Genomic DNA, 57671 nt, shown 5'->3' with positions numbered 1-57671 from the left:
TCTGTCTTGTCCGCGTTGCCCGGCTGGTGCGCGCCGCCCTGCCCCACTGCGACGAGCGACAGGAAGACGATGTCTCCCATTACACCTGATGAAGCCGAGATCGAGGTCGTGGGTGGGGTCGACACTCACCAGGACACCCACACCGCGGCGGTGATCGACCTGGTCGGGCGGGTGCTGGGCACCGAGCAGTTCCCCGCGACGGCGTCCGGCTACGCCGCCCTGCTGGCCTGGATGCACGGACACGGCCGGCTGAGCCGGGTCGGAGTCGAGGGCACCGGCGCCTACGGCGCGGGACTGGTCCGCCTGCTGCGTGACGAGCAGATGCAGGTGATCGAGGTCGATCGGCCAGACCGCAAGACCCGCCGGTTCCAGGGCAAGTCCGATCCGATCGACGCGATCCAGGCCGCCCGGGCCGCGCTGGCAGGCGAACGCACCGGCACTCCCAAGCAGCGCGACGGCCGGGTCGAGGCCCTGCGCAACCTGCGGGTGGCCCGACGCAGCGCCGTCGACCAGCGCGCCGAGACTCAACGGCAGATGAAGGCCCTGATCGTCACCGCCCCCGACGAACTACGCGCCCAGTTGCGCGGCCTGAACATCACGAAACTGATCGCCACCTGCGCGGATCTGCAACCCGACCAAGCCGACGCGGCCATCCCAGCCGTCGCCGTCGCCGTCGCGCTTCGCTCGCTGGCCCGCCGCCACCAGCACCTATCCACCGAGATCGCCAACCTCGACGAACTACTCGAACCACTGGTCGCCGCCATCAACCCGGCCCTGCTGGCCGCGAACGGCGTCGGACCCGACGTCGCCGGGCAACTGTTGGTCAGCGCCGGCGAGAACCACGACCGGCTCGCCTCCGAAGCCGCGTTCGCCATGCTCTGCGGAGCCGCTCCGATCCCAGCCAGCTCCGGCAAGACCACCCGGCACCGGCTCAACCGCGGCGGCGACAGACAGGCCAACGCCGCGCTCTACCGCGTCGTACTCGTCCGGCTGCGATGGGACCCACGCACCCGTGACTACATGCAGCGACGAACCAAGGAAGGCATGTCCAAGAAAGAGATCATCCGCTGCCTCAAGCGCTACGTCGCCCGCGAGCTCTACCAACTCATCACAGCAAACGATCTTCAACTCGCGGCTTGACATCTATAGGAGCATCTTTGCCGGGGCCCTGGGGTCGTCACGCCCGCCTCTTGGTTCCTCACGAGCGCCGAGCCCAGCGACGGCGACGCCATGGAGGCCTACCGGACTGGCAGGGTCGCGTAATCTAAATGTCTTGTATTCGTGTTTATGGCTCGTCCAGCAATCACGGTGAGTCACGCCGAGCATGGTGCTGGCGGCGAGATCTGCATCCACGATCATCGTCTGATGACGCGGGTTGTTCCGGTGCGGCGGGGCCTGATTCGTGTCACGCGTCGGCGGGCCAGGCGCGGTGTACGGCGTCGAGGGCGGTTTCCCGGTCGGCGCCGAGCAGCCGTGCCTGCCGCAGGTAGGCGGCCGCGTGCCGGTCGAGCGCTTGGCGGTGTCCGTCAGCGGGTGGCGCGGGCGCCTGGTCCGCGACGCGGGTGCCGCCGCCGCGTCGGGACCGGATCAGCCCGGCGGCCTCCAACTCGCGGTAGGTGCGGGCCACGGTGCCGACGGCCAGGCCGAGGTCGCTGGCGAGCTGCCGCAGCGGTGGCAGGCGGTCGCCGGGTTTGAGCGCTCCGGTGTGCATCAAGTCGGACAGTTGCCGGCGCAGCTGCTCGTATGGGGGCGTGGGGTCCTGCGTGTCGACCCGCAGGGTCGGGGTGCTCACGCCGACACCGGGGCGGGCCGGTCGGCGCGGGGGCCGGGGCGAAGGACGGCGACGGAGCTCCAGGCCAGCAGGACGGTCCAGGCCGGGACGAGTAGGAGCAACCCCCAGGCCGCGGCCGTCCACCACAGGGGCCGGCACGGGCTGGACAGCAGTCCGATTGTGGTGAGCAGGCTAATCCCGATGAGCGGGATGGTGACCAGCACGCCGCAGGCGCCGGTGACGGCGGTGGCGGAGCGGCGCCGCTCGGCGTCGTCGCGCACCAAGTCACCGGCGGGGGCCTGGGGGCGGGGACGCCCGACGAGCCGGTGCATCGCCAGCGCGGCGATCAGCACGCCGAGGCCGACGGCCAGGGCGAGTGGGAGGCTGTAGAAGGAACCGGCCCATGGGCCGTGGGTGCCGGCGAAGTCGCCGCAGTTGTAGGCCAGGGCGCGGCCGGCGCGGCCGAGGTCGTCGGCGGAGCCGGCGGCGGTGGTAGCGGCCAGTAGGACGGCCAGCGCGGTGCCGGCGGCGGCCACCGCCCGGAACGGTCGGTGTGGCAGGTAGTGGCGGACCTGCCGGGTCTCCAGAGCGGCCTGGCGGGTGCTGCCGGCGGGGCGTGCGACGACCCGGCTTTCTCCCGCCACCACTCCGGCCAGCACGCAGAGCCCGAACAGGGGTGCGGCCAGCAGGACGCCGCGTCCCAGCGGGTCGTAGCCGGCGGCGACGGCGGCGACCGCCGCCCCGAGGGCCAGGCCGGCCCACCGCCAGCGCCGGGTGGTGCGTCGGATGTGCTCGGTTGCGGGCTCGCCCGCCGCGGACGGGCCGGCCAGCGCGACGCCGAGCAGCGGCACCAGCAGGAGCCCCACAATCCATGCACCAACCACGATGACATCCTCCTTGTATCAAGCGTTTGATACAAGGAGGATGCCGGGGACACCTTGATTGTGTCAAGCGGTTGATACAAGCGAGGTCAGCCAGCCCCTTTTTGGTCCGGAAACTACGGGCGGGCCTCCATCAACAACCGCCGGGGCGCAGTACGGGCGGCGGTTGGCGCCAGAGCGAGGTGGGGCGGAGGCGCCACCAGTGATGCTGTGGAATCAGATGCCGTTCGCGTCGGGAAGCTGGGCGAGCACATCCGGCGGCGCGGGGATGACCGGCAGCGGCCGGGGTTCGGTGTGCTTGTCCGGGCTGCAGCGGCTGAACGGCCCGTACTCGGCGGCGAGCGCGGTGAGGTGGGGGTCGAGGTGGTCGCGCCACCAGATGCTCATGCCGGTCTGTGGGTCGCTGACTCGGAGGGTTTCCCAGGCTCGCCAGAGGGCGTACAGGCGGGAGATCGCCTCGGGGTGTGCCCACCAGCGGGGCACCAGTTCACCCCTGAGGTTGGTCCGGTGGCGAGGCGTCGTTCGACGACGTGGGCGAGGTAGTCGGTGACGAACGCCTCGACGTTGCGGTAGGCCGGCTCCGGTGCGGCGGCGTCGTCCGGCGGCATGGCGGCTGGCGGTGTCACGTCCGGGTCGCCGGCGAGTTGGTCGAGCAGGGCGCTGAGGTCGGCGACTGGATCGGTGACCGGTTCGGGGTTGGGCAGGGTCATGGGGTCGACTCCGGCGGGGCGTCGGGGGTGAGGGTCCAGTCGGTGCGGCCGTGGGGGTCCCAGTGGGCGATCGAGGCGCGGATGGCTTCGGCGTGCGGGCCGTTCTGCCAGGGGGCGGTGCGGGCGAGTGCGGGTGGGGCGCCGGAGGCGTAGACGACCATCCGGCCGCGGGGTAGGGCGTGCAGGTCGGAGACGTCGAGGATGCGTTGGCGGCGGGTGGCGTGGGAGACGGACCGTTGGCCCCACCCGGAGCCGCTGCTGCTGGTCGACCTGGTCGTGACGTCGTGCTCACCGATGAGCTTGGACAGTTCTTCGAGCCAGTCGGGGTCGGCGACGCCGCCGCCGTAGGTGCGGACGTTCGCCGCGGACGGCGCGGCCGTTCGGCATGGCAACGGCTCGTCGGCATCGGCGCCCTAATTCTGCTGGGGCCGCCAACTCACGCATGCCTGCCTCCCACCAGGGGTCGGCCGTGGGGGACCAGGCCACCGACCGGGCGTACCGATCGGGTGGACGTCAGCACCGGGTCGTCACCATCACGCCGGGGGCATTATGGCCCGGTCGTCAATCCGTCCACACTGGTCGGACGGTCCGGAGTTCGGAGGCGTTCGTGGTCGGATCTCCGCCCGCCCAGACCTGGTCCGCGCCGAACAACGTCGATATTGTTACCGGCCAATTGGATGGCCGATGACCGTTCGTCATCAGCTGACCTTCCGAAGCTTCCAGATCAGGAGGACGCGCTCGTGGCCTTACCCGCCGATTCGACAGTCACCGGCGACGCCGTCGAGCCGCAGCGGCCCATTCCGCGGTTCCTCACCGAGTTCACACCCACTCGGTGGCGCCGTCGGCTGAGCCCTTTCTCGCGCGTACCCAAGCACTCCAAGATGGGTGAGACCTGGCACGTGGCGGCGAAGACCGCCCCGGACGAGCTGGTCATCGTCGATCGCCCGCCGGACATCGACCCCGGCGGAGCCGAGGCCCGCACCTACACGCAGTGGGCGGAACTCGTCGACCGCGCCGCGGCCTGGCTGCACAAGGCGGGCGTGCGCCCGTGGGACCGGGTGGCGATCCTCAAGCAGAACCACCTGGACATCGTCGTTCTCGGCTGCGCCATCGCCCGGATCGGCGCCATTCCCTGCATGTTCTCCGGCTCCTACGGGCCGGAGGAAATGATTCCGATGCTGAAGCGGCTGGAACGGCCGTTCCTGCTGACCGACCAGAAGCACCTCGACAAGTGCGGCATCACTCCCGAGGTGGTGGCCGAGCTCACCGTACGGACGATCAGCGTCGACGCGGTCGCGGACCGGCCGGATGTGCTGCGCCTGGACGACTTCAAGGACGCGCCGCCGGTCCAGCCGAACATGCGCGAGTTCAAGGAGCCGGTGGTCATCACGCACACCTCCGGCACCACCGGCATCCCCAAGCTGGTGATGCACTCCGCCGAGTCGGTCTACGCGATGGCGATCGTGGAGACCGAGCGGTGGCCCAGGTTCGGGCTCCGGCGCAGTGACACGGTGGCGTTCTGCGACCCCTACACGCACGAGCGGCTCACCACCATGCAACTCGCGATGGCCGCGGTCGGCCCGAGGGTGCTCTACCTGTCCGACCCGCTCTCGCCGAAGGTTCGGGAGTTGCTGGCCGAGCACAAACCGACACTCGTGGAGGCGCTGCCGAACATCTACCTCGCCTGGGAGCCGCTGACCCGCGACCCCGCCGGCCTGTTCAGCAACGTGCGGGAGTACGTCAACTCGTTCGACGCGATCCACACGCGGACGATCCGCACCTTCATGGCCGCCACCAAGCGCCGGTTCCCGATCTGGGTCCAGTCGTGGAGCCAGAGCGAGAACGGGGCGCTGTGCATCCGGCCGTTCTTCCGCTTCGTCGTGCGCCGCAGGGGGCACCGGCCGCCGCCGACGCAGCTGATCGGCTGGCCCATCCCGTTCCATGCCAAGATGCGGGCGGTGGACCCGGACACTGGCACAGAGGTCCCACGCGGGCAGGTCGGCCTGATCGAGATCGACCAGCCGGGCCGGTGCCTCGCCTACGTGGGCGAGCAGGACCGGCACGACCTGAAGTGCAACGGCAGCTGGTGGAACACCGGCGACCTCGGAATCATCAACAAGTGGGGCGCCGTGCGGATCGTGGACCGGGAGATCGACCAGATCCCCGGCGGTAGCGCGATCGAGTTCGAGGACCTGATTCTCGACCGGATCGACTACACCACCGAGGTCATCATCCTTCCGGTCGCCGGTGACCTGCCGGTACCCGTGGTCAGCACCGCGGACGATGTTCCGTTGGACAAGGCCGACTGGGAGCGGGCGGTCGCCGACCTGAGCCCGATGGCTCCGCCGATCCGGATAAAGTGGGACGAATTTCCGCGAACTGGCACATGGAAGATCCGCCGGGTCGCGCTCCGGGAGAAGCTGCTCTCCGGTTCCCAGGCGATCGGCATCGGGCGTTGGACCTGACCGTCCTCTGATCACGCCGACGCGGCGCCGGTCCTGAGTGTGCCGGCGCCGCGTCGTTCCGGACCACGCGGTCGAGCGAAGGGTAACTGCGATGTTGGATCTCCTCGGCCGGTTCGCGCACCGGGCCCGCTGGTGGGTGATCGCCGCCGCCGCAGTGTTCCTGGTCGCCGCGGGCGGTTACGGAACCGGCGCCTTCGGCGACCTTGCCGTCGGCGGATTCACCTACGCGTCCAGTGAGAGCTCCCGCGCCGACGAGGTCGAACGCAAGGCGCTCGGACGCAACGACGCCGACGTCGTGGTGCTGTTCGCCAGCGACCGCTGGACGGTGGAGGACCCCGCGTACGCCGACGCCGCCCGGCGCGTGCTGGACAGGCTGCCGGCAGACCGGATCGAGGGCGTGACTGACTACTGGCGAGCAGGTGTTCCCGCCCTGGTCAGCACCGACCGGCGCGAGACGTTCGCGGCGGTGCAGATCGCCGGTGCCACCGAGAACGACCGCCTCACCAACTACCTGGCCATCAAGGAGAGCCTGACCAGCACGGACCTCGACGTCACCGTCGGGGGACCGCTGGCGCTGATCGACGACGTCAACAGCCAGAGCAAGGCCGACCTGACCCGCGCCGAGGCGCTGGCGTTGCCGATCCTGTTCCTGCTGCTGGTGTTCATCTTCCGGAACCTGCTGGCGGCGCTGCTGCCGGTCGTGGTCGGGGTGCTGGCGATCGTGGGTTCGTTGGCCGGGCTGCGGCTGCTGGCACAGTTCACCGATATCTCGATCTTCGCGGTCAACGTGGTCACGCTGCTCGGTCTCGGGCTGGCCGTGGACTACAGCCTGTTCATGGTCAGCCGGTTCCGCGAGGAGATCGGCGCTGGCCACCCCGTCCCGGCGGCGTTGCGGCGGACCATGGTCACCGCGGGCCGGACCATCGTCGTGTCCGCGGTGACCGTCGCGCTCGCGCTGGCCAGTCTGGCCGTCTTCCCACAGGTGTTCCTCCGCTCCATCGCCGTCGGTGGGGTCGTCGCGGTGCTGCTGGCGGGGTTCTTCGCGATGACCGTGATGGCGGCGATGCTGGCCCTGTTCGGGCTGCGGTTGCGGGAGCGTCGCCGCAGGCCGGTCGACACCGATCCGAACTCCGGAGCGTGGGCGCGGATCGCGCGGACGGTGATGCGCCGACCCGTACTCATCGGGGGCGTGGTCATCGCCGTGCTGGTGATTCTCGGCCTGCCGTTCCTGCGCATCTCCTACGGTTGGCTGGACACGCGGGTGCTGCCCGCCTCGGCGGAGAGCCGGCAGGTCCAGGAGGCCGTCGAGCGGTCCTTCCCGGACAGTGTCACCCGGCCGATCGAAGCCATCGTCACGCTGGACGGCCCGGTGACCGCTTCTCCCGCCCGGGAGGAGATCGCCGCGTACGTGCAGCGGGTGGCCGCGCTGCCCGGCGTACGGCAGGCGGAGGTCAGCGGTCTGGCCGGCGACACCGCGCGGGTCACCGTTCGGTTCGACGCCGAACCGATCTCGGAGCAGGGACGGGAACTGGTGGACGCGGTGCGCGGCGTCGATCCGCCGCCCGCCGGCACGGTGCTGGTCGGTGGTGACGCCGCCGGGTTCGCCGACCTGATGGACATGCTCGGGCAGCGACTGCCGTGGATGGCGCTGCTCGTCGTGGTCACCACGTTCGTACTCTTGTTCCTCTCGTTCGGCTCACTGGTGCTGCCGGTCAAGGCCATCCTGATGAACGTGCTGAGCTTGACCGCGGCATTCGGCGCCCTGGTGTGGGTCTTCCAGGACGGTAATCTCGCCGGGCTGCTGCGGTTCACCTCCACCGGCAACATCGACGTGGTGCAACCCATCTTGATCTTCGCCGTTGCCTTCGGACTGTCGATGGACTACGAGGTGTTCCTGCTCTCGCGCATCCGCGAGCACTACGACCTCAGCGGTGACAACACCGAGGCGGTGGCGGTCGGGTTGCAGCGGTCCGGCCGGATCATCACCAGCGCGGCCCTGCTGCTGGTGGTGGTGATCGGGTCGTTCGCGACCGCGAGCGTGCTGGTCGTGAAGATCATCGGCATCGGGCTCGCCCTCGCCGTCATCGTCGACGCCACCATCGTCCGGGCGCTGCTGATGCCGGCCACGATGCGGCTGCTCGGCCGGCTCAACTGGTGGGTGCCCGGGCCGCTGCGACCGCTCTACAGCCGGTGGGGGATCCGCGGCGAGAACGCCGGCCTGGACGCGGAGCGTACGACCGTGTAGAGCCACCGCACCGGTGGGAGGTCACTGCCCGTGGTGAGGCGCGACCTGGCCTGGGGGACAGCCCCCAGGCCACGGGGTCGCAGGTCAGTAGATCAACGCCCGGCCGAGGCCCATGTCGGTGAGTCGGGTGGAGTGCACGATACTCGTGACCTCGACGGCCTTCTGGAGGCGCTCCTCGGGCGTGGTGTCGACCAGCCGCCGCCCGTCCCACACCTCGTAGTCGCCGATGGCGTCCAGGTGCGGGGCGATTCCCTCCTGGAACCAGTTCTCCCAGCGGGTGAGCTGGTCGGACACCGGCAACTGCTCCCACAGACGCATGCCGTCGCGGATGAGCGCGACGAGGCGTTCCTTGTCGTCGGGGTGCCGCTGCACGTGCTCCCGGATGATCGCAGTGCCGACGGCCAGGTGGCGCACCTCGTCGATGGCGGCGCCCTTCTCCATGTCCGCCATGCGCGGATCGAGCGGCCGCCACTTGCGTTCGCTGAGTTCGAACGACGGGGCGAGGAACCCTTCGACCAGGATCGTCAGCAGCACCACGCCGCCGAGGAAGTCCTGTCGATCGCGCACGATCGGCAGGCCGTACTCCTCCAACGGATCGAGGATGACCGCCCTGTCGTGCGCGGTTTCCCGGGCGATGACGGCGGCGACGTCCCGCTCGTCGATGCCGAGGTTTCGCAGGTGGTTCCGGAAGATCATCGCGTGCCGGGTCTCGTCCATCAGCTGGGTGGCGTAGAACTCGGCGGTCGTGGAGTCCGGCGCGCACGCCACGATGTAGCCGATCGCGCGGGCCGCCCGCTCCTCGGCCAGCGCCCGGAACGCGACCTCCTGGATCAGCGCGTCGCGCAGCGGGCCCGGCTCGTGCAGGAAGTCCGGGGTCACCAGCTCCGGCGAGTAGCCGAGGATGTTTCCGCGCAGCGTGCGCTGCGGGACGTTGGCGAACCAGTACCGCAGGTCGCAGTCGCGTGCGGTCAGCCGGATGCCCTCCGCGCCGTCGAACAGGGTGGACGCCTGGTCCCAGTCGGCGGCGTCGTCCGCCGTCGTCCCCGACCGCTCGCCGGAGCGGGGGGCGGCGGGCTGGGGACTGTAGGTGACGGCCGGCTGCGGGCGCGGGGCGGGCACGGTGACCGGTGCCGCGTCGGCGGCTCGAGCAGGGGCCGGGGTGGGGGCCGGTTCGATCGTGGGACCGGGGACGGGTGCGCCGGCCGGCGCGACCACGGACGGCGGCGGCGCCGTCGGCGCGACTGGTGGCTGCGGCGCCGTCGGTGGCTGCGGCGCGACCGGTGACTGTGGGGCAACCGGTGCCTGAGGTGCCGCCGCTGGCGGCTGCCCGGCCGGTGCCGGGGCGCTGTCGTTCATCACGAACGGGCCGGTGCCGTCGAGGAAGTCGACGAGCGGCGCCGCGACGCTGGCCCGCGACGGCGGGTGGAACGCGACGCACTGGCAGGCCGCGACCAGGTAGGCCACCTCGGGGGAGCGGATGAAGGACATCCCCCCGAGCATCTCGACCGCGTGGCGGGCGGCGTCGGTGATGGCGTCCTGTGCGCCGTAGCGGGCCATCAGACAACGGGCCAGCGCGTCGTTGTCCGTGTCGCCGGCCTGCATCGCGCGGGCCGCGCCCTCCAGCAACTGCGTCGCCGTCTCCACGCGGGTGCCCAGGGCGGCGCGGTCGGTGACCGCGCCGCGCCGATCGGCCAACGCGCGTTCGACGAGCGCGCTGGCCATGCCCAGGTACGACGCGGTGATGAGCAGCTCGAACCAGATGAACCCGACCGTCTGCAGGTCGTCGAGCATCCCGTCCGGGCCGTTCTCGGTCGGGATGACCAGCTCCTCCTCGATGAACACGTCGGTCAGCCGGACCTCGTCGCTCTCCGCGCCGGCAAGCACGCTGCTGCCCCAGAACGGGTGCCGGGTGATGCCCCGCAGCGTGGCCGGCATGAGCAGGAAGGCCGTCTGCTGGCCGCCGCCCGGTGCGGGCACCGCCACGCTGGCCGTCAGCAGGTCCATCGAGTGGCTCAGGCTGCACGGCTTCTTCGACCCGTTGATCCGGTAGCCGCCGTCCACCGGCGTCGCCGTCATCGAGGGGGAGAGGATCCCCTGGGCCGGGCGGCCCTCGGCGAAGCCCGAGGAGACCAGCAGGTTGCGGCTGGTGATCGCCTCCAGTAGGGCCCACTCCATGCCCGAGTTCTTGATGCTCTCGGCGAAGGTGAACAGCGTCGCCACGGAGAAGTGGTGCATCGTGGTCGCGACCGCCAGCGACGGCGCGTGGGCGCCGATCGCGCGGGTGACCCGTACCGCGTCCAACGGGGACGCGCCGAGCCCGCCGTACTCCTTCGGGATGACCAGGCTCGGGCCGCCGCTGGCCCGGAACACCGGCAGCGTGGTGGCCCCGGCGGCTTCCCGCTGCTCGAACGGGATCTTCGACAACCCGTCGAGCAGCCCCGGCAGGTACGACTCGCAGAGGGCACGGGCCTGATCGAGGGAGCGCACAGATGTCCTCCGGGGGACGACGGTCAACGAGGAATGAGTGAGTGGGCCGCCGCACGGCGCAGCTTGCCCGACGGCGTCTTCGGAAGGGTGCCCGGCGGCAGCACCACGATCTGGGCCGGACGGGCGTCGACGTCGGCGATGACCCGGTTGGTGATGGCGTCGGACAGCGCCTTCTCGGCGGTCGCATCGCCGGCCAGGCGTGACTCGACCAGCACCGCGAACGACTCCCGCGCCACCGAGTCGCCGGCCATGAGCCGCACCGCCGCGACGTTGCCGTCCCGGACGTCGTCGACGCCGGCGGCCGCGCGTTCGATGTCGGTGGGGTAGATGTTGCGACCGCCCATGATGATGACGTCCTTGCGGCGGCCGCAGACCACGATCCGGCCGTCGACCAGGTAGCCCTCGTCGCCGATGTCCAACCAGCCGTCGTCGTCGAGGGCGGGGGCCGGGCCGTCCTCGGTGAGGTAGCCGCGGGTCACCGAGTCACCGCGCAGCTGCAACCGGCCGACCTCGCGGTCGCCCAGCTCGGCGCCGGAGTCGTCGACGACCCGCACGGCGACGCTCGGGTGGGCGGCGCCGAGCACAGGCAGCCGGCGTACGCCGCTCGGGTGGTCGTCGCCCGCCGGTACCGCCCGCCGGTTCTTCTCCAGCTCCAGGGCGTCGATGGTGTCGAGGATCATCGGCTCCGACAGCGCCGACAGCGAGATGACCAGGGCGCTCTCCGCCGCGCCGTAGCAGCAGTTCACCGCCTCGGGCCGCAGGCCGAACCGTGCGCCGGCCCCGACGAACGCCTCCACCGTCGACGGGTCGATCGGCTCCGCGCCGTTGCACAGGGCCTTCAACCGGGACAGGTCGAGCGAACCGGCGTCGGCGCGGGCGAGCTGCCGGGTCAGGATCGCGTACGCGAAGTTCGGCGCGGCAGTGATCGTGCCGCCGTAGCGGCTCATCAGTTCCGCCCACACCATCGGGCGGGCGAGGAACTCCGCGGGCGTGACCATCACCAGGTCGATGCCGGTGAACATGGGCAGCAGCAGGCAGCCGACCATGCCCATGTCGTGGAAGAGCGGCAGCCAGCTGACCAGCACGTCCTTGTCGCCGCACTCGAGGTGGGCCGCGGTGTCGACGAGGTTGGCGTGGATGTTGCGGTGGGTTATCCGCACCGCCTTCGGCTCGGCGGTCGAGCCGCTGGTCAACTGCAGCAGCGCGGGGTCGTCCTCGGCGGCGGGCACGACGGTGAACTCCCGGTCGCTGTCCAGGTCGCCGATCATCAGGTGGGGGATGCCCCGCTCCCGCAGCACGCCGGCCATCGCCTCGAACGGGGCGCCCACCAGCACCAGACGCGCGTCGATCATGCGCAGCACACGCAGCGTGTCGTCGCGCCAGACCGACAGGTCGGTCCGCGGGGTCGGCTGGTGCAGCATGGTCACGCTGCCGCCGGCCAGCCACGTGCCCTGGACGACCCGCGCGACCTCTCCCGGGTCGCCGGCCAGGACCGCGACGGCCTGGCCGGGGGCCAGCCCGCCCGCGACCAGTGCCGCCGCCGTACGCCGGGCCGCCTCGTGCAACTGCCCCCAGCTGCGCCGCACCGGGTTCGTGGGGGCGCCGGTGACCATGCCGCCCGGGGACCGCCCGGCGGTGTCGACCACGGCGTCGACGAAACGGCTCACCTCAGTCTCGCCAGAATCATGCGGGCCAGCCTAGACAGACCGATCGGCAAAGACCATAGATCCTTTGTGGAGTCCGTACGGGCGATTGTGCCCGCGACCATGACCGATGAAGGATGACCGCTGCCCGGTAGTCGACCGCGGCGCTGACGATGATGATCCGGAAGGCGGCCGCCTGAATGGGTGACTCCAGGACGCAGTGGTGGTTGGATGTCGTACGCACCCAGGCGGCCGAGGTGCTCAGTCGACCGCGGGTTGACGTCACTCCGGACGGCGCCTTCGCGGACCTGGGTTTCGACTCCCTGACTGCGCTCGAACTGGCCGACCGGCTGTCCGAGGCGAGTGGGCTTCAACTGTCCGGCACCCTCGCCTTCGACTATCCCAACCCGCAGGCCCTGGCCGAATACCTGGCTGCACAGGTCGACGGTCCGGACGTGGGCCCGGGACCGGGGCACCGCAGCACGGCCGGCACGCGGGCGGGTGAGTCGGGGGCCACCCAGTCGGGTGAACCAGAGCCCATCGCCATCGTGGCGATGGCCTGCCGCTTCCCCGGCGGAGCGGCCACCCCCGAGGACTTCTGGAGCTTCCTGGCCGACGGCCGTGACGGCGTCGGCCCGTTCCCGACCGATCGGGGCTGGGACCCGCAGGTGTTCCATCCCGACCCCGACCACCCCGGCTCCACCTACGCCCGGCACGGGGGATTCCTCTACGACGCCGGCGACTTCGACGCCGGGTTCTTCGGTCTGTCGCCCCGTGAGGCGTTGGCCACCGACCCGCAGCAGCGGCTGATGCTGGAGATCTCCTGGGAGGCTTTGGAACGTGCCAGCGTGGATCCCCGCAAGCTGCGCGGAAGCCGCACCGGCGTGTACACCGGCGTCATCGCCAGCGACTACGCCCCGCGCCTCGGCGGCGTCCCGCCGGAGGTCGCCGGCTTCCTGATGCCCGGCAACGCGTCAAGCATCGTCTCCGGCCGCGTGTCGTACACGCTGGGCCTGGAAGGGCCCTCGCTGTCGGTCGACACCGCCTGCTCGTCGTCGCTGGTCGCGCTGCATCTGGCGGCCCGCTCGCTGCGTAGCGGCGAGTGCGACCTCGCCCTGGCCGGCGGGGTCACCGTGATCGGGACGCCGCTGGTGTTCACCGAGTTCAGCCGCCAGCGCGGCCTCTCCCCGGACGGGCGGTGCCGGTCGTTCGCCGCGTCCGCCGACGGCACCGGGTGGGCCGAGGGCGCCGGTGTGCTGGTCCTCGAACGGCTCGCCGACGCACGCCGCCACGGCCGGCGCGTACTGGCGGTCCTGCGGGGCAGCGCGGTCAACTCCGACGGGGCGTCCAACGGCCTCACCGCGCCCAACGGCCCCTCCCAGCAGCGCCTCATCGCCGACGCGCTCGCCGACGCGGGACTTGACGCCCACGACGTGGACGTGGTGGAGGCACACGGCACCGGCACCCGGCTGGGCGACCCGATCGAGGCTCAGGCGTTGAGCGCCGCGTACGGCCCCGGCCGGCAGCGCCCGCTCTGGCTCGGATCGGTCAAGTCGAACATCGGACACACCCAGGCGGCAGCCGGCGTGGCCGGTGTCATCAAGATGGTGTCGGCGCTGCGGCACGGGCGGCTGCCCCGCACCCTGCACGTCGACGAACCCACTCCTTACGTTGACTGGTCCGCCGGCCCGCTGCGGCTGCTCACCGACGAGCAGCCCTGGCCGGCCGGCGCCCGGCCGCGCCGCGCGGCGGTGTCGTCGTTCGGGATCAGCGGCACCAACGCGCACGTCATCGTCGAGGAGGCGCCGCAGGACGAGCCCGCCGCCGTCACCGACGACGCGGCCGTGCCGGCGCCGCTGGTGCTCTCCGCGCGGACCGTCCCGGCGCTGCGCGCGCATGCCCGCCGCCTCGATGCCTTCCTCGACGCTTACCCCGACCTGCCGGCCCGCGCGGCGGCGGTCGCGGCAGCCCGGCGTACGGCGTTCGAACAGCGCGCCGTCGTCCTCGACCGCGCCGCCCTCGCGGTGCTCGCCGCCGGCCAGGACACCCCGGCCGTGGTCACCGGCACGGCGGGCGAGGGCAGGCTGGCACTGGTCTTCCCCGGACAGGGATCGCAGCGACCGGGGATGGGGCGGGAACTCGCCGCCGCCGAACCGCGCTTCGCCGCGGCCCTGGACGAGGTCTGCGCCGCACTGGACCGGCACCTGGACCGTCCGATCCGCGCGGTCATCGACGGCGACCCCGACCTGCTGGACCAGACCGAACACACCCAGCCGGCGCTGTTCGCCGTGGAGGTGGCGCTGTACCGGCTGCTGCGACACTGGGGCGTCCGGCCGGACTTCGTCCTCGGCCACTCGATCGGGGAGATTACCGCCGCCCACGTGGCCGGAGCGCTGTCGCTGGACGACGCCGCCCGCCTGGTCGTCGCCCGCGGACGGCTGATGCAGGCGCTGCCCGCCGGCGGCGCGATGGCCGCGATCCAGGCCACCGGGCAGGAGGTCGAGCCGCTGATCGCCGACCCCGCGGCGCAGGTCGGGCTCGCCGCCGTCAACGGCCCGACGTCGGTCGTCATCGCCGGCCCGCGCGACGCGGTGCAGACCGTCGTCGACGCGTTCGCCGCCCGGGGCCGCAGGACCTCCCGGCTACGCGTCAGCCACGCGTTCCACTCCCCGTTGATGGAGCCGATGCTCGCGGACCTGGCGAAGCTGGAGGCGGACCTCACCCACCGGACGCCGGAGATCCCCCTGGTCTCCAACGAGACCGGCCTGCCGGTGGACATGATCACACCGGGGCACTGGAGCCGGCACGCGCGGCAACCGGTGCGGTTCGCGCAGAGCGTGCGCCGGCTGCGCGAGCAGGGGGTGAGCCGGTTCCTGGAGGTCGGGCCCGGCGGCGTGCTGTCGGCCATGGTCCTCGACTGCGTCGGCGACCTGGACGCTGCCGACACGGGTGACCCGACGATCGCCGTGCCGCTGCTGCGCGACGGGCGCGACGAGCGGGACTCCGCCTGGGACGCCGTGGCCCGCCTGTTCGTCGGCGGCGTGGACGTCGACTGGCCCGCGCTGGTCGGTGGGGACGTCCCGCCGGCGGAGCTGCCCACCTATCCGTTCCAGCAGCGGCGGTACTGGTTGACCCCGGCGGCCCGGCCGCTGCCCGGGGAGCCGGTCGAGACGCCGGGCGCCGCAGTGTCGACCGGCGAACTGTCGGTCGCCGCCCAACCGTGGCTCGCCCAGCACCGGGTGGGCGGGGCGGTCGTCGTACCGGGGGCGCTGCTGGCGGAGCTGGCGGCGCGCGCGGGTGCGGACGCCGGCTGCCCCGAGGTGGTGGAGCTCCTGTTGCAGGCGCCGCTGGTGCTACCCGAGGCCGGCGCCGTGCAGACCCGGGTGGTCGTCGCCGGGACCGACGGCGACCCGACCCGCCCGCTGACGATCCACGCGTGCCCACCCGGCGGAGCGTGGACGCCGTACGCGACGGGAACGGTCGCCCCGGTGCGGACCAGCGACGCCACCCGGTTGAAGTTGTGGCCGCCGCCGGGCGCGGCGCCGCTGGACACGGAGGGCTTCTACGACCGTCTGCGCGCCAGTGGCTACGACTACGGCCCGGTGTTCCGGGGCGTCGGTCGGGCGTGGAAGCGGGGCGACGAGATCTTCGCCGACGTGACGCTGCCGGCCGACGCCGCCGGCGGCACCGAGGATTTCCTGCTGCACCCGGCGCTGCTCGACGCTTCGCTGCACGCCCTCGGCCTGCTCGGCGACGCCAGCGCGGACGACGGGATCGCGCTGCCGTTCTCCTGGGCCGGCCTGCAGGTGCACGGCCGAGGTGCCACGGCGCTGCGGGTCCGGCTGACCCGCGACGGCGACGGTGTCGACGTCGTCCTCGCCGACCAGTCCGGTGCGCCGGTCGCCTCGGTGCGGCACGTCGCGCTGCGGCCGATCGCCCCCGACCGGCTCGCCCTCGGGCCGTCCGGGTCGGATGGCGGGTACGAGCTGCGCTGGGTGTCGGCCGCCGCGGCCCGCTCCGAGGGGCCGGTGGTGTGGCTCGGCGAGTCGACGGCCAGCGACCAGGTTCCCGACCTCCTCTTCACCGAACTGCCGCCGGGCGGTGACGACCCGCACCCCACCGTCTCCGCCGCGCTCGACCTGGCACACCGCTGGTTGGCCGACCCGCGGTACGGTGCCGCCCGGTTGGCGGTGGTGACCCGGGGGGCCGTCGGGGACCAGTGCCGGGATCTGGCTCACGCGGCGGCGTGGGGGCTGCTGCGCTCGGCGCAGTCCGAGCACCCCGACCGGCTCGTGTTGATCGACCTGGACGACGACCAGGCGTCGCGGCAGGCGCTCGCCGCGGCCGGCGCCGCCGCAGAACCGCAGGTCGCCGTCCGCGCCGGCGAGCTGCTGGTGCCTCGGCTGCGCCCGTCGGCCGCCGCCGGCCACGGCCCGGAGACCGGGGCCCCCGCCGGTTCCCCGGCCGTCACCGGTGCCGGAGCGCGGTCGTGGGCTCCGCAGGGCACCGTCCTCGTCACCGGGGCGACCGGCGCCATCGGCCGCCTCGTGGCACGGCACCTCGTCGAGCGGCGTGGGGCGCGGCACCTGGTGCTCGTGTCCCGGCGTGGGGCCGACGCCCCCGGCGCCGCCGAGCTGGTCGGCGAGCTGTCCGCGCTCGGCGCGGAGTCGGTGCGCGTCGTGGCCTGCGACGTCGCTGACCCGGCGGCCCTGACCGATCTGCTGAGGTCCGTCCCCGCCGAGCATCCGCTCACCGCCGTGCTGCACCTGGCCGGTGTGCTGGACGACGGGGTCGTCGAGTCGCAGACCCCGCAGCGGGTGGCCGCGGTGCTGCGGGCGAAGGCGGACGGTGCCCGGCAGTTGCACGAGCAGACCCGGGGCTGCGACCTGGCCGCGTTCATCCTCTTCTCCTCCGCCGCCGGCCTGCTCGGCTCGCCCGGTCAGGCGGGGTACGCCGCCGCCAACGCCTACCTCGACGCCCTCGCCGAGCAGCGGCGCGCGCAGGGGCTGCCCGGGCAGTCGCTGGCGTGGGGCCTGTGGGAGCTGCCGGACGGGATGGCCGGGCAGGTCAGCGCCACCGGCCTGCGCCGCATGCGCGGGATCGGGCTGACACCGTTGTCGCCGGCACGCGGACTGGCCCTGCTGGATCGGGCGCTCGACTCGGACGCCGCGGCGCCGGTCCTCGTCGACGTGGACAGCGCCCTGCTCGACGGGCACGACCGGGGGTCGGTGCCGCCGGTGCTGCACGACCTGATGGCCACCGACCGCCTGGCCGACGCGCACGACGCCGGCCTGGCGTCGCCGGCCACCGCGTCGGTCGACCCGGTACCCGGCGGCCCGCGGGCCGCCGGCACGGGCCTCGCCGGGACGCTGCCCAGGCTCGCTCCCGCCGAACAGGACCGGGTGCTGCGTGAGCTGGTGCTCGCCGAGGCAGCCCTGGTGCTCGGCCACACCTCCGCCGCCGACCTGGACGGCACCCGGAGCCTGCCCGAACTCGGATTCGACTCGCTGACGGCGGTCGAGCTGCGCAACCGGCTCGCCGCCGCGACCGGGCTGACGCTGCCGGCGACCCTGGTGCTGGACTACCCGAACGTGCGGGAACTCGTCGGCTACCTGCGCGGTGAGCTGCTACCCGAGCAGGCGTCCACCCCGATCGGGGTGCTGGAGGAGTTGACCCGGCTGGAGTCCAGCCTGGCCAACCTGACGATGGACGCCGTGGCGCGCAAACGGCTCGCCGACGCCCTGAACCAACTGCTGTCGCTGGTCGACACCGAGTCGGACAAGGTCGACGCGACGAAGGACGACTTCTTCGACCTGCTCGACTAGGCCGCGTGCCGGCCGCAGCGACGCGGCCCGTCTCCCAGCCGCTTCGGCGGCTGGGAGACGGCCCGCGGGTCGTTCAGCCGACCGGGGCGGCCTCCACCACGGTGACCTCGGTGTCGGAGCCGAACAGCCCGAGCAGGATGTTGCGGATCGAGTCGCGCATCGCCGCGCACGCCACCGGGTCGATCAGGCTCGCCAGGGAGGCGATGCCCAGATCGAACCGGCTCTCGAACTCGACCCGCACCGCCTCGTCGGCCTCGACGACCAGCCAGGAGCCGGTGAACGTCGCGAAGTCGCCCTTGGTCTGTGCGAAGTCGATGCGCCGGTTGACCGGGTCGATCTCGTCGCGTTCGGTCCAGACGAGGATGCCTCGGCGGAAGTTCACCTCCCACATCGACTCCACCTCGGTCGGGCTGACCCGGGTCACCCCGACCGTCCGTACGGTGTCGGTGAACTCCGGATACGCCGCGAAGTCGGCCAGCCGGTCGAACGACTCCTTGGCCTCTGCCCTGGGCAGCAGTGCGTGCACGATGACGGAACACTCCATCGCGGGTGACCTCCTCAGCTCGGGTTGAGGATCACTGCCGCAACCCCCGGATCAGTTGACGCAGGCTGACCCGCCACGCGTCCTCGGCCTGCGCCGGGGTCATCGCGTCCGGTCCGCCGGGAATCGTGCCGAACGACGTCGGCAGCAGTTCGGGGATGATGACGAGCCCGCAGACGGCCACCACGCCGTCCAGCCGGGCCAGGTCCTCGGGGGGAAGGACGTCCGCGAATGCCGGCCGGACCAGCCGATCCACGATGGACGGGTCCGCGATCCGGCCATCGGGCACGTCCATGCCGCACTCGCGGGCGGTCTCCGTCACCAGGTCGAGGTAGCGCTCCACGGGGATGCCGGCCGGTCCGGCGGTCAGCCAGTAGTCGCCCTTGCGCAGATCGGCGTCGAGCACCGCGCGGATCGCCTGCGCGACCATGTCCTGCGGGACGAGGTCGAAGAACGTGCCGGGATGCGCCGGGACGAAGGGCAGGTCGCCCGTCACCAGGTACTCGGCGAGCTGGTGCACTCCCTGGTGCTGGCGGATGACGCCGGTACGGGAGTCGCCGATGACGATCGCCGGCCGGACGATCACCGCGTCGATGCCGCTGTCGCGGACCAGCTGCTCGCCGAGGTACTTCGACGTGACGTACTCGTCGGTCCGGGCGGCCGCCTTCTCGGTGCCCAGCCTGCCGCCGCCGCCTTCGCGGCCGTACCGGGACACGTAGGCGGTGCTGACGTGGACCAGGGGCGCGTCTGCCTCGGCGGCGAACTCGACGACCCGGCCGAGGCCCTCGATGTTGAGCCGGTTCACCTCCGCCTGGTCGGCGGAGAAGTTGACGATGGCGGCCGTGTGGACCACCGCGTCGACCTCGGCGCACAACTCGCGGTAGGCGCGGCGGTCGAGCCCGAGCAAGGGGGCGTGCAGGTCCAGCCTGACCACCCGGTTCGAGCCGCCCGGCAGGCGTCGGTAGGCGGCGGCGAGCACGTCGTACCCGGAGAGCTCGGCCAGGAGGGCGGTGCCCACGACGCCGCTGGCCCCGGTGACCAGGACGGTACGCCGCGTCATGCGGGCACGTCGCTTCCGGTGGTGGGGAAACGCGCGGCCAGGCCGGCGCAGGCCCGTTCGAACGAGGCGACCAGCCGCGTCTCCTCGTCGGGGGTCATCGTCGCGGGTGGGGTCAGCCGCAGCACCGGGTGCGCGTTCATCGAGTGGTTGACGACCACGTCGTTGTCGAGCAGGTCCATCAGGAACTCCGCGGCGTGCATGGCGGAGCGGAACTCCACCCCGATGAGCAGCCCGGCGCCGCGTACGTCGGCCACCAGATGCCCGATCGGGCGCACCGCCCCGGTGATCGCCGCGAGCAGCCGCGCACCCAGATCGGCGGCCCGCTCCACCAGCTTCTCATCCCTGATCACCTCGACCGTCGCGCGGACGGCGGCCATGGCGAGGGGGTTCGCGGAGAAGGTGGACGTGTGCAGGTAGGGGTCCTTGTCGAAGGGGGCGAACGCCTCCGCGGTCGCCAGGGTCGCCGCGACCGGCACCAGCCCGCCGCTGAGCGCCTTGCCGACCAGCAGGACATCGGGTCGTACGCCTTCGCGGTCCGCTGCCCACCAGGTCCCGAGCCGTCCCAGACCGGTCATCACCTCGTCCAGGACGAGCATCGCCCCCCGATCGTGGCACAGCGCCTCGACCGCCTTGAGATAGCCGGGCTCAGGGATGATCACCCCGCCCTCGCTCTGCACCGGTTCGACGACCACGCAGACATCCCGGTCGACGACGGCGGCCAGTTCGTCCAGGTCGCCGAACCTGACGTGGGTGACCTCGGGCAGTAGCGGGCGGAACGGATCCTGGTAGAGCGACCGCGCGGTGAGCGACAGCGCGCCGACCGTCTTGCCGTGGTATCCGCTGTGCATGGAGACCAGTCGGTGCCGCCCGTTCGCCCGGGCGATCTTGATCGCGGTCTCGACCGCCTCGGCACCGGAGTTGGAGAAGTGCACCTTGACCAGGCCCTCCGGTGCCACCGAGACCAACGCCTCGGCGGCCCGGGCGGCGGGCTCGTTCAGCAGCACCCGGGTGGACAACGCCTGCCGTTCGAGCTGGTCGCGCACCGCCGCGAGCACGACCGGATTGCCGGCACCGACGAAGAACACGCCGTAGCCGGCGCAGTTCAGCAGTTGACGACCGTCCCCGGTGTGCACCACGGTCCCCGTGGCGCCGACCTCCAGTGGGGTGTGGAGCATGGCGGCGACCCGCCCCAGCCCTTCGCCGAGATGACGGCGGTAGATCTCGAAGACACTGGAGGACACGGCGGAAGTTTGCCCGAACGACACCCGCCGGACAATGGTCTACTCAGGACAGCCGACGGTGACCGAACAGCCGACCCTTCGAGCATTGCTGCGGGCGTTGGCCTTGCTCTATGGTGCGGCCGTGGACACGTACCGCGAGATCGTTTACTCCGTTTCGGACCGGATCGCCACGGTCTCGCTCAACCGTCCCGAGGAGCGCAACGGCTACACCCTGCGGATGGCCGACGAACTCGCCCACGCGTTCGACCGTGCCGACCGCGACGACGACGTCCGGGTCGTGGTCCTCACCGGTACGGGTGAGCACTTCTGCGCCGGGCTGGACCCGTCCGTGACAGAGTTCGACACCCCCGACGACCCCGAGGCCGAGTGGGCGGAGCCGGCGGGGCGGTGCTCAATGCGGATCTTCGCGATGAACAAGCCCGTCATAGCCGCGATCCGGGGCGCGGCCGTCGGCGCGGGCGCCACCATCATCCTGCCGGCCGACTACCGTCTCGCCGCCACCGACGCACGATTCGGGTACGTCTTCAGCCGGCGGGGCATCTACGCCGAAGGCGCGTCCACCTGGTTCCTCCCGCGGCTGGTCGGGATGGGGCGTGCGCTCGACTGGATGATCAGCGGGCGGGCGTTCGACGCCGCCGAGGCGCTCTCGGCCGGCTTGGTGCACAGCGTCCACGAGCCGGAACACCTGCTCGACAAGGCGTACCAGCTCGCGCGGACCATCATCGCCACCACCGCGCCGGTGTCCGTGGCGGTCATCCGGCAGATGCTGTACCGCACCAGCGCGCTGGACTCGCCGTACCCGGCGCACCGGCTGGACTCCCGCCTCTCCGCGGAGGCGTTGACCAGCGCGGACGCGAGGGAGGGCTTCGACTCCTTCCGGCAGCGACGCGCTCCGGCCTTCCCCGGACGGGTCAGCAGCGACCTGCCCGACCACCTCCCGTGGAGAAGCGAATGACATCTGTGGTTGCGGCATGACGCAGGCGGCCGGGCGCGGTCCGGAAATCGCCGAACAGATCACCGTCGCCGCACCGGCGGGGGCGGTCTACGCGGCTGTCGCCGACGTACGGCGGATGGCCCGATGGAGCCCGGAGTGCGTCGCGGTCTGGGTCACCCGGCGCGACGGCGGGCACCCGCGACGGTTCGTCGGCTGGAACCGTCGAGGTCCGTTGCTGTGGTTCACCACCTGCCGGGTCGTCACCGCCACGCCGGGCAGCGAGTTCGCCTTCGACGTCACCACCTTTGGCCAGCCGGTGGCCCGCTGGGGCTACCGGTTCGCCGAGACCGACGGCGGCACCGAGGTGACCGAGTACTGGCAGGACCGGCGCAACGGAGCGGCCCACGTGCTCGGCCGGATCTTCACCGGCAAGGCCTCGGGCGACCGCCCGACCGTGAACCGGAGCGGCATGCGTGAGACCCTGCGCCGGTTGAAGCGGGAGCTGGAGGCGGCCTGACCCTGGGTGGCAACTGGCGGCGGTCGACACGCCGTCGTGCCGAGCCGAGTAGGGCCTGCGGCGCCGGTCGAACTGCGCCAGCTCGCCGGCTCAGGAACGAGACCCTCGGCAACAACAGGCAGCTTGCGGGTACTGCGGGACTGGCTCGCCACCAACCGCACCCGACCCACCCCTACGACCGCAGTCCGCGTGCCGTCGGCCCGACGGATCACCGCCTGGATCATGCGACCCGGCCACAAACTCACCGACGACAACCGCGCTGATCTCGCCGACGCCCGCAGTCGCTGCCCGGACCTCGACACCGTCGCCGACCTCGCCCGCGGCTTCGCCGCCCTGGTCCGCCACCACGGCACCGGACAACACCTCGACGCCTGGATCGACCGTGCCCGCCACGCCGGATACCCCGAGATCCGCGGCTTCGCCGCCGGCCTCGTCGGCGACCGCGACGCCGTCGTCGCCGGCCTCGCCCAGCCGTGGAGCTCAGGTCCGGTCGAGGGCCAGGTCAACCGCATCAAGACGATCAAGCGACAGATGTATGGCCGCGCGAACCTCGACCTCCCCCGCAAACGAGTCCTCGCCACACCATGAACGCCGCCAAGATCAATCACGAAATGTGTGCCAGAGCCAGTTCCAGTCCGCCGTTGACACCAGTGGTCGTTACCGGTTGCCCGACGGGTGGCCTGGGACCGTGCCCGTTTGTCCCGGTCCATCCGCTCGATCAGTTCGGCGCGCAGATGTCCGTGCGTCACGATGCGCGTGGTGGGGCTACCGCCGCCATGGTCACCCTCTGCTCCGACCAGGTCCGGTGGGCGATCCGGCCGCAATCGCTGTGGCACCACGAACCCTCACTCGGCCTCCTGGCCCAGGAATGTCCGAGAATCAGGGTAGAGCCACATCAGCCCCAACAGAGCTATCAGCGGACGGACGAACCGATCGTGCCGGCGTGCTCACCGAGGAGATCAGCGTAGATGTCGACGTCCACGGTGTCGTAGTTGCAGCGTGTGAGGAGCCGGTTAAGTCGCTGGGCGATATCGTCCGAGGGGAGGTCGAGGCGTTCGCAGAGGTCACGGTGCGCGCAGACGAGCGGCTCGGCGATTTCTTCCGGTTCGGTGCGGGTGATGTGGTAGGCGTCGCGGAGATGTCCGGACAGGTCGTCCCAGACGAGGATGGCATCCTCGACCAGGTCGAGCGCAGCAGGGGTCACGGGGTGGGCGCAGAGGATCTCGACTTCGGCGGCCAGGCGGTGCCCTGCGGTTTCCACGTCGGAGATCTGCCACTTGCTGCCGGTGGTGGCCTGCGACGCGTCCTGGACGGCAGCGTTCAAGTCGGCGAGACCGCACGTGTCGGCGGCGTCGAGCATGCCGGCCTCACTCAGTAGCAGGGTGGCGAAGAGACGGTCCCGGACCGCGTGCCCCGCCACCAACTCGGCGAGTTGGCGGGGCGACAGCCGCTGCACGGCTTGAAGGTAGTGGGCGTGTTCGGGCACGACGGGGGCGGCACCGAATGGGGTGGCGGCGCCGGAGAAGATGGTGCCCGCGTGGAATGTGGTCAAGGCTGTCGCGACCGCGTGTGCGCACAGGTCGTCTCCGATGATCCCGCAATCGCAGTCTCCGGTGAAGATCCCGTCGACGATGCCCACCCACGGCTGGAAGGTGGCGTCGTGCTCGCGTACCAGGGCCTGGACACCACCGCCGGCGGGCTCCAGCTCACCGACGCTGCCGTCGGTCAGCAGCCGCGCCGCTGTCTCGCCCACGGCCGTGGGGATCGAATCACGAAACGCCTCAACGTCGATGCGGACCGCCACAGGAACACCCTATCGGCCGGACTGGAAGCGGGCGGCGTCGAGCTTGGCCAGGAACGTCGGCCGGCGGCGGTGTTCTGCGCGCAACGCCTCCAGGTACGCCTCGAATCGTATGACCTCGCCGGTGGCCACGTACGCCATGCGCAGGTTGCGCAGCAGCGTGATCGCCTTGTCGTAGCGGCGTTTGTCGTAGGAGTCCAGCAGTTGGGCGTCGATGAGCGCCTGGTAAGGCTCGCGTACCTCGGCCGGGTGGGTGCGTCGCCGCAACTCCACCAGTTCGACGCGCTGCCGGGCAGGAACTTCGTCCCAGCGTGCGAGCCCGGTGTGCCAGGCCTCGTTGTCACGACCGGCGAGGATCAGCACGTCGATCAGGTGGGGTAGGTATTCCGCCTGCCCTGCGGCACGCTCGCGTACCGCCGTCAACGCCGGCTCGGTGTGCGCGGCATCCTGGTCGGTCTCGGCCACCGTGGCCAGCAGCGACCGGAAGTTGTCGATCGTCGGTTGGGCATCGAACGCCGTCCGGCGCTCGGCCGCCGCCGCTTCCGGTTCACCGGTCTCGATCAACAGCCGTACGAGTAGGTCGCGTAGCGCCACAGCCTGATGACCCGACGGGTGAGCGGCGAGTCCGCGTCGGGCCCAGTCGATCGCCTCGGCGGGGCGCTGCGCCTGCGTCAGTACCTTGACGATCCGTACGTACTGGTCGGCGCTGACCAGACGCTCCGCCAGGACCTGTACGTGGTAATCCACGTCGCCGGAGACCTCAGCGATCTGCTCCCGCAGGTACCGCACCGCCCATTGCCGATGCCAGTCATCGGGCTCGATCCCGGCGGCGGCGCGCTCGTCGACCAACCTCGCGACCTCGGCAAGGCCCTTCGGCCCCAGCGCCGGAGCCCACTCGCGGAGCACCACGTCCGGCCAGCCCGGGCCGTCACACACCAGCTTCACCAGCCACGCCGCCAACCCTGCCGGCCGAGGCGGCGCGGCCCGACACGCCCGGGCGTAGACCTCCATCAGGTACGCCAGGTCGTTGCCGAGCACGCCAGAGGAGCTGTCCATGTACATCAAGGCGGTCGTCATCCGATCGACTGCCTTGCGCAGCACCGGCACCGCGACCGCCGCGTCACCCGCGTCGATCAGCCGGGCGCAGCGGTCCGCGACCTCACGCGCCGCCTGGGAGTAGGCCTGCCGGCCCGCGTACGGGTCACGACGGCGATCCCGCCGCAACCGGTCCACCAGCACAGCTAGCCCGTTCTCGTCCCCCGCCCTCACCGGGTACATCACACCAGAACGCCCGCGACGACCTAGGGCAGGTTGCCGGTGAGTTCTTCGCGCCACTGTGCGAAGCGTTTGCGCATCTCGCCGATATGAGCGGGGTCGGCACCGTAGGCGGCAAAACGTCGGTCCGGGTACCGCTCCAGCATGCCGAACAGGTCTGCCAGGATGCGCCGGTCGAACCCCGCGTCGGATTGTTCGGCCAGCTCGCACAGCCGCGTCCGGGTGTAGCGACCGGTCATGAGGGCCGCATCGATGTCCAGGAAGTCTCTGGGCTCGGCGCGCGTATACAGGGCGGACATCTTGCCCGCGACGACGTCGTCGGCGTGCAGCACCGGCCCGACGTCCATCAACACCGGCGGCAACGCACGCCAGTTGGCCGCCAGCTCGACCTTGTATGGATGGGCAGGTTGAGCGGGATCGGTGACCGCGAGCCGGGCGAAGGTGTCGAACTGCTGCGTCACCTCGACGGAATACCCACCGGCGCGGTAGCCGTCGACTACCGCGTCCACTGCTGTGGCGAACTCGCCACGGCGCTCCCACGCCGTGAACAGGTCGATGTCCTCGCTCGGGCGGTCGAGGATGCCGTGGGCCTGTACGGCGTAGCCGCCGGCCAATGCGAACCCGTAGCGGGCAGCGACCCGCAGTCCGATCTCCGCCAAGCGGAGGTGAACCTGATCCACCCTTACCCGGCCAGCGTCCGCGGCGGCGTGGTCAGCTCGGGAAAGCGTGCCTGCCACAACGCCCGCAGCCGGGCCGGGAGCCACAAGCTGGGCCACAAACGGCGCAGCGTCGGACCGTGCAACCACCGACGCAAGTCGTCAACCGAATTAGCCTGGTTGAGCACCGTCTGGTACATCAGCTGCAGATCACCGGCGTCGTCCAGGTCATAAATGCTGTCGCCGGACCAGTCCAGCCACCGATCGAGCGTCACCACACCGCGAACCGGACCGCGCAGGTCGGACAGGGAGGCGGCGACCACGAAATGCCGCTGGTCCACATACCCCGACCCAGGCGGTGCACCACTGCCGCTGGCCATGTCTCCACCTCCTGACCCAGATCGTACGTGTGAGCGGCGTCGCCGGCTGGCACGACATCGACCTCACGGCCATCTGACCTCCCGGGCTCGGCCTGCGGCCTGACGGTCATCGTCAAGGACGAACTGCCCGCCTGCCGATCACCACCCGGGCGGCCGGGCGCCAGCCAGGTGACCGCCTTACCCGGTGGCCGGACTGCCGGCCGTCCGCGCCGGTTCGACTTCTCGCGCTGGCCCGTCGGCAGCCCCCGGCCGGCCCGGCCCGCTGGTGCCCGAGCCGACGGGCGCACGGGCCGGGTGGCGCTGGGCACTGCCCACCTTGCGGAAGGACACTCTCGCGGCAAGGTGGGCGGCCCCGGTCGCGCTGCTCGCCCAGCGTCAGCCGGCCCAGCTTCGACGGCCCGGCTATCGACGCCGACGTCCGGGGCGTCGCCCGACGGTGATCGCGGGGGCACCGCAGGTCAGTCGTGGCGGTGACGCACGATGTAGTCGATGTAGCGGATTGTGTCCTCGCGGTCGTCCTCGCTGATCGAGTCCCACAGGTCCGCCAGCCAGTAGAGCGAGCCCGACAGCATCCAGGCCCACCCGCGCACCCAGGTCGCCTCGTCGAACCCGAGCGCCTCCCGGTAGGCGGCCCGGGCGCGGGTATCGAACAGGCTCCAGCCCGGCCGCACCTCGACCGCCGGATCGCCGCGGCCGAGACCGCCGAAGTCGATCACCCCGGTGAGCCTGCCCCGGCCGACCAGCAGGTTGCCTTCCAGGAGATCACCGTGCAGCCATACCGGCGGTCCGGGCCACTCGTCCGCCGCCATCGCCTCGTCCCACGCCGCGGTCACCGCCCGCCCGTCGATCCGGTCGCCCAGCGCCGCGATCGACCGGCGGGTCAGCTCGTCCCGCTGCACCAGAGGTACGCCGCGCTGAATCCCCTCCTTGACCGGCCCGCCCATCGGGCCGATCGCGATCATCGCGCGCACGAAGCCGGCGAGGTCGACGGCGAGGTCGACGAGGTCCTGCCCGGCTTCCGGATTGCGCCCGTCCAGCCATGGGACGACCGTCCACGGCCAGGGATAGCCCCCGCCCGGCCGGCCGGCCGCGACTGGCACCGGCACCGGCACCGGAAGGTGCGGTGCCAGCCGCGGCAGCCAGGTCGCGTCGGTCGCCACCTGGTCGACCGCCCACTGCGCCCGCGGGAGCCGTGCCGTCAGGGAATCACCCAGCCGGAACAGCGCGTTGTCGGTGCCGTTCAACGGCTGCGGAACGATCGGCAGGTCCGACCATTTGGGGAACTGCTCGTCGATCAGGGCGCGTACCTGCTCGACAGCGACGACGATTTCACCAGGGCGCATCGCGCGACCGTAGAACCCGCTCGATCATCCTGTCGATCGAATTCGGACCACGCCGAACCGTGCGCCGGATCGACCGCTTGTTCCGCGGCCTCGGCCTCGGCGGCGAGTCCGCCGGGTCTGCCATCGGTGCGCATCCGGCCGGTGAAACCCTCGGCTGCCTCGCCGTCGTACCGACGCGGTGGAGCGGTGCTGAACAAAGGACGGTCGGGATGCCGGTGGGCGCGAACCATGGCCCCGTGAGTTACCGCCGAGAGTGGTTATTCCGTGGCCAAACGGCAGCGCACTAAAATCTCGAGGAGGCCGCGCGCTCTCACCTCGAGGGCATGTGACGGCTCCGGCCTCGACGTCGAGGGTATGAAGCAGGAGTTCGAGCACCTTCCCGAAGGACACGGCGACTTCGAGCTGAACGCCCTGTGGATGTTCCAGTTCATCGACTCCGAATGGGACAAGATCGCGGAGTTCGAGACGACATACGAGCAACCCCGCACACCACCCTCAAGATCGTCCGCAAACCCGCCGACCAGCGGCTTCGCTGTCCACCCGCGCCGCTGGGTCGTGGAACGCACCCTGGCCTCGCTCACCGCCTGCCGCCGGCTGGCTCGGGACTACGATCGCCACCCCGAGGTCTCCGAAGCCATCGTCCGCTGGGCCGCCATCGCCAGCATGACCCGCCGCATCATCCGCGGCCAACCCGCCCGCCGACAACTCCGCCGCACCTTCACCTAGACCTGACCAACCCGATCCCAAACACGCTCTCAGAGGCGTCCGTCCGAGCCCGTTCGGCGCGCGCCGCAGCGGGTAGGGGAACCGGGCAGCGCGGTGTGCGTGCTGAACGACCGGAACGACAGGTGCGTCGACGCCCGGGTCAGCACTCGTCGACCACGGGTGGTGGCGGTCGGGGCACCCGCCCCGACCGCCCGTCTGCTGCTGGTTCAGGAGGCGGTGGGGAAGTGGAAGTCCGACCGGGTTGTCTCGGCTCGGCTCGGCCACCGACTGGTGACGACCTTGCCGCGGGTGTAGAACGACACCCCCTCCGGACCGTGGATGTGCGTGTCGCCGAAGAGCGAGGCCTTCCAACCGCCGAAGGAGTGGTAGGCCATGGGGACCGGCAGCGGGACGTTCACGCCGATCATGCCGACCGCGACGTCCCGGACGAAGCGGCGGGCCGCGGCTCCGCCCGAGGTGAATAACGCGGTGCCGTTGCCGTACGGGTTGGCGTTGATGATCCCGACGGCCTCGTCCAGGGTGTCGGCACGTAGCACGACCAGAACCGGTCCGAAAATCTCCTGCTGGTACGCGGCCATCTCGGGAGTGACCCGGTCCAGCAGGCACGGGCCGACGAAGTAGCCGCCGTCGTGACCGTCCACCCGCAGGCCCCGGCCGTCAACGACCACCGTGGCGCCGGCTTCCTGTGCCTCGTTCACCGAGGTGATGACGCGCTCGCGCGCCTCGCCGGTGATGACCGGACCCATCTGGGAGGACGCCCGGTCGCCGGGACCCACGACGATTGTCGATGCCTCTCTGGTCAACAGTTCGATCAGCTCGTCGCCGGCCGTACCGACCGCGACCACGGCGGAGATCGCCATGCAGCGCTGCCCCGCCGAGCCGTACGCCGCCGACGTGATCTGCCGCGCCGCCTCGGCGAGGTCGGCGTCGGGAAGCACCACGGCGTGGTTCTTCGCTCCGCCCAGCGCCTGGACCCGCTTGCCGGAGGCCGCGGCGCGCTGGTGCACGTGGCGGGCGACCGGGGTGGAGCCGACGAACGACACCGCCGCGACGTCCGGGTGGTCGAGCAGCGCGTCGACCGCCGCCTTGCCGCCGTGCACCACGTTGAAGACCCCGTCCGGCAGGCCGGCATCGGCGTACAACTGGGCGACGAGATTCGAGGCGGACGGATCGCGTTCGCTGGGCTTGAGGACGAAGGTGTTGCCACAGGCGATGGCGACCGGGTGCATCCACATCGGCACCATGACGGGGAAGTTGAACGGGGTGATGCCGGCGCACACCCCCAGGGGGGCGCGCAGCGAGTACGAGTCCACGCCGGTGGACACCTGGTCGGAGTAGGCGCCCTTGAGCAGTTGCGGAATGCCGCAGGCGAACTCGATGACCTCCCGGCCCCGGATCACCTCGCCGCGCGCGTCCTCGATCGTTTTGCCGTGCTCGGCGGTGACCAGCCGGGCCAGTTCGTCCTCGTGCCGCTCCACCAGGTCACGGAGCCGGAAGAGGACCTTGGTGCGTCGGGACAGGGAGGTATCGCCCCAGGATTCGTAGGCCTTGGCCGCCGCGGCGACGGCCTGGTCGATCTCGGGCTGCCCGCCGATGGCCACCTGTGCCTGGGGCTCCCCGGTCGCGCTCTGGTACACGGTCGCGTACCCGCTGCCGGCGACGGACGCTCCACCAATCCAGTGCTCGATGCTGCGCACCGCACCCTCCTTCGTCAATTGACGCTCCGAACGTCGCCGGATCCGTTCTGCGATTCCGTGCATGTGCCGTGGGTCGGGCTCGACCGTGGCACGTCGTACGTGATCATGATGCCGCCCATGGGTGGTCCACCACTCCCGGTGGGAACTAGAGCCACCGGGTGCCGATCCCCCGCAAGTCGGGGGTGCTGAAGGAGTACAGGAGTTCCATGCTGTCCGCGCTGCTGGTCTCAATCGCGTGGCCGACATTGGCGGGGATGTACATCGCGGTGCCCGGGCCCGCCTCGAACTGTTCGTCGGCCACGGTGAACAGCGCCGTCCCGGACAGGACGTAGTAGAACTCGGCCGAGTCGGCGTGCAGGTGGAGTGGGTGCTTCATCCCGGGCTCCATCCGGTAGACGCCGGTGAGGAACTCGCACTCCGGATCGTCAGTGAGTTGCCGGTCGACGAGACGGTGCACCAGGCCCTCGTCGTCCGGGTTGTGATTGAGGGCGGAGATCAGTTCGTAGCCGAGTTCGTCGCGATGCACCACGAACGCCGGGCGTGGGGCTTTCGCCCCGGGGGCGGCAGCGGCTATCCGACGGCCACCGGTGGGTAACGTCGTCACCGCTCGGCGTCCACGCTCGTCGCCCCGAGGGGGATCTGCGGGCTGGTGAGGGGGCCGTGGTGCTTGGAGAGGCAGAGTGCGTCCCAGCCGGTGACCACCCCGTGGATAACGCCCGGCTCCCAGCACAGGTACTCGCCGGAGCGGTAGACGTGTTCCGGATCCGTGGCGCACCAGCCCCCGAGGAAGAAGATCTCCTCCGTGCTGTGGTGGAACTCCAGGGCGGTCTTGGCGAAGCGGCGCGGCAGGACGAACAGGATGGTGTCCTTGCCGGTCTCCTCGACTTTACGCAGCCGGATGCACTGCGTGGGCACCTCGAGGTCGCCGTGGCTGCTCGTGTCGGTCACCCCCGCGAACGCCTCGCGCACCGGCAGCCAGTTCGCCGGATTGAAGATGTCGACGGTCTCGCCGAGCGGCTTCGACGGCGCGGGTCGCTCGTCCGTGCGGATCTCGAAGGGCGAGTCGGTCCAGAAGATCAACGTCGCGCCCTCCTCCGACGAGATCGGGCCGATCCCGGTGCCGGACGGGAGGAAGAGGTAGTGCCCGCGCCGGCACTGGCGGCCGGCGATGGTGAGGTCACCGTCGCGGACCAGCAGCTCAAGATCGGCGCCGTTCCAGTGCGCCGGCATGCTCCAGCCGGGCGGGACCTCGACGACGAGCGTCTGCGCGCCGGTTTCCGGGTCCTCGTTGATGTGCCGGGTGAGGAGTCCGAAGGGCAGCTGCTCGGCCCGCCACACCCGCTGCGATACCTGATCGATGGTGACCCGTCGCTTGCCGGAATGAGCCACGGTGGACCTCCTTCGGGTTGGCCACGGATTGTATGTAATCCGGGTGGTGACGTCTAGACCTTCATCTCGACTTGTGGGATCTGCGCAGGTGATGATGGTGCAAGTGTTCACGGCTGAGAGTGGCCCGGAGATGCGTGTATGCAACTACTCGCCTGGGGGATGGTGGGTCACGTGGCGGGTGTCGACTCGGCGGCCCTCCGCCGGGCCGGCGCCGCGGCGAAGGCGCCGGCCCGGCGGAGGGTCATCGACTCCTTGTGCCTGGTCGGGCCAGTTGTATACGATCCTGCGTCTAGTCGTCCTGCCAGCCGCGTTTCCTCATCTGCTCGGAATCGGGGAGAGATGCCGCGAAGATTCGGTCTCGTCGGTGGAACGGTGGTCACCGAGGAGGGCGTCCAGACGGCTGACGTGCTCATCGATGCGGGGCGCATCGAGAGCGTCGGCTGGATACCGCCGTCGGCGGACATCGAGAAGGTTGATGTCCGAGGGAAGCTCGTCATCCCTGGTGGCGTCGATGTGCATACACATTTAGATACGCCGTTCATGGGTGCCGTCACCTCCGACGACCACGCCTCGGCGAGTCGTGCCGCCGCCGTGGGTGGCACGACGACCTACGTCGACTACGCCTTCCAGCAGCCCGGCGAGCGCCTGCCGGAGGTTCTGGAGCGGTGGGCGGGTCGGGCCGGTGGCCGCTCCGCGATCGACTTCAGCTTCCATCTGGCCGTGACGTCGCCCTACCCGGATCTCATGGCGGACATGGCGCTGGTGCTCGCCGACGGCGTGACCAGCTTCAAGGTGTTCATGGCGTACAAGGGCCTGGCCATGCTCGACGACGGTCAGCTCTTCTCGATTCTCGCCGAGTCGAGCCGGCTGGGCGCGACGCTCTGCGTGCATGCCGAGAACGGCCACGTCATCGACGTCCTCGCCGAGCGGCTCGTCCGGGCGGGGAGGACCGGTCCGCTGGCGCACATGCTGTCCCGGCCGCCGGACACCGAGGTGGAGGCGGTGCGACGCGGGATCATGCTCGCGAACATGGCCGACGCCCCGCTCTACTTCGTGCACCTGTCGACCGCGGGTGCCGTCGCCGCCGTCGCGGAGGCCCAGCTGGCGGGGCGCCCGATCTCGGGCGAGACCTGCACGCACTACCTCCTCCTCGACGAGGATCTCTACCACGCGCCCGGCTTCGAGGCGGCCAAGTACGTCGTCAGCCCACCCCTGCGCGGTCGCGAGCACCGGGAGGAGCTGTGGCGGGGTCTGCGGGAGGGCACGCTGGGGGTGGTCAGTTCGGACCACTGCCCGTTCTGCATGGACGGACAGAAGACCCTGGGGGCCGACGACTTCAGGCGGATCCCCAACGGCGCGCCGGGCATCGAACACCGGGTTCCGATGCTCTACGGGCACGGCGTGCGTCCGGGGCGCCTGAGCCTCGAGCGCTTCGTCGACGTGGTGTCGACCGGGCCGGCCCGCCGGTTCGGGCTCTACCCGCGCAAGGGCGTCATCCGGCGCGGCTCCGACGCCGATCTTGTCGTCCTCGACCCTGACGCGGCGTCGGTTGTGCTCGCGCAGACGATGACGCAGAACTGCGACTACACACCCTTCGAGCGGTGGCACGTGCCCGGGCGCGTCGACGCGGTCTACCTCCGGGGCGAACTTGTCGCCCGTCGTGGGCGGTTCGTCGGGCGTCAGGACGCCGGACGGTTCCTGGCTCGTCGCCCTGCGTGAGGTCTCCAGGATCTACCCGTACAGAGCCTTGACAGAGTTCAACTTGTATACAAACATCGGCTCATGTGACCTGCTTCATAAGGTTTCTCTGCGCTAGCTGAAGCAACCTTGCACACAATGTGGAGGTTTTGGCATGGGAATGCGTTCCGTGCGGGTGCAGTCCGTGGCAGTCCTCGCCGTGGCGGGCCTGGCTATCGCGGCCTGCGGGAACGATGCGAAGAAGTCTGATGCCGGCACCGGCCAGGCCCTGACCATCGCTGCGCCCGGGGTCGTGTCGAGTCTCGACTCCGAGCGCTACCAGGGTTTCATCTCGATCGACCTGCTACCGAACACCGCTGGCACGCTCGTGCGCTTCAAGAAGCCCGAGGCCGGCGCGACGAAGCTTCAGACTCCGGATCAGATCGAGCCCGAACTTGCGGAGTCGTGGACCCTCAGCGAGGACCGCAAGCAGATGTCCTTCACCCTTCGTGAGGCCAAAAGCCAATTCGGCAACGCCATCACCTCGCAGGACGTGAAGTGGTCGGTCGACCGGATGGTCAACAGCCAGGGCGTGCCGATCGCCAAGACCCTGATGGGGATCGGCGGCTGGGACGTGGCCAACCCGATCACCGTCACCGACGATAAGACGTTCACGATCAACGTCGCCAAGCCGAACGCGGTGAGCGTCTCCATCCTCAGCACGTTCTTCATGACCATCTACGACTCGGTCGAGGCCAAGAAGCACGCCGCGGCGGACGACCCGTACGCCTACAAGTGGCTGGGGGAGAACACCGCCACCTTCGGGCCGTACCAGGTGAGGTCCTTCGACCCGGGCAAGGAGGTGCGCCTTACCGCCAACAAGAACTACTTCCGGGGTACGTCCAAGGTGACCGACGTGGTGGTGCGCGCCGTCGCCGACACGTCGAACCGGCTCCAGCTTGCCCAGAGCGGGCAGGTCGACGTCGCCACCGCGATGACCTTCGACCAGCTCTCCTCGCTCGAGAAGAACGGCGACGTGCGCCTCGAGCGGGTGCTCTACCCGAACATCGACGTGCTGGTGCCGAACCTCAAGGCGAAGCCCTTCGACGACAAGCGGGTTCGGGAGGCCGTCTCCTACGCCGTCGACCGCAAGGCGATCGTCGACTCCGCGTACCAGGGCTTCTCGGCGGCGTCGACCGACTTCATCCACGACGACTTCGGCGCCCCGACGGCGGGCCAGCCCTTCACCCACGACCTCGACCGGGCCAAGCAGCTGCTAACCGAGGCCGGACTGCCCAACGGTTTCCCGATGGAACTCGCGTACAACGCGGCGAACGTCGGCGCCCACAGCGAACAGGTGGCCGTCCTGCTGCGGTCGCAGCTGGCCAAGGTCGGCATCGACGTGAAGCTGAACAACGTGGCCTCCGGCGCGGACTTCGACACCGCCAAGCGCGAGGGCAAGCTTCAGACCTGGTTGGCCACCAGCACCCCGCTGGTGCCCGACCCCGCCTACTACCTGCAGGTCTTCTACTCCACCGGTGGACTCACCAACCTGCAGAACTACAGTTCCCCGACCGTCGACGGCCTCTCCCGGAAGATCCTCGAAACCCAGCCGGGGGCCGAGCGGGAGGCGCTGGTCAAGCAGGTCAACGACTTCATGGTGGGGGACATGCCGGCCGTCCCGCTGGTCGACTCCCAGAAGTACTACGTCTTCAAGAAGAGCGTGACCGGGTTCGTCAGCTACTCCCAGGGCCACGTGAACTACTACGACATCAACGTCTCCTAGCCCCGTCGGCGTCCCCGGCCGTGCGGCCGGGGACGCCGACGGGCGGTGGTCCCGGACGGGCCGCCGCCGAGCCGGTGACCGTCACCGGCACCGCTGAGAAAGCTGGAACAGCCGATAAGGCCGGTGTATCCCCAGAAAGCAGGATGTTCACTGATGTACCGACTAGGAGTTGACGTTGGTGGCACGTTCACGGACGTTTTGCTGATCGAAGAGGCGACCGGCAGGACGCGCCGGACGAAGGTGCCGTCGACGCCCCAGGACCAGTCCGTCGGTGTCATCGAGGGCGTGACCCGCGTGCTCGCGGACGCCAAGGCCCGCGCGGCGGACGTCCGCCAGTTCCTGCACGGGACGACGGTGGCCACCAACGCCGTACTCGAACGTCGGGGGGCCCGGGTGGGCCTGATCGTGACCGTCGGCTACCGACAGGTCCTGCACATCGCCCGGTCGTTTGTGCCTGGCGGGTTGGGTGGCTGGATCGTCTGGGACCGGCCGGCCGAGCTGGTGGCGCTGGAGGACGTGCGCGAGGTCGCCGGGCGGCTCGACTTCCGGGGCGACGAGATCGAACCGCTCGACGAGCCGGCCGTACGGGCCGCCGTCCGCCAGCTTGTCGACCGTGGCGTGGACGCCCTCGCCATCGGCTTCCTCAACTCCTACGCCAATCCGGCCCAGGAACTGCGGGCCGCCGAGATCGCTGTCGAGGAGGCGCCCGGCGTGCCGGTGTCCACCTCCGCCGGTGTCCTGCCCGAGTTGGGGGAGTACGAGCGGACGCTGACCACGGTCGCCAACGCCTACGTCCGGCCCGGCGTGGGGGCCTACCTGCGCAACCTGAGCATGAAACTGGTCGCCGATGGCCTCGTCGGCGAGCGTCGGGTGCTGCGCTCCGACGGCGGCCTGATGACCTTTGAACGCGCCGAGGACATCCCGGTCAGCCTGCTGATGAGCGGGCCCGCCGGCGGGGTCGCCGCGGCGGTGGCCCTCGGGCCGGCCGCCGGCTACCGCGACCTGCTCACCCTCGACATGGGCGGTACCTCCACCGACGTCGCCCTGATCGAGGACGGCACCCCCGTCATCCGGCGCGAGACGACCGTGGCCGACCTCGCGGTGCGCGCCCCGTCGATCGACGTGCAGACCGTCGGGGCCGGTGGCGGTTCGATCGCGCACGTGCCCGAGCTGACCGGGGCGCTGCGGGTCGGCCCGGCCAGCGCCGGTGCCCTCCCCGGCCCGGCGACGTACGGTCGCGGGGGCGTGCTGCCTACCGTCACCGACGCGAACGTCGTGCTCGGCTACCTGCCGCACGCGCTGCTCGGCGGGGCGATGCCGCTCGACGTCGAGAAGGCCCGTACCGCGGTCGGAACCGTCGCGACCAGGCTCGGCGTGTCGGTGGAGGCCGCTGCCGCCGCGATCATCGACATCGTCAACGAGAACATGCTCGGCGCGCTGCGGCTGGTCTCGGTGCAGCGCGGCTACGACCCGAGGCGGTTCGCGCTCGTCGGCTTCGGTGGGGCGGGCCCCCTGCACGCCAACGCCCTGGCGAAGCTCCTCGGCTCCTGGCCGGTGGTGATCCCGCAGTCGCCGGGGGTGCTCTGCGCCTACGGGGACGCCTCGACGGGCGTGCGGGCCGAGGCGAACAAATCACTGGTACGCCCGCTCGACGACGTTGACGAGGAGCAGTTGCGGCGCGAGTTCGCCGACCTGTCCGCGCAGGTCGACACGGAGTTCGACCGGGCCGCCGTGCCCGAGGACGCCCGTACGGTGCGGTTCGAGGCCGACGTGCGCTACCACGGCCAGGGTTTCGAGGTCTCGGTCGATGTCGGTTCGTCCCGGCAGGAAGCCCTGATCCCCAAGCTGCGAAGTGGATTCGACGAGGCGCACCAACGCCTGTTCGGCTTCGCCCTCGACGAGCAGCACGAAATCGTCAACATCCGGGCGGTGGGAGTCTCCGGGGCCGAGCGGATCAAGCCGGTGGAGATCGAGCGCGGCGACCGGGACGCCTCCCGCGCCGTGATCGGCCGTCAGCAGGTGTACGTCGACGGTGGCTGGCAGGAGGCGTCGCTCTACGACCGCACCGCCCTGCGCGCCAACAACGAGCTGCTCGGACCGGCGATCGTCGTCGAGATGGATTCCACCAGCCTGGTCCTCCCGGGCTGCGTCGCACGCGTCGACAGACTGGGCAACCTGCTCATCCTGCCGACCGAGGATGGAGTGGTCCGATGAGTGCGGTCATCGTCGAGACGCCGCGGCCGGCGCGTCCGGTGGAGGTCGAGACCGCGGTGCTCGACATCGTCGAGAACGCGCTTCGCAACGCCCGCTTCGAGATGGACGCCGTCGTCCTGCGTACCGCGATGTCACCGGGCATCCGGGAGCAGCACGACGCCTTTCCGCTGATCGCCGACCGGCGCGGGCGCATGGTCGCCGGGCAGTTCGGTTCCTTCATCGACGGCTTCCTCTCCGGCTACGACGGCACGGTCGAGGAGGGCGACGTCTTCTTCACCTCCGACCCGTACGCCTGCGACGGTGCCATCAGCCACGCCAACGACTGGCTGGTGCTGCTGCCGATCTACCACCAGCGGGCACTGGTCGGCTGGGCGGCGATGTTCGGCCACATGAGCGACGTCGGCGGCAAGGTCCCCGGCAGCCTGCCGACCGACGCCGTGTCGATCCACGAGGAAGGGGTCATCGTCCCGCCGGTGAAGCTGTTCCGGGGCGGGACGCTCGATGCGCAGCTTCTCGACACCGTCCTCAACCAGGTGCGACTGCCCAGCTGGAACCGGGCGGACCTGAACGCCGTCCTGGCGTCCTGCCGGACCGCCGAGACCCGGGTCCGGGAACTCTGCGACCGGTTCGGCGTTGACACCTACCTGTCGACGCTGGACCTGCTGCTGGAGCGCAACCGGCAGGCGATGGCGAAGCTCTTCCGCCAGGTCATCCCCGAGCAGCCGGTCACCTTCGAGGACTTCGTCGACGACGACGGGCGCGGTGAGGGGCCGTTCCGCATCCGGTGCACGCTGTGGCGCGATGGCGACCGGGTCATCCTGGATTTCACCGGGACCAGCGACCAGGCCGACGGGTCGATCAACTTTCTGCTGAACGAGAACGTCCTGCGGATGTTCTTCGGCGTCTACACGATCATGGCGGTCGACCCGCTGATCCTGTTCAACGACGGGTTCTATCCGTTGGTCGACGTCCGTATCCCCGAGGGCAGCCTGCTCAAGCCCCGTCGACCGGCGGCCATCTCGTGCCGTACGCACGCCCTGGGCCGGCTCTTCGACGTCCTCGCCGGGCTGCTCGGGCAGTGCGAGCCGGACTTCCTCTGCGCGGCCGGGTTCTCCTCGAGCCCGCACCTGATGTTCTCCGGTCTGGACCGCTCGGGCAAGTGGTTCCAGCTGTATCAGATCGGCTTCGGTGGGGTCCCCGCCCGCCCGATCGGCGACGGCTTCGACGGGCACTCCATGTGGCCCTCGTTCACCAACGTGCCGAACGAGTACCTGGAGGCCTACTACCCACTGCGCATCGAGTCCTACGAGTCGATCCCCGACTCGGGCGGCGCGGGCCTGCACCGGGGCGGTAACGGCATCCGGGTGGGCTACCGGTTCCTCGAACCGGGCCAGGTGTCGATCCACGACGACCGCTGGTTCACCAAGCCCTGGGGTGTGCTCGGCGGCGAGCCGGGGCAACGCGGCACGAAGATCCTGGAGCGGGCCGACGGATCGCGGCAGGTGGTGCCGGCCAAGTGCGACCACGTCGCCGTGACGCCCGGGGACCTCCTGCACTTCGTCACCTGGGGTGGCGGTGGCTGGGGCGACCCGCTGCAACGCGATCCGGAGCAGGTGCGCTACGACGTCGAGCAGGGTCTCGTCACCGTCGAGGGCGCCCGCCGGTACGGGGTGGTCCTGGCCGGCGACGACGTCGACCACGGCCGCACCCGGGCGCTGCGCGCCGAGCTGGCCGCCGCCCGGCAGGACCTGCCCCGTTTCAACCGGGGCGGCACGCTGGAGGAACTGAAGGCGCGCTGCCTCACCGAGACCGGGCTGGCCCCGCCACGGGAACCGTCCCGCAGCCGGCTGCGGGGGGAGCCGACGGCGGCCCCCGGACGCACCGCGGACACGGCGCGGACCCGGCGCCCGGTCGAGGCGGACCGGGCAGGTGGCATCCGGTCCGCGGGACCGGCGCCGCGCCCCGAGACGCCGGCGCTCTCCCCGCTGGAGGCGCTCGTGCACCACATCGCCCGGCAGGTGACCCGGCGATGAGTCCCACCCCTTCCCGGACCAGCAACGTCCTGGACAACGGCGGGCACCCGCCCGTCGACGAACCCTCGGAGGAGAACTGTCATGGCTGACCTTCAGATGTCCGCGCTCGGAATGATCGAGACCCGTGGCCTGGTCGCGGCGGTCGAGGCCGCCGACGCGATGGTGAAGGCCGCCACCGTCGTGCTGGTGGGCACCGAGTACATCGGCGGTGGACTGGTCACGGTGGTGGTCCGCGGCGATGTCGGCGCGGTCAAGGCCGCCACGGACGCCGGCGCGGCCAGCGCCTCGCGCCTGGGTGAGGTCGTCTCCGTGCACGTCATCCCTCGCCCGCACACCGAGGTCGAGGCGATCCTGCCCACCGGGGCGACCCGGGGCGGAAACAAGGCCTGACCAAGGCGTCGCGTGCTCATCGAAGGAGCTGATACATGAGTCGGGTGTGGACTGCTGTCGATATCGAGGACATCGCCCGGTCGCACGAGCCGCGCGAAATCCTTCTGGGCCCGCGTGACCTGATCTCCCCGCACGCGGAGGACATCGCCCGGGGCCTGGGCATCGACGTCCGCAGGACGGGACAGGACGTGCCGCTGGAGCCGGCGCCAGCACCGGTCGCGACCGGTGCTGGCGCGACGCAGACCGGATGCGACGACGCCGACGGCTGCTCGTGCGGCTGCGCGGGCGCGGAGGAGGCGGAACGGACCATCCGTACCATCGCCGCCGCGCTCTCGTCGGCGAACCCGGACGCGGACGCGTCGACGGTGGCCAGCGAGACGCTGCGGGCGCTCGGCGCCTACGGCGGCCCGGGCGTCGGCTCTCCCGAGCAGGCGCAGCCGCTGCCCGGGCAGCTGCTGCCCAAGAAGGCGAAGGGGGCCCGCCCCCAGTTCTTCGCCGAACCGGGCATGGAGGCCCTGGTCTCCACGGTGGTCACCCTCTCGTCCGAGGTGTGGGTGCTGCGTGAACGCCTGATGACCCTGGAACGTCTGCTCGCCGACAAGCGGGTGGTGCAGCGCGGTGCGGTGGACGACTTCACCGTCTCCGGCGAGGACGCGGAGATCCGCGACGCCGAGGCGGCGGCCTTCGTCGCCCGGGTGCTCCGGGTCTTCTACGAGTGGCGCGAGGAGATCGTGCGGGAGGAGACCCCGGAGTCGTACCGGGAAGTCATCCGGCAGGCCTTCGCGCAGGTGGGGGAGGGGAAGTGAAGCAACAGCAGCAGCACGGCCTGTTGCCGAGGGAGAACCACGACGAACTCGCCCGGGAGAACTTCGTCCGGGCGCTCAAGTCGCACATCTCCACCGAGGTGACCCCGGGGGTCCGGGAGTTGTACACGCACCGCGTCGTCTCCCGGTACGAGCGGGAAGAGGGCGTCCCGCCCCGTGACCGGCAGACGGTACGCAGGGCGATGGAGCCGGAACCGTACTACCAGCTCTGGAGTTCCGTGCGCCGGGCGAGCCAGGACCTGCTCTGGAACGTCGTGGCGGACAGCATCGCCCGGCAACTCGACGACCTGAAGGCGCGGGCGGACCGGGCCGAGCGGGGCCTCGGCTCGCTCGAACTGGACCCCGACTTCGCGCTGCCCTGGTACTTCTGGGGCATCGACATCCACGCCATGCCCGGCGGCTACCGGGGCGAGTACGCGGCGGACGATCTCACCGCCGGGGCGCTCTACGACCGGGGCGTCTACGTGTACGCCATGGGCCAGATGGGCGCGCTCAACGACGACTACGGCCAGTCCGTGGTCAACAACTACCTCAGGAAGGAGCACCGGGACTTCCGCCCCCGGCGCATCCTGGAGATCGGCTGCGGGGTCGGCAACTCGACGCTGCCGTACGTGGACGCCTACCCGGACGCCGAGGTGCACGGCGTCGACGTCGGCGCGGCCCTGCTCCGCTACGGGCACGCCCGCGCGGAGTCGCTGGGCCGCAAGGTGCACTTCGCGCAGCAGAACGCGGAGGCGACGACGTTCCCCGCGGGGCACTTCGACCTGATCGTCTCGCACATCCTGCTGCACGAGGTGCCGCCGGACGCGGTCCGCGCCATCCTGCGGGAGTGCCACCGGCTGCTCGCTCCCGGCGGCATGATGATCCACGCGGACTTCCCGGGGTACGCGGGCCTGGACCCGCTGGTGCAGTTCCTCATCGACTGGGACACCTGGAACAACAACGAGCCGTTCTGGGGCCCGATGCGGGACATGGATCTCGTCCAGGCCGCTCGGGACGCCGGGTTCACCGGTGACTGCTCGGAGCTGTCCTGCAAGCGGGAGTGCGTCGAGGAGGTCACCACGCCCACCGGCCGGATCCTGCAGAGCGGTGAGCGGCGGCGCAGTGGCAGCCTCTCGCTGCTCGTGGGCAGGCGCTGACGTGGCGCGCGGTGCCGTCGAGCTGCGGACCTACGCGTTCGTCGACCGGCTCCAGCCGCAGATGGCCGCCCTGATGGGCAGCATCATGTCGGGCGACCCGGTCGTCGAGGGGATGTCCCAGCTCTACCTGGAGATCTCGCCGGGCAGCGACGTGTACGCGCTGGTCGACGCGGCCGTCAAGGGAGCCGGCGTCCGGCCGGGCTCCCAGGTCGTCGAGCGGCAGTACGGCATGACGGAACTGCACTCGATGTCGCAGGACGCCGTGCGCCAGGCGGGCCGGACGATCCTCGACCTGCTCGGGATGACCGAGGCGGACGCGCAACCCGCGGAACTCGTCTCGGCGAAGATCGTCTCCAACATCGACGCCTACCAGGCGCAGTTGGTGAACCGGTCCAAGAAGGGCTCCCTGCTGGTGGCCGGCGAGTCGATGCTCGTCGTCGAGTGCCAGCCGGCCGCCTACATCTCCGCTGTGGGCAACGAGGTGGAGAAGTCGGCGGACGTCAAGATCGTGGACGTCCGCGGTGTGGGTCAGTTCGGGCGGCTGTGGGTCTCCGGGCTCCACTCCGAGGTCGACTCGGCCCGGGACGCGGTCCGGCAGGCCTTCGAGAAGACCCCCTGGTCCCACCGACGCTAGAGGAACGAGGTGGTTCGGCATGCGTATCGCGAGGGTGATCGGGTCGGTCGTCAGCACCATCAAGGCCGACACGCTGACCGGAGCAAAACTGCTTGTCGTCGCGCCTCTGGGTGAGGCGCCTGCCGCAGAGCCGTACGTCGCGGTCGACACCGTCGGTGCCGGCCGGGGAGAGGTCGTCCTGGTCGCGATGGGCGGTGCCGCGCGACTGGCGGAGCGGCAATCCAGTCAGGCGCCAGTGGACTCCACCATCGTCGCGATCGTCGACCGGTTGGAGACCGAGGCATGGGTCAACTACGTGAAGGACTGACGTGGATCTCTGGGATGCGGGTGCCCTCGGCATGGTCGAGACGCGCGGACTGACCGCCTCGATCGTCGCCGTCGACGTGATGGCCAAGGCGGCCGAGGTGAAGGTGATCGGCGTCCGTCGGATCGGCGCCGGTCTCGTCACCGTGTCGTTCATCGGCGACATGGCGTCGGTGACGGCGGCGATCGAGGGCGCGCGGCGCGCCGTCGCGGCGGTCGGCGGGACGCTCGTCTCGACCGTCATCGGTCGGCCCGCCATCCCGACGGGCCTGCTCCGCGACACCGACCCGACCGGCGCGCAACAGGCCGACGACCGACAGGCCGACGACGGGCAGGTCGACGCGGAACAGGCCGACGGACGGCAGGCCGACGGGGGACAGGCAGACGGACCGGAGCCCGGCGGTGAGCGGGCCGGCGGCGACGAGGCCGGGGAACCGGCCGGGAAGGCCGTGACCGGCGCAGGCCAGAAACGGCGATCGGCGCGGCCGGCCGCCCCGAGGCGGCGCCCGCCGGCGTCCGGCCCGCCGGAGCCGCCCTCCGCACCACCTACCGACCGACCACGAGGGAAGTGACATGCGCGGATACGTCGGCCCGGCGGGCGGGCAGATCCACTACCGGGGGAGCGGTGCCCGGGGGCCCGTGGTGGCGCTGTTCCACGAGTCGCCGCAGGCGTCCAACGTCTTCGAACCCGCCATGCCCGCCCTCGGGCGGTCGCTTCGCGCGTACGCCTTCGACACGCCCGGATACGGCCAGTCCGACCCGCCGGTCGGCCCGCTGGAGATTCCCGACTACGCGCGTCTTCTGCTCGACGCGATCGACGCGTTGGGCATCGAGGAGTTCGCCGTCGCCGGACAGCACACCGGTGCCTCCCTGGCCCTGGCGGTCGCCCAGCTCGCCGGGCCCGGCCGGGTCACCCACGCGATCCTCTCGGGTCTCGTGCTCGACCGGGCCGAACGGGAGGAACTGGGCGCCTCCTGGGCACCCGACAAGCCGGTCGATCCGGCCGGCGGGCACCTGAGCGACCTCTGGGCGCGGTACCTGGAGATCTGGGAACAGCCCCCGGAACTGGTCAACCTCGCCGTGGCGAACATCGCGTCGGTGTTCGCGCGCTACAACTGGGCGTACGGCGCCGCCTTCCGTTACGACCCCACCGACGCCCTGCGGAGCGTGCCCTGTCCGGTGCTCCTGCTCACCGCCGAACGGGACATGCTGGCCCACTGCGACGCGCTCGCGCTGGCGGTCCGCCCGGATGCGAAGGCCGTCCGGCTGACCGACACCACCGGTCAACTGCCGTGGCGGGTACCGGAGGAGTTCGCCGCGGTGCTGTCGTCCTTCATCACCGAGGTTCCCGGAGGGGCGCCGTGAGCGAAGACGCGGATGTGCTGGTCATCGGTGCCGGTACCGCAGGTCTGCCCTGCGCGATCGAGGCCGCGCGGGCCGGGCTCCGGGTCGAGCTGGTGGACGTGGGCACCGACATCGGGGGGACGTTGCGCGTCTCCGCCGGGCACATGAGCGCCGCCGGCACCCGCCGGCAGCGCCAGGCGGGCATCGACGACGATCCGGACCAGCACTACGCCGACGTGACGCGCATCGGACACCACCGGGGGGACCCGGCCCTCATCCGGCTGGCGGTCGACGAGGCCCCCGGTGTCGTCGACTGGTTGGACGAGAACGGCTTCCCGTTCGCCCCGGGCACCCCGGTGGTCTACCACGGGCACTCCCCGTACTCCCGGCCCCGCACGTACTGGGGGGTCGCACACGGCCGGTCGATCCGCGAGACGCTGCGACCGCTCCTCGACGAGCAGGTGGCGTCGGGCCGGGTCACCCTGCGGCTGCGGTCCCGCGCCACGCACCTGACCACCGAGGGCGGCGCCGTCACCGGCGCCGTCGTGCAGGGCGTCGAGGGTTCCCGCGAGTTGAGGGCGGGCGTCACGGTCCTCGCGTCGGGCGGCTACGGGGCCAACCCCGCGCTCTTCTCCGCGCTGACCCCCGGCGGGCCGCGCCTGGTGACCAACGCGGTGAAGACGGCGACGGGCGACGCCATCGAGATGGCCTCGCCGCTGGGTGCCGGGGTCCGCTTCGGCGACCTGCACACCCCCCGGCTCGGCCTGCTCGAACGGCGCTCCGAGCCCGGGCGGGTGGACTTCTGGTCCGAGTTGGCGCACCTCGCCCCCGCCGAACGTCCTCCCCGGGAGATCTGGGTGAACGCTCGCGGTGAACGGTTCGTCGCCGAGGATCTCGACGACGTCACACGTCACGAGCGGGCGGTGCAGGACCAGCCGGGGGGCGAGTTCTGGATCGTGTTCGACGAGGCCAGCATCGACGCGGGAGCGTCCCTGGTGCCCTCCTGGGGCGCGGACCGGCTCCGCGTGGAGGCGCGCCGGGGGGACGTGGCCTGGGTCGCCGACGACCTTCCGGACCTCGCCCGCCGCGCGGGCATCGACCCGGAGGGGCTGTTGCGTACGACGCGGGCGTACAACCTGGCGGTCGAGCGGGGATCGGACCCGCTGGGCCGTCGGGTCCTGGACCGGCGCGTCGGCCGGCCGCCCTACTACGCGGTGCGGTCGGTGGCCGCGTTGCTGTGCAGTTTCGGCGGACTGGACGTCGACACCGGCTTCCGGGTCCGGCGTGCCGGTGGCGAGGTGATCCCGGGGCTGCACGCCGTCGGGGAGGCCCTCGGGATGGGGGCCACCAGCGGTGCCGCGTTCTGCGGGGGGATGGCGGTGACCCCGGCGCTGGCGTTCGGTCGCCTGCTCGGCCGGCGGCTGGGCGCCCGGCGCGATCAGCAGGGGATGTATCTCTGATGTCCTGTATGCACTGAGGTCCGGATGCGGGCCTCCCTCTGATTACCATCAGCAAAATCTGCCGTTGACAGCTGATAGCGAATGGCTGTTGTATACAACAACCACTCAGTGGGCTGCTATGAGAGGTGTCCAATGTCTAGCGATCTGCACCACGAAGGACCGCTCCACGGCGTACGCGTGGTCGAGTTCGGGTCCCTGCTCGCCGGGCCCTTCTGCAGCCAGCTGCTGGCCGACTTTGGTGCCGAGGTCATCAAGTGCGAGCCACCCCGCCAGGGCGACCCGATGCGCGAGTGGGGCCAGGAGAAGCCCCACGGCAAGTCGTTGTGGTGGCCGATCGTGGCGCGCAACAAGAAGTCGATCACCGTCGACCTTCGGACGCCCGACGGGCAGGCGGTCGCCCGGCGGCTGATCGCACAGTGCGACGTGGTGGTCGAGAACTTCCGCCCCGGGACCATGGAGCGCTGGGGCCTCGGCTATGAGCAGACGTCGGCGGAGAACCCCGGTCTGATCATGGTCCGGGTCTCCGGCTTCGGCCAGACCGGGCCGTACTCGACGCGGCCCGGCTACGGCTCCGTGGGAGAGGCGATGGGCGGCCTGCGGTACGTCGTCGGGGACCCGCAGACGCCACCGAGCCGGGTGGGCATCAGCCTCGGCGACTCGCTGGCCGGGACCTTCGCCGCCCTCGGCGCGGTGATGGCCCTGCGGGTACGCGACCGCAGCGGTCGCGGCCAGGTCGTCGACTCGGCCATCTACGAGGCGGTGCTGGCCATGATGGAGTCGCTGCTTCCCGAGTACGCGTTGGGCGGTCACGTGCGCGAGCGCACCGGGGCCATCCTGCCCAACATCGCCCCCTCCAACGTCTACCCGACCCGGGACGACGGCCTCGTGCTCATCGCGGCCAACCAGGACACGGTCTTCCGACGCCTGGCGGCGGCCATGGACATGGCGGACCTGAGCACCGACCCGCGCTTCGGCACCCACGCCGCGCGCGGCCGCAACCAGGTCGAGCTGGACGAGATCATCTCGAAGTGGTCGGAGCAGCACGACACCGAGCACCTGATGACGCTGATGGTCGAGCACGACGTCCCGGTCGGTCAGGTCTACCGCGCCCCGGAGATGCTGCGCGACGAGCACTTCGCCGCCCGCGAGGCCATCGTCCGGCTCGCGCACCCGGAGTTCGGCGAGTTCCCCATGCAGAACGTCGTGCCGAGGCTGTCGATGACACCGGGCAAGGTGAAGTGGGTCGGCCCGCAACTCGGTGAGCACACCGACGAGGTGCTGACCGACATCGTCGGCCTGGCGACATCCGAGGTCGACGAGCTGCGCGCCAGCGGCGTCATCTGAGGACGGACATGGTTAACGATCTTCACGCGGACTACCGCAGGGCCGGCTTCGGCGGCGACCTGGGGCGCGGAACACGCCGGGCGCTCCTGCTGGTCGACTTCGTGCGGGCGTACCTCGACCCGGCGTCGCCGCTCTACACCGGTGACCAGGACCCGCCGGCCCTGCGGGCCTGCGCCACACTCCTCGATGCCGCGCGGCGCAACGGCAGCCCAGTGGTCCACACCAGGGTCGAACTCAGTCCTGGCGGACTCGACGGCGGGCTGTTCACACGCAAGGTGCCGGCCCTACGGGTCTTCGAGCGCGGCAGCGAGTTCGGCGTCGCGCCGCCGTGCCTGGCCCCGATGGCCGGCGAACCGGTCGTGACCAAGCAGTACGCCAGCGCGTTCTTCGGCACCAGCCTGGCCAGCACCCTGCGGGTGCTGGGGGTGGACGCCCTGATCGTCGCGGGCGCCTCGACGAGCGGCTGCGTCCGGGCCAGCGCGGTGGACGCGTTGCAGCACGGCTTCGTCCCGCTCGTCGTCGCCGACGCGTGCCTGGACCGGGATCCGCGCCCGCACGAGGCCGCGCTGTTCGACCTCGGCGCCAAGTACGCCGAGGTCCTGACCCTGGACGAGGCGACGACGCTGCTCGGACCGGGAGGTGTGTGATGCGGGTCCTCGGGTACGCACGACGGCGGGTGCTCTTCCTGCCACTGGGACTGCTGTCCGTCATCGTGCTGGCGTTCCTGCTGGTCAACGCCCTGCCGGGCAACCCCGTGGGGGTCATCGCGGGGCCGGCCGCCTCGCCGGAGGACCTGGTCGAGATCGAACGTCGCCTCGGCCTGGACCGGCCCCTGTGGGAGCGGTTCGTCGACTACCTCGCCAACCTGGTGCGCGGTGACCTCGGGTCGTCGTACTACACCGAACGCCCGATCGTGTCCGAGATCCTGCGGTTCGCCCCGGCCACGCTCGAACTGGTGTTCCTGTCCCTGGCCATCGCCGCGCTTCTCGGCGTGGGCCTCGGCACGCTGGGCGCGTACTACAAGGGCACGATGGCCGACCGGACGTCCCGGTTCGTCATCACCACCTTCCAGTCGATTCCCGACTTCTTCCTGGCCCTGCTTCTCATCTATCTGTGCTTCTACGTCGCCGGGTGGGCGCCGGCCCCGGTGGGCCGGCTCGGCCTGATGGACGAACCGCCGCCGACGGTCACCGGGGCACTGCTGGTCGACTCGCTGCTCTCCGGTGACATGCAGATCTTCCGGTCGGCGGCGGCACACTCGATGCTGCCGGTGCTGACACTCGGCATCTACTACTCGGCGTACTTCGCCCGCAGCACCTACGCGTCGCTCGTACCGGCCCTGGAGTCCAAGCAGGTCGAGTTCGCGCGGGCCTGCGGTCTTCCGGAGCGGACCGTCCTGGCGTACGCCTTCCGGCAGGCGCGGACCCCGATCCTGACCTACGGGGGCATCCTGCTCGCCGCACTGCTCGGCGGCGCGGCGATCATCGAGACCATCTTCTCGTGGGGCGGCTTCGGGGAGTGGGCGATCGACTCCATCCTCCAGCTCGACATGCCGGCCGTCCAGGGCTTCATCCTGGCCGCCGGTTTCGGGACCCTGTTGGCCTTCACCGCACTGGACATCCTGGTCGCGGTGCTCGATCCGAGGGTGCGCTATGACTGAGACCCTGACCGCCGACCCCACCACGGTCACCGCTCCGGCGACCAGGAAGCGACGCAGGGGGCACCGGCGGCTACGGCTGTGGATACCCACCGCGGTCCTGACGAGCATGCTGGCGGCGGCCTACTTCGCCCCACTGCCCCACGATCCGGCGGAGCCTGCCGCCGCCACCCTCACGGCACCCGACGGCGAGCACTGGATGGGCACCGACAAGTTCGGGCTCGACGTGTTCAGCCGCCTGGTGGCCTCGGCTGGCGTGGACATCCCGCTGGCCCTCGCCGGCATGCTGATCTCGCTCGTGATCGGCGTCCTGCTCGGGCTGGCCGCCCTGCACCGGGGCCCCTGGGGCGAACGCGTCGTCCGCGCGCTCGACGTCTTTCAGGCCTTCCCGCTGCTGATCCTTGCGATCGCCCTGGTCGCGCTGATGGGCAACAACATCGAGAACGTCGTCGTCGCCATCGCCATCATCAACGTCCCACGGTTCGTCCGGCTGGTCCGCAGCGAGGGCCTGACCATCCGGGAGAGCCGATACATCGAGGCGGCCCACGCCATCGGCGCGACCGGACCGCGCGTCATGTTCCGGCACGTCCTGCCGAACATGACGGGCATCATCCTGGCCCAGGCGTCCCTGGCGGTGGCGCACTCGATCGTCGTGATCGCCTCACTCTCCTTCCTGGGCATCGGCATCAACGCCGCGGACGCCAGCTGGGGAGCAATGATCCAGACAGGAGCGCAGAACATGACGACCGGCCAGTGGTGGGTCTCGGTCTTCCCGGGGCTCGCCATCTTCCTGACCGTGCTGTGCTTCAACGCCATCAGCGACGAACTGCAGGACTCCTTCGGCCGGGCGAGGCAACGATGAGCGCCCTGAACGCACTGCGCCGGCCACGGACCCGCCCCACCCCGCCGGACGCCGGGGGCGCGAACCGCCGCCTCCTCGAGGTGCGCGGCCTGACCACGCGGTTCGACACGCCGGACGGCGTGGTGCACGCGGTCAACGGCGTCGACTTCCACGTCGACCGGGCGGAGATCGTCGGCGTGGTCGGCGAGAGCGGATGCGGCAAGTCGGTCACCATCCGCTCGATCCTCGGCCTGGTACGTCCCCCGGGGCGGGTGGTGGACGGCACCGCCCGCTTCGACGGCGTCGACCTGCTCGGCCTGCGCGGCGCGGAACTGCGCCGGCTGCGGGGCAAGGAGATCGGCTTCATCGCGCAGAACCCGTTCAGCGCCCTGAACCCGGTGATGCGCATCCATCGACAGTTCGCCAACATCATGCAAGCACACGGTGTGAAGTCCGACGGTGAGGTCCGAGACCGGGCGCGTACCGCACTGACCGACGTCGGCATTGCCGGACCGGACCGGGTGCTCGACGGCTACGCGCACCAGTTGAGCGGCGGCATGGCCCAGCGGGTCGTCATCGCCATGGCCATGCTGCTCAACCCCGCATTCGTCATCGCCGACGAACCGACGACCGGTCTCGACCTGACCGTGCAGCGGCAGATCCTGGACCTGATCCGCGCCCTGGTCCGCGAGCACGACCGGTCGATGCTGCTGGTCACCCACGACCTCGGCGTCGTGGCCCAGTACTGCGACCGGGTGGTCGTCATGTACGCCGGCAAGGTCATCGAACACGGGACGGTGCGGGAGGTGCTGAACTCGCCGCGTCACCCGTACACGCAGGCGCTCATCCGGGCCATCCCCCGGCCGGGCCAGCCGCTGGTGCACCTCACGGGACGGCTTCCGGACCTGGTCGACTATCCGGCCGGGTGCCCCTTCCGGGCACGCTGCCCGCATGCCTTCGAGCCGTGCGGCCACGTGGTCCCGGAAGCGGTGACCGTGGCGTCCGGCCAGACGTACTGGTGCCACCTGCCGCAGGAGACGGAGGTCGTCGGATGAGCCTGCTGGAACTGGCGAATGTCAGCAAGGAGTTCGACCTCGGGGGGAGCACCCGGGTCTACGCGCTCGACGACGTGTCGCTCTCGGTGGACGCCGGCGAGACGGTGGCGATCATCGGCGAGAGCGGGTCCGGAAAGTCGACGTTGGGCCGGCTGGCACTGCGACTGATCGAGCCGACCCGTGGGTCGGTCCGCTTCGAGGGCAGGGACGTGCTCGCGCTGCCCCCTGCGGAGCTGCGGAAGCTGCGCGCGAAGCTCCAGATCATCTTCCAGGAGCCGTTCGAGTCGCTGAACCCGCGCATGCGCGTGGCCGACATCATCGGCGAACCGCTCGCCATCCACCGGCCCGGGACGTCCGCGCAGGACCGTCGGGCCCGGGTCGACCGGGTGATCGAACAGGTGGGGCTCGCGCCCGACATGGCGCGGCGCTATCCCGGTGAGCTCAGCGGCGGGCAGCAGCAGCGGGTGGGCATCGCCCGGGCCGTCGTGACTGAGCCGTCCCTGATCGTCCTCGACGAGCCCACCTCGTCGCTCGACCTCTCGGTACGCGCCCAGATCCTGCAACTCCTGGCCGACCTCCAGGCGGAACTCGGCATGGGCTACCTGTTCATCTCGCACGACATCCATACGGTCCGCTACGTCAGCGACCGGATCGTGGTCATGTACCGGGGACGTGTCGTCGAGACGGGCCCCTCCGAGCGGGTGTTCGCCGACCCACGGCACCCGTACACCCAGGCACTGCTGGCCGCGGCCCTGCCCGTCGACCCCGATGAGGAGATGCCGCCGGCCCGCCTCGTCGGCGATCCCGCGAGCCCGACCACCCTGGTGCGGGGATGTGTCCTGTACGGACGGTGCCCGGTGGGCGAGGACCGCTGTGCACAGACCGAGGTACGGCTGACACCGCTCGACGCCAACCGCGAGGTGGCCTGCATCAAGCCGGGCGCGCCCGGAAGCTGACGACGGTCGGTCGGCGCGGCTCCGGGTGGCCGCCGACGCGCGGAGGCCACCCGGATCGTTGGCGCTCAGAGGTCGGGGCGGTCGACCATGGCGTCCAGGAGCACCGTCCGCGCGGCCAGCACGTGTGCCCGCATCGTGCTCGACGCCCACTCGGCGTCCCTGGCCCGCAGCGCCGCCACGAGATCACGGTGGTGCGCCATGCTGCGTGCCAGCGCGTCCGGCTCGTAGAGGCGGAACGCGCGGACGATGAGCGGAACCTCCACGACCGACGAGAGCAGCGAGGTGAGCCGGGGGCTGGCGGCGGCACCAATGACCAGGCCGTGCAGTTCGGCGTTGAGGGTGGCGATCTGATCCAGGTCCTGCGAGCTCATCCGCTGCGCCCGCTCCTCCATCTGGTCGCAGAGCAGGCTCAGCTTCGGCAGACAGTCGGCGTCGATGCGCTTGGCGGCCAGGGCGGCGCCGTAGCTCTCCAGCCGGGCGCGGATCTCGTAGATCTCTTGGAGGTCGGCGAGCGACCACTCGGCCACCCGCGCCCCACGGTTGGGCTGGAAGACGACGAGGCCCTCGGCCGTGAGCCGGCGCAGGGCCTCCCGGATCGGGGTCCTGCTCACGCCGAACTGCCGGGACAGTTCCACCTCGCCCAGCCGTTCGCGCGGGCCGATCGCGCCGCTCAGAATCGCGCTGCGTAACGCGTCGTAGGCGTCCTCCGCCGCATTCGTCAACTGTGCCTCCGTTGTGTGAGCGGCGTGCGGCACTCGTCCTTGCCGCCTGCCCGACGGTCTGAGATTGTATACACATGACGGTCCAAGTGGTAGAAGTGTCCCCTCGCGACGGTTTGCAGAACGAAGCCGAGATCCTGTCGACGGCAAGCAAGGTCGAACTGATCCGGCGGTGCGTCGACGCGGGTGCCCGGCGGGTCGAGGCGGTGTCGTTCGTCCGCGCCGACCGGGTGCCCCAGATGGCCGACGCGGAAGCCGTCATGGCCGGGGTGCCCCGGCGTGACGACGTGTCGTACATCGGGTTGGTGCTCAACCGGCGCGGGCTGGTCCGGGCGCTCGCGGCCGGGGTGGACGAGGTGAACTGCGTCGTGATCGCCACCGAGACCTTTAGCCGGCGCAACCAGGGCGCCTCCGTCGACGAGATGGTCCGGGCGTGGTCCGACATCGCGCAGGCCACCCACGCGGCCGGGCTGCGGGCCAGCGTCACGGTCGCCGCCGCCTTTGGCTGCCCCTTCGAGGGAGACGTCTCCCCGACGGCCGTCGGGGACCTCGTCCGCAGGCTGGCCGACGGCGGGCCCGACGAGATCGCCCTGGCGGACACCATCGGGGTGGGCGTTCCCCACCAGGTCCGGGAGCTGGTGGCCGCGGTGACGGCGGCGGCCCCGGGCGTGCCGCTGCGCGGCCATTTCCACGACACGCGCAACACCGGCATCGCCAACGCCCTGGCGGCGGTCGAGGCTGGCGTGACGGTGCTCGACGCGAGCGTCGGCGGGATCGGTGGCTGCCCCTTCGCCCCGGCGGCCACCGGCAACGTCGCGACCGAGGACCTCGCCTACGCGCTGCACCGCTCCGGCCACCCGACCGGCCTCGACCCACGCAAGGTCATCGAGACGGCGGCCTGGATCGGCGACCAGCTCGGCAAGGCGGGGCTGCCGGGCGCGCTCGGCAGGGCCGGCTGGTTCCCGGGCGACCTGGCCAGCGTAGGTTGAGCCGCCCACCGACGAGTGGTCCGTCGTCGGTGCCACGTCGTGCCGGCCGTGCCGTCGACGGGAAGGGAACGCGGCGATGGGGGAGCAACGGTCCGGCCCGCTCAGCGGCGTCCTCGTCGCCGACTTCTCACGCATCCTCTTCTCCCGGATCCTCGCCGGACCGTACGCGACCATGCTCCTGGCCGACCTCGGCGTCGAGGTGGTCAAGGTGGAAGGGCCTGGCGGGGACGACACCCGGACGTGGCTGCCGCCCGTGCGGGAGGGCACCTCCACCTACTACCTCGGCGTCAACCGCAACAAGCGGTCCATCGCCCTCGACCTCGCCGACCCCGACGACCTGGCCGTCGCCCGGGAACTGGCCCGTCGCGCCGACGTCATGATCCAGAACTTCCGGCCCGGCGGCCTGCGGCGCTTCGGTCTCGACTACGACAGCGTCGCCGCCGTCAACGAGCGGATCGTCTACGCCTCGATCAGCGGGTTCGGCGCTGGCGCTGGCGCCAACCTGCCCGGCTACGACCTCGTGGTCCAGGCCGCGTCCGGTCTGATGAGCCTCACCGGTGAGCCGGACGGCCCGCCCTACAAGGCCGGGGTCGCCGTGTTCGATGTGATCGCGGGCCTGCACGCTGCCGTCGGCATCCTCGCCGCGCTGCACCACCGCGACCGCTGCGGCACCGGCCAGCACGTCGAGGTGGACCTGCTCTCCTCCGCGCTGTCCGGCCTGGTCAACCAGACCAGCGGCCACGTCGCCGGCGGCGCGACGCCGTTCCGGATGGGCAACGGGCACCCGAGCCTGTTCCCGTACGAACCGCTGCCCACCGCCGACGGCGACCTCGTCGTCATCGCCGGCAACGACGGACAGTTCCGCAGGCTGTGCCACGCCAGGTCCGAACGCTGTGCCGTCGGGCACGACATGCCGCAGGGGACCGGGGTGGAGCCGACGATCCAGTGGTGCCGAACCAGAAATCGCTGTCGCGGGCCAGGCCCCGGATCACCTTCTTGATCAGCGGCAGCGCGGCGCGTAGCCGTTTGTTGTAGCCCGGCCGCTGGGGCAGATAGGGGAACATGCTTACCAGGTGGATACGGGCGTAGCGGATCCAGTGCGTTTCCGAGCGGGCACCGAGCAGGACCTGCGCCACGGCCAGGCAGACCAGCCCGGAGTCGGTCAGCAGGGGTGGCCCGCCGCGCCATCGGGGCGTGCGGATGGTGTCTTCGATCTTCACGTAGAGGGCGGTCAACCCCGTCGATCAGCAGTCGGGACCGTTGGGGCGGCAACTGCTCCACGAGGCCCACCGCCCTGAGCCGTCCTCGCCAGCAGAGTACGTCGGCCTGGCCGAGCCAGCGCCTATGCCAACGGCACCGCGGTTAGTACTGCAACGGCAGTTGGTCAGGGGTAGCCGCGTCGTCGGTAGTGGCAGGTTCGGGCTTGGTGTTGGCGTCGTCGGCGCCAGCGCGACCAAGCCCAGACGCGCTCTGGTGGGTGAGTTGATCGCACTACGAGTGCGGTGAGCAGTCTTCGGATCTCCGGTACTGTGTAGCCGATCATCATGCCGTCGCCGGGACTGGATCCCTTTTGCGGTAAGGGATCGGGCCACGGACAGCCAGGCGTGGGCGGCCATGGACAGGGCGATGTGGGCGTACCAGGCTCGCCAGTCGCGGACCTGGTATTCGTCGAGGCCGGCTTCGTTCTTGGCCTGCTGGAAGCACTCCTCGACCGCCCACCGGGCACCGGCGATGCGGGCGAGGTCGACCAGGCGGGTGCGGCGTGGCCCGTAGCAGACGTAGTAGGCGATCTCGTCGGTGGCGATGCTGCGCCGGGCCAGCAACCAGTGCCCCCGGCCGGGCTGCCAACCGATGCGCACTGGCACCCGTGCCCATCAGTACTCGCGGGGGCCGTGCGTGCCGGCGCCAGCAGACAACCGGCACCACGCCCGAGCCGGCAGAGCGGCAATCAGCTCGTCCGCGCGGGCGATGCCCATGGTGGTGGTGATCATGTCGTCATTGCGGCGGGTCGCGACCACATAAGCCACATTTCGGTGTTCTAACCACAGCCGCAGCGACTTCGACTGACCGTAGGCCTCGTCCATGGTCACCCACCCCACCGGCACTCCGGCGTCCAGCGCACGGGCCAGCATCTGGCGGGCCATTTGCACCTTCGTGGCGAACTCGACCTCGTCCGGAATCCCTGCGGCCCGGCACCGGTCCCGGTCCTCGGTCCACGAAGTCGGGAGGTAGAGCTGCCGGTCGACCAACGCGTGGCCCTTGCTGGAGCGATAGGCGAGAAACACCCTGACCTGGCAGTTCTCCGTCCGACCCGCGGTCCCGGAGTACTGGCGCACCCCAGCCGACCGCGTGCCCTTCTTCAGGAAGCCCATGTCGTCGACGATCAGCACACCGCCCGGATCGCCGAGGTGCTCGCCCACGTAGTCCCGCACATCGTCACGGACGGCGTCAACGTCCCAGTCTGCCCACCGCAACAACCGCTGCATCCCGTCCGGCGACACGTCCCCGGCCTGCTCCGCAAGAGTCCAGCCGTTCTTGCGACCCAAACCCGAGACCGAGGATCACGACAGGCTCAGTGTCTTGTTGACGATCACGGCCTGCAGTGCGGCGAACCCGAACAGCATGATCAGCAACGGCAGGCGGAACTCGGCTCCGCCCAGGCCGATCATCTCACCGAGCACACCGACGGCCGCGCCTGCGGCGAAGGCCAGCGATCCCAAAGAGGTCACCAAGGCGACTAGACTTGCGCGAGCTTCAAGGTTTTGCCGATTGTCATCGGCGGTGGGGCAATGGTACGTGTCGCCCCTCGGACACAATTTAGTACATGATCCACTTGGGGTTGCCTGAGCGGACACCGTGCGGGCTGTCGGCCGGTAGGTCAGGGTCAGTCCCAGTTCACGGTAGACCCGTGCCTTGTCGGCGGGGTCGGCGTTGCGCAGCACGGTGGTGATGTTTCCCAGGGTCTCCACGAGTCGGTGTATCTCGTCCGGGCTCATGGTCTTACGTCCCGTGTAGCGGCGCAGGGTTGCTTCGGCGGTGACCTTGAGCCACGTGAGCGGAGCTGTCATGCGCCGCGTGTAGTTGCACCAGATCACCAGGGTGGCCGTACCGATATCCTTGACCGTTGACGCAGCCGATCGCGGTGACGGCAGCGTGTTGCCGCTCGGTCTCCACCCCCTCGGCGACCACCGACAGTTCGAACGCCCTCGCCAGCCGGGTCACCATCTCCACCGTCGAGTACGCCCGCTTGTCGTCATCGAGCCGTGCCACGAACGAACGGTCGATCTTCAATTCCGTCGCCGGAATCCGGTGAAGGTAGCTCAGCGATGAGTACCCCGTGCCGAAATCGTCAATGGCGATCCGGACCCCCATCTCACGCAGTTGCCGCAGCCGGCCGATAACCGCCTCCGTGCCATCGAGCAGCGCCGACTCGGTCAGTTCCAGGGTGAGTGCCCGGGGAGACAGCCCGGCGGTGGCGGTCGCGGCGGCCACCGTCGTGATCAGATCGGGTCTGCGTAGATGAGCGGCGGTGACGTTCACCGACAAGGCAATCCCCGGCGCCCGGTGCCGCCAGGTCGCCGCCGCTTGACACGCTTCCTGGAGCACCCATCGGTCGATTGGCAGAATCAGCCCTGTCTCCTCTGCCAGCGGCAGGAAACGTCCCGGGCCTATGGTTCCCAGTCGCGGGTGTCGCCACCGCACCAGTGCCTCAGCGCCGCTGACCGCTCCGGTCGCGAGATCGACGATCGACTGGAAATCCAGGCTCAGTTGTCCCTCGTCTACCGCCCGTCGCAGGTCTGCGATCATTTCCGCCCGGCCCACTGCGGCGTCGCGCAGAGCGGGGGTGCACGTTCGATATGCAGCCTTCCCGGCGGCCTTGGCCGCGTACATGGCGATGTCGGCGTCGCGTAACAGATCGGTGTGCGAGGCGTGCTGCGGACCGTACTCGGCGATGCCGATGCTCGCCGATGCCTGCTCCCCCGGATTCTCCTGCTCCGACGACGGGCCCAGGGCGCTGAGTAACCGGCGGGCCAAACTCTCTGGTGACACGACCTGACGGCGGTCAACGAGGATCGCGAACTCGTCCCCGCCGAGCCGCGCGACGGTAGCGTCGCCGTCCACCACGGCCCGCATCCGCTCGGCGACGTCGGCAAGCACCAAGTCGCCGCTGGCATGTCCGAACCGGTCGTTGATCTGCTTGAAGCCGTCGAGGTCAAGCAGCAGCACCGCAACGGGCTTCCTGTCCCGAAGCGCCGCGCGAAGCCGTCGGGTGAACAGGAAACGGTTGGGAAGGCCGGTGAGTTGATCGGTGTAGGCAAGCTGACGCAACCGGGCGACCAAACGTAGATTCTCGTTGGCCGCCAATCCCTGACGCACCGCGAGCGTGGCGAGCAGCACCATCATTCCCACGAACACCAGTGGTGGGATTTGACCGGAAGGAAGGCGGGCCAACACCACGGCCACGATGGCCCCGCCAACCGGTAGGTAGGGCATCGCCACCCGCCACCACGAAGGCAGGGACGGCTCGACCGCGTCGTCGATCTCGTCACGCATGCTCGGCGGTGGATACCGGGTGGCGGCAGCGACGAGGAGATAGCTCAGGGGCCAGCACACGTCGATCGGGTGACCGGCGGTGTAGTTGGGTTGCGTCCACGGAAGTGGTGTACGACTTGCCCGTGATGGGCGTGTTGCGTAGATGAGAGACGGCCACCGCGCGAT

Annotated in this window: 46 protein-coding genes and 5 pseudogenes; 28 read left to right on the top strand and 23 right to left on the bottom strand. The window is 70.7% G+C overall.

The features are described from left to right. Positions 1-69: 69 nt before the first annotated feature. Entirely contained in the window at positions 70-1140 is a 1071-nt protein-coding gene (locus ACPXCB_RS11220; RefSeq protein WP_425875005.1) for an IS110 family transposase, read from the top strand. A gap of 265 nt (positions 1141-1405) precedes the next feature. On the opposite strand, the gene ACPXCB_RS11215 is transcribed toward ACPXCB_RS11220, so the two are convergent. The 5 genes from ACPXCB_RS11215 to ACPXCB_RS11195 form a co-directional block, all read right to left on the bottom strand. Then, on the bottom strand, positions 1406-1792 hold the full coding sequence (locus tag ACPXCB_RS11215) for a GntR family transcriptional regulator (protein ID WP_425874598.1): 387 nt from the start codon (positions 1790-1792) through the stop codon (positions 1406-1408). After that, positions 1789-2655, bottom strand: a complete 867-nt coding sequence (locus tag ACPXCB_RS11210; RefSeq protein WP_425874596.1) for a hypothetical protein — start codon at positions 2653-2655, stop codon at positions 1789-1791. The genes ACPXCB_RS11215 and ACPXCB_RS11210 overlap by 4 nt, the downstream gene beginning before the upstream one ends. A 213-nt stretch (positions 2656-2868) precedes the next feature. Continuing rightward, the gene (locus ACPXCB_RS11205; protein WP_425874595.1) at positions 2869-3135 is read right to left on the bottom strand and encodes a DUF4913 domain-containing protein; all 267 of its coding nucleotides are present in this window, start codon (positions 3133-3135) and stop codon (positions 2869-2871) included. Continuing rightward, positions 3036-3362, bottom strand: coding sequence for a hypothetical protein (locus tag ACPXCB_RS11200; protein ID WP_425875026.1), 327 nt, complete (start codon positions 3360-3362; stop codon positions 3036-3038). The genes ACPXCB_RS11205 and ACPXCB_RS11200 overlap by 100 nt, the downstream gene beginning before the upstream one ends. Next, entirely contained in the window at positions 3359-3754 is a 396-nt protein-coding gene (locus ACPXCB_RS11195; protein ID WP_425874593.1) for a TraM recognition domain-containing protein, read from the bottom strand. The genes ACPXCB_RS11200 and ACPXCB_RS11195 overlap by 4 nt, the downstream gene beginning before the upstream one ends. 285 nt (positions 3755-4039) lie before the next feature. Between ACPXCB_RS11195 and ACPXCB_RS11190 the strand changes: the two genes are divergently transcribed. Together ACPXCB_RS11190 and ACPXCB_RS11185 are read left to right on the top strand one after the other, a co-directional pair. Then, complete coding sequence (locus ACPXCB_RS11190; RefSeq protein ID WP_425874591.1) at positions 4040-5827, top strand: class I adenylate-forming enzyme family protein; 1788 nt, start codon at positions 4040-4042, stop codon at positions 5825-5827. 91 nt (positions 5828-5918) lie between these two features. Then, positions 5919-8072, top strand: a complete 2154-nt coding sequence (locus ACPXCB_RS11185) for an MMPL family transporter (RefSeq protein ID WP_425874589.1) — start codon at positions 5919-5921, stop codon at positions 8070-8072. 84 nt (positions 8073-8156) lie between these two features. Here ACPXCB_RS11185 and ACPXCB_RS11180 read toward each other — a convergent pair whose 3' ends face one another. Both ACPXCB_RS11180 and ACPXCB_RS11175 read right to left on the bottom strand, forming a co-directional pair. Further along, complete coding sequence (locus ACPXCB_RS11180; protein WP_425874587.1) at positions 8157-10559, bottom strand: hypothetical protein; 2403 nt, start codon at positions 10557-10559, stop codon at positions 8157-8159. Between the two features lie 23 nt (positions 10560-10582). Continuing rightward, entirely contained in the window at positions 10583-12226 is a 1644-nt protein-coding gene (locus ACPXCB_RS11175) for a fatty acyl-AMP ligase (RefSeq protein WP_425874586.1), read from the bottom strand. Positions 12227-12435: 209 nt separating this feature from the next. On the opposite strand from ACPXCB_RS11175, the pseudogene ACPXCB_RS11170 reads away from it, so the two are divergent. Then, a pseudogene (locus tag ACPXCB_RS11170) lies at positions 12436-18027 on the top strand (SDR family NAD(P)-dependent oxidoreductase); the annotation flags it as partial. A gap of 73 nt (positions 18028-18100) precedes the next feature. On the opposite strand, the gene ACPXCB_RS11165 reads toward ACPXCB_RS11170, so the two are convergent. From ACPXCB_RS11165 to ACPXCB_RS11155, 3 genes are read right to left on the bottom strand one after another with little or no spacing between them, the layout of a single operon-like run. Beyond that, entirely contained in the window at positions 18101-18571 is a 471-nt protein-coding gene (locus tag ACPXCB_RS11165) for a type II toxin-antitoxin system RatA family toxin (RefSeq protein WP_425874584.1), read from the bottom strand. Between the two features lie 31 nt (positions 18572-18602). After that, the gene (locus ACPXCB_RS11160) at positions 18603-19628 is read right to left on the bottom strand and encodes an SDR family oxidoreductase (protein ID WP_425874583.1); all 1026 of its coding nucleotides are present in this window, start codon (positions 19626-19628) and stop codon (positions 18603-18605) included. Continuing rightward, on the bottom strand, positions 19625-20869 hold the full coding sequence (locus tag ACPXCB_RS11155) for an aspartate aminotransferase family protein (RefSeq protein ID WP_425874581.1): 1245 nt from the start codon (positions 20867-20869) through the stop codon (positions 19625-19627). Before ACPXCB_RS11155 ends, ACPXCB_RS11160 begins: the two co-directional genes overlap by 4 nt. 121 nt (positions 20870-20990) lie before the next feature. Between ACPXCB_RS11155 and ACPXCB_RS11150 the strand changes: the two genes are divergently transcribed. From ACPXCB_RS11150 to ACPXCB_RS11140, 3 genes and pseudogenes are all read left to right on the top strand, one after another. Beyond that, on the top strand, positions 20991-21824 hold the full coding sequence (locus ACPXCB_RS11150; RefSeq protein WP_425874580.1) for an enoyl-CoA hydratase-related protein: 834 nt from the start codon (positions 20991-20993) through the stop codon (positions 21822-21824). 16 nt (positions 21825-21840) lie between these two features. After that, positions 21841-22320 (top strand): SRPBCC family protein, encoded by a 480-nt coding sequence (locus ACPXCB_RS11145; RefSeq protein WP_425874578.1) that lies wholly within the window; start codon positions 21841-21843, stop codon positions 22318-22320. Positions 22321-22437: 117 nt separating this feature from the next. Further along, positions 22438-22908: pseudogene (locus ACPXCB_RS11140) on the top strand (ISL3 family transposase); the annotation flags it as partial. Positions 22909-23233: 325 nt separating this feature from the next. Here ACPXCB_RS11140 and ACPXCB_RS11135 read toward each other — a convergent pair. From ACPXCB_RS11135 to ACPXCB_RS11115, 5 genes are all read right to left on the bottom strand, one after another. Beyond that, on the bottom strand, positions 23234-24124 hold the full coding sequence (locus ACPXCB_RS11135; protein ID WP_425874576.1) for a hypothetical protein: 891 nt from the start codon (positions 24122-24124) through the stop codon (positions 23234-23236). A 9-nt stretch (positions 24125-24133) separates the two neighbouring features. Continuing rightward, a complete protein-coding gene (locus ACPXCB_RS11130) occupies positions 24134-25228 on the bottom strand; it encodes a DUF6880 family protein (RefSeq protein ID WP_425874574.1) in 1095 nt (364 codons plus the stop codon). Between the two features lie 194 nt (positions 25229-25422). Further along, the gene (locus tag ACPXCB_RS11125; RefSeq protein ID WP_425874572.1) at positions 25423-26076 is read right to left on the bottom strand and encodes a nucleotidyl transferase AbiEii/AbiGii toxin family protein; all 654 of its coding nucleotides are present in this window, start codon (positions 26074-26076) and stop codon (positions 25423-25425) included. A gap of 2 nt (positions 26077-26078) precedes the next feature. Next, entirely contained in the window at positions 26079-26432 is a 354-nt protein-coding gene (locus ACPXCB_RS11120) for a hypothetical protein (protein WP_425874570.1), read from the bottom strand. Between the two features lie 458 nt (positions 26433-26890). Next, a complete protein-coding gene (locus ACPXCB_RS11115; RefSeq protein WP_425874568.1) occupies positions 26891-27775 on the bottom strand; it encodes an aminoglycoside phosphotransferase family protein in 885 nt (294 codons plus the stop codon). Positions 27776-28129: 354 nt separating this feature from the next. Between ACPXCB_RS11115 and ACPXCB_RS11110 the strand changes: the two genes are divergently transcribed. Next, the gene (locus ACPXCB_RS11110; RefSeq protein ID WP_425874567.1) at positions 28130-28501 is read left to right on the top strand and encodes a hypothetical protein; all 372 of its coding nucleotides are present in this window, start codon (positions 28130-28132) and stop codon (positions 28499-28501) included. A gap of 206 nt (positions 28502-28707) precedes the next feature. Here ACPXCB_RS11110 and ACPXCB_RS11105 read toward each other — a convergent pair whose 3' ends face one another. The 3 genes from ACPXCB_RS11105 to ACPXCB_RS11095 form a co-directional block, all read right to left on the bottom strand. After that, positions 28708-30198: a CoA-acylating methylmalonate-semialdehyde dehydrogenase gene (locus ACPXCB_RS11105; protein ID WP_425874565.1), complete on the bottom strand. Its 1491-nt coding sequence runs from the start codon at positions 30196-30198 to the stop codon at positions 28708-28710. A 145-nt stretch (positions 30199-30343) separates the two neighbouring features. Further along, positions 30344-30727: a dimethylsulfonioproprionate lyase family protein gene (locus ACPXCB_RS11100; protein ID WP_425874563.1), complete on the bottom strand. Its 384-nt coding sequence runs from the start codon at positions 30725-30727 to the stop codon at positions 30344-30346. A gap of 71 nt (positions 30728-30798) precedes the next feature. Next, positions 30799-31587, bottom strand: a complete 789-nt coding sequence (locus tag ACPXCB_RS11095; protein WP_425874561.1) for a cupin domain-containing protein — start codon at positions 31585-31587, stop codon at positions 30799-30801. A gap of 339 nt (positions 31588-31926) precedes the next feature. Here ACPXCB_RS11095 and hydA point away from each other — a divergent pair, with 339 nt between their 5' ends. From hydA to ACPXCB_RS11005, 18 genes are all read left to right on the top strand, one after another. Then, a complete protein-coding gene (gene hydA / locus ACPXCB_RS11090) occupies positions 31927-33306 on the top strand; it encodes a dihydropyrimidinase (protein ID WP_425874560.1) in 1380 nt (459 codons plus the stop codon). A gap of 133 nt (positions 33307-33439) precedes the next feature. Continuing rightward, positions 33440-35050: an ABC transporter substrate-binding protein gene (locus tag ACPXCB_RS11085; protein WP_425874558.1), complete on the top strand. Its 1611-nt coding sequence runs from the start codon at positions 33440-33442 to the stop codon at positions 35048-35050. Positions 35051-35203: 153 nt separating this feature from the next. Then, the gene (locus tag ACPXCB_RS11080; RefSeq protein WP_425874557.1) at positions 35204-37264 is read left to right on the top strand and encodes a hydantoinase/oxoprolinase family protein; all 2061 of its coding nucleotides are present in this window, start codon (positions 35204-35206) and stop codon (positions 37262-37264) included. Then, positions 37261-39297: a hydantoinase B/oxoprolinase family protein gene (locus ACPXCB_RS11075; protein WP_425874555.1), complete on the top strand. Its 2037-nt coding sequence runs from the start codon at positions 37261-37263 to the stop codon at positions 39295-39297. The genes ACPXCB_RS11080 and ACPXCB_RS11075 overlap by 4 nt, the downstream gene beginning before the upstream one ends. A gap of 81 nt (positions 39298-39378) precedes the next feature. Continuing rightward, positions 39379-39687: a BMC domain-containing protein gene (locus ACPXCB_RS11070; RefSeq protein ID WP_425874553.1), complete on the top strand. Its 309-nt coding sequence runs from the start codon at positions 39379-39381 to the stop codon at positions 39685-39687. A gap of 35 nt (positions 39688-39722) precedes the next feature. Continuing rightward, positions 39723-40493 (top strand): hypothetical protein, encoded by a 771-nt coding sequence (locus ACPXCB_RS11065; RefSeq protein ID WP_425874551.1) that lies wholly within the window; start codon positions 39723-39725, stop codon positions 40491-40493. Beyond that, positions 40490-41650, top strand: coding sequence for a methyltransferase domain-containing protein (locus ACPXCB_RS11060; RefSeq protein ID WP_425874549.1), 1161 nt, complete (start codon positions 40490-40492; stop codon positions 41648-41650). The genes ACPXCB_RS11065 and ACPXCB_RS11060 overlap by 4 nt, the downstream gene beginning before the upstream one ends. Position 41651: 1 nt before the next feature. Beyond that, positions 41652-42284: a hypothetical protein gene (locus tag ACPXCB_RS11055; protein WP_425874547.1), complete on the top strand. Its 633-nt coding sequence runs from the start codon at positions 41652-41654 to the stop codon at positions 42282-42284. A gap of 19 nt (positions 42285-42303) precedes the next feature. Further along, positions 42304-42591, top strand: a complete 288-nt coding sequence (locus tag ACPXCB_RS11050; RefSeq protein ID WP_425874545.1) for a EutN/CcmL family microcompartment protein — start codon at positions 42304-42306, stop codon at positions 42589-42591. 1 nt (position 42592) lies between these two features. Continuing rightward, a complete protein-coding gene (locus tag ACPXCB_RS11045; RefSeq protein ID WP_425874543.1) occupies positions 42593-43159 on the top strand; it encodes a BMC domain-containing protein in 567 nt (188 codons plus the stop codon). A gap of 1 nt (position 43160) precedes the next feature. Beyond that, positions 43161-43952 carry an alpha/beta fold hydrolase gene (locus ACPXCB_RS11040; RefSeq protein WP_425874541.1) on the top strand — a complete coding sequence of 264 codons (792 nt, stop codon included), beginning with the start codon at positions 43161-43163 and terminating at the stop codon, positions 43950-43952. After that, positions 43949-45391 (top strand): FAD-dependent oxidoreductase, encoded by a 1443-nt coding sequence (locus ACPXCB_RS11035; protein ID WP_425874539.1) that lies wholly within the window; start codon positions 43949-43951, stop codon positions 45389-45391. The genes ACPXCB_RS11040 and ACPXCB_RS11035 overlap by 4 nt, the downstream gene beginning before the upstream one ends. Positions 45392-45523: 132 nt before the next feature. Next, positions 45524-46735: a CaiB/BaiF CoA transferase family protein gene (locus ACPXCB_RS11030; protein WP_425874537.1), complete on the top strand. Its 1212-nt coding sequence runs from the start codon at positions 45524-45526 to the stop codon at positions 46733-46735. A gap of 8 nt (positions 46736-46743) precedes the next feature. Beyond that, positions 46744-47382 carry an isochorismatase family protein gene (locus ACPXCB_RS11025; protein ID WP_425874535.1) on the top strand — a complete coding sequence of 213 codons (639 nt, stop codon included), beginning with the start codon at positions 46744-46746 and terminating at the stop codon, positions 47380-47382. Then, on the top strand, positions 47382-48395 hold the full coding sequence (locus ACPXCB_RS11020) for an ABC transporter permease (RefSeq protein ID WP_425874533.1): 1014 nt from the start codon (positions 47382-47384) through the stop codon (positions 48393-48395). Before ACPXCB_RS11025 ends, ACPXCB_RS11020 begins: the two co-directional genes overlap by 1 nt. After that, the gene (locus ACPXCB_RS11015) at positions 48388-49254 is read left to right on the top strand and encodes an ABC transporter permease (RefSeq protein WP_425874531.1); all 867 of its coding nucleotides are present in this window, start codon (positions 48388-48390) and stop codon (positions 49252-49254) included. Before ACPXCB_RS11020 ends, ACPXCB_RS11015 begins: the two co-directional genes overlap by 8 nt. Continuing rightward, positions 49251-50288: an ABC transporter ATP-binding protein gene (locus ACPXCB_RS11010; RefSeq protein ID WP_425874529.1), complete on the top strand. Its 1038-nt coding sequence runs from the start codon at positions 49251-49253 to the stop codon at positions 50286-50288. Before ACPXCB_RS11015 ends, ACPXCB_RS11010 begins: the two co-directional genes overlap by 4 nt. Then, a complete protein-coding gene (locus tag ACPXCB_RS11005; RefSeq protein WP_425874527.1) occupies positions 50285-51244 on the top strand; it encodes an ABC transporter ATP-binding protein in 960 nt (319 codons plus the stop codon). The genes ACPXCB_RS11010 and ACPXCB_RS11005 overlap by 4 nt, the downstream gene beginning before the upstream one ends. A 65-nt stretch (positions 51245-51309) precedes the next feature. Here the strand turns inward: ACPXCB_RS11005 and ACPXCB_RS11000 are convergent, their stop codons facing one another. Then, complete coding sequence (locus ACPXCB_RS11000; RefSeq protein ID WP_425874525.1) at positions 51310-51966, bottom strand: GntR family transcriptional regulator; 657 nt, start codon at positions 51964-51966, stop codon at positions 51310-51312. Between the two features lie 74 nt (positions 51967-52040). Here ACPXCB_RS11000 and ACPXCB_RS10995 point away from each other — a divergent pair, with 74 nt between their 5' ends. Next, positions 52041-52952 carry a hydroxymethylglutaryl-CoA lyase gene (locus ACPXCB_RS10995; protein ID WP_425874523.1) on the top strand — a complete coding sequence of 304 codons (912 nt, stop codon included), beginning with the start codon at positions 52041-52043 and terminating at the stop codon, positions 52950-52952. A 76-nt stretch (positions 52953-53028) separates the two neighbouring features. Then, a pseudogene (locus tag ACPXCB_RS10990) lies at positions 53029-53772 on the top strand (CaiB/BaiF CoA transferase family protein); the annotation flags it as partial. 29 nt (positions 53773-53801) lie between these two features. Here the strand turns inward: ACPXCB_RS10990 and ACPXCB_RS10985 are convergent. The 4 genes and pseudogenes from ACPXCB_RS10985 to ACPXCB_RS10970 form a co-directional block, all read right to left on the bottom strand. Then, positions 53802-54187, bottom strand: a pseudogene (locus ACPXCB_RS10985) (IS982 family transposase); the annotation flags it as partial. A gap of 307 nt (positions 54188-54494) precedes the next feature. Next, a pseudogene (locus ACPXCB_RS10980) lies at positions 54495-55507 on the bottom strand (IS701 family transposase); the annotation flags it as partial. Positions 55508-55513: 6 nt separating this feature from the next. Continuing rightward, positions 55514-56020: a hypothetical protein gene (locus tag ACPXCB_RS10975; protein WP_425874521.1), complete on the bottom strand. Its 507-nt coding sequence runs from the start codon at positions 56018-56020 to the stop codon at positions 55514-55516. After that, the gene (locus tag ACPXCB_RS10970; RefSeq protein ID WP_425874519.1) at positions 55953-57506 is read right to left on the bottom strand and encodes a putative bifunctional diguanylate cyclase/phosphodiesterase; all 1554 of its coding nucleotides are present in this window, start codon (positions 57504-57506) and stop codon (positions 55953-55955) included. The genes ACPXCB_RS10975 and ACPXCB_RS10970 overlap by 68 nt, the downstream gene beginning before the upstream one ends. Between the last annotated feature and the right edge of the window lie 165 nt (positions 57507-57671).

Origin of the sequence: Micromonospora sp. DT62 (assembly GCF_049847285.1) — a bacterium.
Lineage (GTDB): Bacteria > Actinomycetota > Actinomycetes > Mycobacteriales > Micromonosporaceae > Micromonospora > Micromonospora reichwaldensis.
The sequence above is the reverse complement of the archived record's forward strand: the minus strand, read 5'-3'. Positions and strand labels throughout refer to the sequence as shown.

Bases quoted from the DNA above. Each gene is read 5' to 3' on its own strand.
- ACPXCB_RS11080 (WP_425874557.1), top strand. From the start codon at position 35,204: ATGTACCGACTAGGAGTTGACGTTGGTGGCACGTTCACGGACGTTTTG.
- ACPXCB_RS11025 (WP_425874535.1), top strand. From the start codon at position 46,744: ATGGTTAACGATCTTCACGCGGACTACCGCAGGGCCGGCTTCGGCGGC.
- ACPXCB_RS10975 (WP_425874521.1), bottom strand. From the start codon at position 56,020: ATGACAGCTCCGCTCACGTGGCTCAAGGTCACCGCCGAAGCAACCCTG.
- ACPXCB_RS11120 (WP_425874570.1), bottom strand. From the start codon at position 26,432: ATGGCCAGCGGCAGTGGTGCACCGCCTGGGTCGGGGTATGTGGACCAG.
- ACPXCB_RS11085 (WP_425874558.1), top strand. From the start codon at position 33,440: ATGGGAATGCGTTCCGTGCGGGTGCAGTCCGTGGCAGTCCTCGCCGTG.
- ACPXCB_RS11070 (WP_425874553.1), top strand. From the start codon at position 39,379: ATGGCTGACCTTCAGATGTCCGCGCTCGGAATGATCGAGACCCGTGGC.
- ACPXCB_RS11190 (WP_425874591.1), top strand. From the start codon at position 4,040: ATGGCCGATGACCGTTCGTCATCAGCTGACCTTCCGAAGCTTCCAGAT.
- ACPXCB_RS11115 (WP_425874568.1), bottom strand. From the start codon at position 27,775: ATGCGCCCTGGTGAAATCGTCGTCGCTGTCGAGCAGGTACGCGCCCTG.
- ACPXCB_RS11145 (WP_425874578.1), top strand. From the start codon at position 21,841: ATGACGCAGGCGGCCGGGCGCGGTCCGGAAATCGCCGAACAGATCACC.
- ACPXCB_RS11185 (WP_425874589.1), top strand. From the start codon at position 5,919: ATGTTGGATCTCCTCGGCCGGTTCGCGCACCGGGCCCGCTGGTGGGTG.
- ACPXCB_RS10970 (WP_425874519.1), bottom strand. From the start codon at position 57,506: ATGCGTGACGAGATCGACGACGCGGTCGAGCCGTCCCTGCCTTCGTGG.
- ACPXCB_RS11200 (WP_425875026.1), bottom strand. From the start codon at position 3,362: ATGACCCTGCCCAACCCCGAACCGGTCACCGATCCAGTCGCCGACCTC.
- ACPXCB_RS11020 (WP_425874533.1), top strand. From the start codon at position 47,382: ATGCGGGTCCTCGGGTACGCACGACGGCGGGTGCTCTTCCTGCCACTG.
- ACPXCB_RS11160 (WP_425874583.1), bottom strand. From the start codon at position 19,628: ATGACGCGGCGTACCGTCCTGGTCACCGGGGCCAGCGGCGTCGTGGGC.
- ACPXCB_RS11165 (WP_425874584.1), bottom strand. From the start codon at position 18,571: ATGGAGTGTTCCGTCATCGTGCACGCACTGCTGCCCAGGGCAGAGGCC.
- ACPXCB_RS11010 (WP_425874529.1), top strand. From the start codon at position 49,251: ATGAGCGCCCTGAACGCACTGCGCCGGCCACGGACCCGCCCCACCCCG.
- ACPXCB_RS11050 (WP_425874545.1), top strand. From the start codon at position 42,304: ATGCGTATCGCGAGGGTGATCGGGTCGGTCGTCAGCACCATCAAGGCC.
- ACPXCB_RS11005 (WP_425874527.1), top strand. From the start codon at position 50,285: ATGAGCCTGCTGGAACTGGCGAATGTCAGCAAGGAGTTCGACCTCGGG.
- ACPXCB_RS11015 (WP_425874531.1), top strand. From the start codon at position 48,388: ATGACTGAGACCCTGACCGCCGACCCCACCACGGTCACCGCTCCGGCG.
- hydA (WP_425874560.1), top strand. From the start codon at position 31,927: ATGCCGCGAAGATTCGGTCTCGTCGGTGGAACGGTGGTCACCGAGGAG.
- ACPXCB_RS11220 (WP_425875005.1), top strand. From the start codon at position 70: ATGTCTCCCATTACACCTGATGAAGCCGAGATCGAGGTCGTGGGTGGG.
- ACPXCB_RS11040 (WP_425874541.1), top strand. From the start codon at position 43,161: ATGCGCGGATACGTCGGCCCGGCGGGCGGGCAGATCCACTACCGGGGG.
- ACPXCB_RS11030 (WP_425874537.1), top strand. From the start codon at position 45,524: ATGTCTAGCGATCTGCACCACGAAGGACCGCTCCACGGCGTACGCGTG.
- ACPXCB_RS11110 (WP_425874567.1), top strand. From the start codon at position 28,130: ATGAAGCAGGAGTTCGAGCACCTTCCCGAAGGACACGGCGACTTCGAG.
- ACPXCB_RS11065 (WP_425874551.1), top strand. From the start codon at position 39,723: ATGAGTCGGGTGTGGACTGCTGTCGATATCGAGGACATCGCCCGGTCG.
- ACPXCB_RS11075 (WP_425874555.1), top strand. From the start codon at position 37,261: ATGAGTGCGGTCATCGTCGAGACGCCGCGGCCGGCGCGTCCGGTGGAG.
- ACPXCB_RS10995 (WP_425874523.1), top strand. From the start codon at position 52,041: ATGACGGTCCAAGTGGTAGAAGTGTCCCCTCGCGACGGTTTGCAGAAC.